We start from the raw sequence: 57,671 nt of genomic DNA, 5'->3' as shown, positions 1-57,671 counted from the left end.
TAATAGTCTTGGTAGTTATACTAATAAATGTTGATCAATTACCTAAAGCATTTGCACTAATATTTGAAGGTGCATTTACAGCTCAAGCGGGATTTGGTGGATTTGCAGGAGCCGCAGTAGTTCAAACTATAAAATCAGGAGCTGCAAGAGGAGCATATTCAAACGAAGCTGGGATGGGTACCTCTACTATAGCACATAGTGCCGCAATAACAGATCATCCAGCAAGACAAGGTTTATGGGGAATATTTGAAGTAATAGTTTCTACTCTAATGATATGTAGTGTATCTGCTTTACTAGTATTAACTACTGATGTGTGGCATAAATTTGGAGCCAGTGAAGCAGCTGCAATGCCATCAGCAGCTATACAAACTGTATTTGGTAATGCTTTTGGCGGAGGAATAATAACTCTTTGTATGCTTATGTTTGTATTTTCTACTATAATAGTTATAATTTTTTATGGAGAAAAACAAGCAGAATATTTATTTGGAAGTAAGTTTTCTAAAGTAATGAGAGTAATTTATTTATTATTTATAATAGTTGGAGCAACAATGGATTTAAGTAAGATTATAGTACTATTAGATTTTACATTAGCTGGAGTGATAGCTACAAATATGATTGGTGTTTTACTTCTTAGAAAAGAAGTGAAAGAAGAATCGGATAGTTTCTTTAATAATGAAGAGTTAATAGGTAATAAATAATAACATTGAATTATATTGGGAGGATAAATATGGAATTAGAAATATGGAAAAGAATAGAAGAGATTGCGATATCTCTAACGGAACAATTAAGTGTTGTTGAAACGAGAGGGGAAATAGATTCTTCAAATAAAGTACATGAAATATTTAGCCAAATGGATTACTATAAAGAAAATCCTAATGATTTGAAATTTGTAGAAGTACCCAATGACCCATGGAATAGAAAATCAGTAATGGCAATATTAAGAGGTAAAAAAGGAAATAGCAAAAAAACTGTTATAATGATTGGGCATACGGATACAGTGGGGATATCGGATTATGGAAATTTAAAAGAATATGCTAATAAGCCTTATGAGTTAACTGAATTATTCAAACAAGTAAATATTTCAGAAGAAGTAAAGAAAGATTTAGATTCAGGGGAATATCTATTTGGTAGAGGGCTATTTGACATGAAAACAGGTGATGCAATAATAATGGCAATTATGGAAAAAATATCAGAAAATCTTGAGGAATTTGAGGGAAATTTAATATTCTGTGCAGTATGTGACGAAGAAGGAAATTCAGGAGGAATGCTTTCTTGTATACCAGAACTGATAAAAATAAAAGAAGAAGAAGGTTTAGAATATTTAGCTCTTTTAGACACTGACTATATGACATCAGAATATGAAGGTGATGAAAATAAATATGTGTACATAGGTACAGTAGGAAAATTAATGCCATCATTTTATATAGTAGGAAAAGAAACACATGTAGGGGAAGCTTTTAAGGGAATAGATCCTAATAGTATATCATCAGAAATACTTAGAACGATAAATTTGAATGTTGATTTCTGTGACAAAGTAGAAGGAGAAGTATCTCTTCCTCCTATTTCATTAAAACAAAGAGATTTAAAACCAGAGTACTCAGCACAAACAGCTAAAACAGCCACGTTATTTTTCAATTACTCAACTCATTGTAGCACACCAGATGAAGTACTCTTAAAAATGAAAAATGCAGCAGATGAAGCTTTTCAAAATGCTATAGATAACATAAATAATCAATATAAAAGATTTACACATATGAGTAAAAGAGAATATAAAGAATTGCCTTTTAAATCAAGGGTACTTACTTATACAGAGCTTTATGACAAAGTAATAGAAGAAATGGGAGAAAAAGCAAAAAAACATATGGAAATCTTTGAACAGAAAATGCTAAATGACAGTTCCATAGATCAAAGGAACTTTTCTTTGAAAATGGTTGAGGAACTTCATAGTTTATGGTCTGACAAAGATCCTGTAGTAATTGTGTACTTTACACCACCATATTATCCTCATATATATGTAGAAGGAAAAAATGAAAAAGAAAAAAATTTATTAGAGTCAGTTGAAAAAGCAGTTGATGATACAAAAACAAAATATAAAATTGTGTATAAAAAATTCTTCCCTTATATTAGTGATTTAAGTTATGGGTCAGCACCACAAGATTCTAAAATAATAAGTGAATTGAAAAATAATATGCCGGGATTTGGAAGTAAATATTATTTACCATTAGAAGATATGCAAAAACTTGATTTACCTGTATTAGATATAGGAAGTTTTGGTAAAGATGCTCATAAATTTACTGAACGTATAGAAAAAGAGTATAGTTTTAAAGTTGCACCTATATTGGTGTACAAAACAATAACTAATTTACTAAAAAATAAATGTTAGATTATATATTAGCTTTACTGTGTTATAAAAAATAAAAATAATAATTGATAAAACTATATCAAAATAAGTGTATAAGTGAATATTTAGTAGGTTGGATTAAAAACATTAAGCACATAGGTTAGGTTATTTGAAAATAGGAGGAAAATATTTCATGAATGAACGAAGTGGAAGGAAAGCAACTCTATTAGAGGCAATGATACCAATTACAGCTTTGATGTTATTTTTAGGTGTGGGAATATTTATGTATGGAGCATCACCTCATGTTCCACTAGTAGGAGCTACAGCAGTAGCCGGAATAGTAGCAGTTTATAGGTTGGGATTTAAGTGGAAAGACCTTGAAACAAGCATGTTTGATAGCATAAAGATGGCTATGCAAGCCATATTAATTATTATGATAATAGGTATACTAATAGGTACTTGGATAGTTAGTGGAGTGGTTCCATGTATGATTTATTGGGGCCTAAAAATTTTATCGCCAAACATATTTTTAGTGGCAGCAGTTTTAGTGTGTTGTGTTGTATCTCTTGCAACTGGTTCATCCTGGAGTACGATGGGGACAGTTGGTGTGGCCCTTTTGGGTATAGGCCAAAGTTTAGGTATTCCTATTGGACTGGTTGTAGGTTCTATAATATCTGGTGCATATTTTGGAGATAAATTATCACCATTATCAGAGACAACAAATTTAGCCCCTGCAATGGCAGGTACAGACTTATTTACACATATCAAATATATGCTTTACTCAACTATACCATCACTAATAATTTGTTTGGTTATATATGGAATAATGGGTATGAAATACTCAGGGCAAGCTTTAGATGTAAGTCAAATTGAGTTGATTAGATCTACATTAGCTTCTGCGTTTAACACATTATCACCAGTATTATTATTAGCACCAGTAATAGTAATTGGCCTTGTTATATTTAAAGTTCCAGCAATACCAGGATTAATAGTAGGTGCTGTAACAGGTATATTATTTGCAGTATTTCTACAAGGACAATCAATGGGTGTCATATTAGAAGCAGCTCAAAATGGATATGTGTCACAAACGGGAGTAGCATTAGTAGATGAGTTACTATCTAAAGGCGGACTTATGAATATGATGTCTACAGTATCTATGACAATATGTGCTTTATCTCTTGGTGGTATATTAGAAAGAACAGGCATGCTTGAAGTAATTGCTTCATCTTTATTAAGATTTGCGAAAGGTATATTTGGAACAGTATTATGCACAATGGTAACTTGTGTTTTTACAAATGTAATTGCAGGTGAACAATACTTATCTCTTGTTATACCTGGAAGAATGTATAGTAAAGAATATAAAAAAAGAGGTATACACCCTAAAATGCTATCAAGGGCTTTGGAAGATAGTGGAACTCTGAGTTCTCCATTAGTACCATGGAATACATGTGGTGCGTATATAGCTGGAACACTAGGAGTATCAGCATTTGTATATGCTCCATATGCATTATTAAACATTATAAACCCAATAGTATCATTAATATTAATTGCATGTAAAATTAAAATAGCTAAAATAGAGGACGAACCGGAAACTTGTTTAAATATTAAGGATGATGAGGCTATTAACTTAGTTTAATTATTTGTTATAATAAAAGAAAATTTCTATTAGCAAAATCTACATATAGTTATTGCAGCAAGATTTGATTTAATCTTGTTGTAATAACTATTTTTATTTGTGAAAAATAAGAATAGAAAAGATGGGACATAAAAGTATGGCTAATAGCAAGCCTATTTTATATAAACTAATATGTCTTTTTTTGATTTATTTTGATAAACTAATAAAATAAGTAAAAAAAGAATAAGGAGAACAATATGCTTAGATATTTAACAAGTGGAGAATCTCACGGACAAAGTTTAATAACTATTATAGATGGCATACCATCAAATATAGAACTTAATATAGAAGAAATAAATAAAGAATTAAGAAAACGCCAAGGTGGATATGGCCGTGGTGGAAGAATGAAAATAGAAAAGGATAAAATTAATATAGTAGGAGGAGTAAGAGGAAAGAAAACTTTGGGATCTCCTATTTCCTTTGAAATAAAAAATAAGGATTTTCAAAACTGGGAAAAATATATGTCTCCCATGGAAGAAATAGATGAAAAAGAAAAAATAGTGGAAAATGTAAGACCAGGACATGCTGATTTAGTAGGTTGTTTAAAATATGATTTTAATGATGCAAGAAATGTACTAGAAAGGTCTTCGGCAAGAGAAACTGCATCAAGGGTTGCAATAGGAGCTATTTGCAAACAAGTTCTTAATATTTTCAATATAGAATTTGTATCTCATGTGGTACAAATTGGACAAATAAAAGATGATAAAGTTTATGATTTTAGCTATATTAAAAATAATGTGGATAATAGTGAAATAAGATGTGTAAATAAAGATTTAGAAGAAAAAATAAAAAGTAAAATAGATGAGTGTAAAAAAGAAGGGGATACTTTAGGTGGAATAATAGAAGTTAGAGTGAAAAATTTAATACCAGGTCTTGGCTCATATACTCATTTTGATAAAAAAATAGATGGACATTTAGCCATGCATTTGATGGGGACACAAGCAATAAAAGGTGTTGAAATAGGGCTGGGATTTGAATCGGCTACCCTTGCTGGTTCGCAAGTTATGGATGAAATATTTTATAATAAAGAAGAAGGAATAAAAAGAGAGAGTAATAATTTGGGTGGAATAGAAGGTGGAATGACAACAGGGGATGAAATAATCATAAGATGTGCAATGAAACCTATACCAACTTTATACAAACCCCTAGACACTATAAATATAAATACATTGACAAAATATAAAGCAAGTGTTGAGCGCTCTGATTCATGTGCAGTGCCTGCTTGTTCCATAGTATGTGAAAATGTTGTGGCTTTTGTAATTTGTAAATTTTTCTTAGATAAAATAGGAGGAGACTCTTTAGAAGATCTAAAAGCCAATTACAATTCTTATATAAAAAGGTTAGGTGATAGAGGATGGAAAAAATAATCAATAATACTTGCAAAATATACATTGATGAGGGATATAGAAATTTTCAAAAAAGTCTATGTGAAGCCTGTGATGTACATTCATTGGAAGAACTAAATAAAATTTATGATGCTTACTTTGTAATGTGTGATTACAATACATACAATACTCAGCTACAGGAAATGATGAAACATTTAAAGGGGAAATATGTTTATGAATATATAATAAATCCTGGTGAAGACTCAAAATCTATAGAAGATTACGAAAGAATAATGAACTACTGTATAAAAGTGAATTTAAGTAGAAAATCTTTAGTAATAGCTCTAGGAGGAGGAGTAGTTGGAGATTTAGCAGGCTTTGTGGCATCCACATATATGAGAGGAATAGATGTGGTTCAAGTACCAACTAGCTTACTCTCTCAAGTAGATTCTTCCATAGGAGGAAAGACTGGAATAAATTTAGGTAATAGTAAAAACATAATAGGAGCTTTTCATCAGCCCAAGATTACATATATAAATGTGGAAGCATTAAAAACTTTACCAGAAGAAGAATATTTAAGTGGCATGGGTGAAGTAATAAAATATGCTTTTATAGAAAATAGTGCTTGTAAAGAAAAGATGGACTTTTTAAATTTCTTATTAGAAAATCACGAGGATATTTTAGATAGAAAAACTACAACTTTATTAAAAATAGTAAAAATTTGTGCTCAGATTAAAGGAAGTGTTGTAGATAAGGATGAAAAAGAAGGAAGTCTTAGAAAAATACTAAATCTTGGGCATACTTTTGGACATGGAATAGAAAAATTATGTCATATAAGCCATGGTAAGGCTGTTTCAATTGGAATGAATATGGCATTTAAATTGTCTCTTGAAAAAAGTTTGATAAATAAAGAATATTACAACAAATTTATAAATGTATGTGAAAAATTTAATTTGCCTACTACTTTTGAATATGAAAATGTTGATGAAGTGGTTAGTATAATGAAAAATGATAAGAAAAATAGTTTCTTTAAAATAAATCTTGTTCTTCCAGTAGGCGAAGGAAAAGTTGAAGTATTTGATAATATAGAAGAAGAACTTATTTTAAAAATTATAAAGGAGTGCAACAATGCTTAAGGGAAGTTTTGAGTTAATTGGAGATAAATCCATATCACACAGAGCAATTATGCTTTCTTCCATTTCTAAAGGTAAAAATAAAATAAGCAACTTCCTTATGGGAGAAGATTGTTTGTCTACAGTTAACTGCTTTAGAAAAATGGGTGTGAATATTGAAATAAATAATAAAGAAGTATATGTAAGTGGAAAAGGATTAAGAGGATTGAAATCACTGGAAGATAATTTACTTTTAGATGTGGGTAATTCAGGTACAACAATAAGACTTATTATGGGTATTCTTGCAGGTCAAAATTTTAAAAGTACAATTGTTGGAGATGAGTCTATAGGAAAAAGACCTATGAAAAGAGTAACAGATCCTCTAAGAGAAATGGGGGCTATTATAAGTGGAAAAGATGATGCAAACTTAACACCTATAACTATAGAAGGTGGAAATTTAACTAATATAAATTATCATATGCCTGTATCGTCTGCTCAAGTAAAATCATCATTAATTTTAGCAAGTTTATATGGAAATAATACAAGTTTTATTCGTGAAAAAGTGAGAAGTAGAAATCACACAGAAATAATGCTTAAATCCTTTGGAGCAGATATAGAAGTAAATGATTTAGACATAAAGGTAAATCCAGTAGATGAATTATTTAATAAAGATATTTATGTACCTGGAGATATTTCATCAGCTGCATTTATAATGGTAGGAGCTCTAATAAGTGAAAACTCAGAAGTATTAATAAAAAATGTAGGTTTAAACCATACAAGAGTGGGAATTATAGAAGTGATAAAAAAAATGAATGGAAGTATTGAAATAATCGATGAAAAAGAAATTTGTGGTGAAAAAGTTGGAAATATTTTAGTAAAATATAGCCCCAACTTAATAGGAACTACTATAGATAAAGATTTAATTCCAAAGTTAATTGATGAAATTCCAATAATTGCACTTTTAGCAACTAGAGCAGAAGGAGATACTATTATAAAAGATGCATCAGAATTAAAGGTGAAAGAAAGTAATAGAATAAAATCTGTAGTTAACAATCTAAATTTAATAGGAGCTAAAGCTATTGAGCTAGAAGATGGAATGATAATAAAAGGCAAAACTCCTTTACATGGTGGTAAAATACAGACGTTTAATGACCACAGAATAGCTATGTCATTTTCCATTGCAAATTTAATTAGTAATAATGAAGTAATTTTAGATAGCGACAAATGTATTGATATTTCTTTTCCAGGTTACTTTAATTTACTGAAAAAATTATCAAAATAATCATTATGGTTTGATTTTACATAGAAATTTATGTATAATTGAATTGCAGATAGTAATTAGAAATAATTATATACAAGAAAATTTTTGGGAGGTTATATTTCATGAAATTACCAATAGCATTATCAAATAAACATATACATTTAAGCCAAGCTGATGTTGAAGCTTTATTCGGAGCAGGATATCAATTAACACATAAAAAAGATTTATCTCAACCAGGACAATACGCATGTGAAGAAATGGTAGAAGTAGTAGGGCCTAAAGGATCAACTAAAATGAGAGTTTTAGGACCAACAAGACCAGAATCTCAAGTTGAAGTATCTTTAGCAGATGCTAGAGGATTAGGTTTAGCTGTTCCAGTTAGACAATCAGGAGATGTTGAAGGAACTCCAGGATGTAAATTAGTAGGACCAAAAGGTGAAGTTGAATTAGGAAGAGGAGTTATTGTAGCTTCTAGACACATACATATGAGCTTAGAAGATGCTGAAAAATTCGGAGTTAAAGATAAAGATATAGTTTCAGTTCAAACTGAAGGAGAAAGAGCACTTTTATTTAACAACGTATTAGTTAGAGCTAATGCTGCTTTCGCATTAGAAATGCATGTTGACTTAGAAGAAGGAAATGCTGCAGGAGTTAAAAACGGAGAATTAGTAGAATTAGTTAAATAATTATCAAATATGAAGAAGATATGTATTTTTATACATATCTTTTTTTATGAAATAAAAATAAAATTTTATTTTTATAAAATATTTACATATAAAAATGTTTAAACTAAGTAAAATGAATAATTCTTAAAATAAAATTCACTATTTTATATTTAACCAGCGAAATATTTTTATTGGTTAAATAATTTAACAAATAATTTTATTTTATTCAAAAACACTTTTTTTTCATTTATTGTTAAAAACATACTTTCTTTATTTAAGAAAAAAAATAATTATAAGTAAATATAATTATGAAAATAAAGGAAACTCTTCTTTAAAAAAAGAATTATATGTGCTAACATAATAATGAAAGTATATTTATTAACAGCGAAATACATTGTAAATGTAGTAATACATATTTATGATGTATACAGGAAATATTACATAATATAAAGGAGTTATATAATAATGAAACAAGATATTGCTAATATGATTGATCACACAGTACTTAAAGCTTTTTCAAGCAAAGAAGATGTTATAAAAGTTTGCAAAGAAGCTAAAGAACATGGATTCTTTTCAGTTTGTATAAACCCAACACATATAGAACTTGCCAAGCAAGAACTAGAAGGAAGTAACGTAAAGGTTTGTACAGTAATAGGTTTCCCTTTAGGTGCAAACACTAGTGAAGTAAAAGCTTTTGAAACAAAGGATTCTATATCAAAAGGTGCTCATGAAGTAGATATGGTTATAAATATAGGTGCATTAAAAGACAAAAACTATGACCTTGTTTATAAGGATATCAAGGCAGTAGTAGATGCAGCTAACAAAGAAGCATTAGTAAAAGTAATAATAGAAACTTGCTATTTAACTGATGAAGAAAAGAAAATAGCATGTGAGTTATCAGTTAAAGCTGGAGCAGATTATGTTAAAACATCAACTGGATTTGGAACTGGCGGATCAACTCCTGAAGATATAAAATTAATGAGAGATGTAGTTGGACCAAATGTTGGAGTTAAAGCATCTGGTGGTGTAAGAACTACAGACGATGCTATAAAAGTTATAGATGCTGGTGCATCTAGAATAGGAGCTAGTGCTTCTATATCTATAGCTACTGGTGAAAAAACAGATATTATAGGATACTAAAACTATTAGCTAGAATTTATCTAATTAGCAGACATTTAAAAATATATGACAATAACTAAAGCTAAAAATATGTTATTAGGAAATTTTAACCAATAGAAACTAATGTGATTTGACTTGTTATTTTATGGGTAATGTATTAAGTGTGACTTTAAAATAATAATTTTGTATTAAAAATTATTTTTTTGTTTGAATTTTAAAAATTGTAAGAATTATGAAGGACTTTAAATTATTATGCAGAATATTGTTAATAAATGTAAAAAGTGTTTTATAAAACAGATTCGCATTTATAGCAACGACAAAACAATTAATAGTTTTATAAACATACAAATATAAATTGTATAGTATTTAGGGTAAAATTAAGGAGGAAACATAAAATGGCTAAATTTATGAAAACAGTTGATGGAAATACAGCTGCTGCTCATGTTGCTTATGCATTTACAGAAGTTGCTGCTATATATCCAATAACACCATCATCTACTATGGCTGAATTAGTTGATGAATGGGCATCTCAAGGAAGAAAAAACGTCTTTGGACAAAAAGTAAAAGTTGTTGAAATGCAATCTGAAGCAGGAGCTGCTGGAGCATTCCACGGTTCATTACAAGCAGGAGCATTAACTTCAACATTTACAGCTTCTCAAGGTTTATTATTAATGGTACCAAATATGTATAAATGCGCTGGAGAATTATTACCAGGTGTATTCCATGTTACTGCTCGTGCACTAGCTGCTCAAGCATTATCAATATTTGGAGACCATCAAGACGTTATGGCTGCTAGACAAACAGGTGTTGTTATGCTTGCTTCTGGCTCAGTTCAAGAAGTTGCTGATATAGCTCCAGTTGCACATATGTCTGCAGTAGAAGGATCATTACCATTTATACATTTCTTTGATGGATTCAGAACTTCACATGAAATTCAAAAAGTTGAATTAATGGAAAATGAAGATTATGAACAATTATTAGATAGTGATGCTGTTCAAGCATTTAGAGATAAAGCTTTATCTCCAAACCATCCAGTTACTAGAGGTACAGCTCAAAACCCTGATATATACTTCCAAACTAGAGAAGTTTCTAATAAATACTATAATGACATAGTAGGAATAGTTGAAAAAAATATGGCAAGAATGAGCGAAATAACAGGAAGAAAACATAGCTTATTTGATTACTATGGAGCAGAAGATGCTAAACACGTAGTTGTCGCTATGGGTTCTGTTACAGAAGCTTTAGAAGAAACTATAGACTACTTAAATGCTAAAGGTGAAAAAATTGGTATGATAAAAGTTCATTTATTCAGACCATTCTCAGCTGAACATTTCTTAGCAGCAATGCCAAAGACTGTTGAAAGAGTATGTGTTCTTGATAGAACTAAAGAACCAGGTGCTCCAGGCGAACCATTATACTTAGATGTAGTTAATGTACTTGCTAAATCTGATATATCTCCATTAGTAGTAGGTGGAAGATACGGACTTGGATCAAAAGATACAACTCCAACTGATTTACATGCAGTATTTGAAAACTTAAACATAGAAGAACCTAGAAATGGATTCACTTTAGGTATAGTAGATGATGTTACAAATACATCTTTACCAAAAGCTGAACCAATTAAAATAAAAGCTCCAGGAACAGTAAGATGTAAATTCTGGGGACTTGGATCAGATGGTACTGTTGGTGCTAATAAACAAGCAATCAAAATAATCGGTGACCATACAGACAAATATGCTCAAGCATACTTTGATTATGACTCTAAAAAATCTGGTGGTATAACAATGTCTCACTTAAGATTTGGTGATACTCCAATCAGATCTACATATCTTTTAGATGAGTCTGATTATATAGCTTGTCATAACCAATCTTATGTATATAAATATGATTTATTACAAGGACTTAAAAAAGGTGGTACTTTCGTACTTAATACTATATGGGATGCTGAAGGCTTAGAAGCTCACCTTCCAGCAGAAATGAAAAAATATATAGCAGAAAATGAAATAGACTTCTATACAATAAATGCTGTTAAAATAGGTCAAGAAATTGGTCTTGGAAATAGAATAAATATGATAATGCAGTCTGCATTCTTCAAATTAGCAGATATAATACCTGTTGATGATGCAGTTAAATATTTAAAAGATTCTATAGTAAAAGCTTATGGTAAAAAAGGTGAAAAAGTAGTTAACATGAACTACCAAGCTGTTGAAGCTGGTATAAATTCATTAGTTAAAGTTAACGTTCCAGCTTCTTGGTCAAATGCTATAGAAGATGAAGCAGCAACAACTTGTGAAGAACCTGCTTTCATAAAAGATATATTAAGACCAATGACTGCACAAAAAGGTAATGATTTACCAGTAAGTACATTCTTAGGATACGAAGATGGTACATTCCCATGTGGTACTGCTGCTTATGAAAAACGTGGTATAGCTGTAAATGTTCCAGAATGGATTACAGAAAACTGTATACAATGTAATAGATGTTCATTCGTATGTCCTCATGCATGTATAAGACCAGTTCTTGTAACAGAAGAAGAATTAGCTAATGCTCCAGAGGCATTCAAAACTAAGAAAGCTATAGGTAAAGGATTAGAAGGATTACAATATAGAATCCAAGTATCACCTATGGACTGTACAGGATGTGGAAACTGTGCTGACGTATGTCCAGCTAAAGAAAAAGCTTTAGTTATGGAACCTTTCGATACTCAAGATGTAGAAGTAGATAACTGGGCTTATGCAGTTGATACTGATAAAGTTGCTCCAAAAGGTGACGTAATGAACGTAAACTCTGTTAAAGGTTCTCAATTTAGACAACCATTAATGGAATTCTCAGGAGCTTGTGCTGGATGTGGTGAAACTCCATACATCAAACTTGTAACTCAATTATTTGGAGATAGAATGATGATAGCTAATGCTACAGGATGTTCTTCTATTTGGGGAGGATCTGCTCCAGCAACTCCATATACTTGCAACCACGAAGGTAAAGGTCCATCTTGGGCAAACTCATTATTCGAGGATAATGCTGAATATGGATTAGGACAACATTTAGCTGTTGAACAAATAAGAGGCAAATTAGTTGAAGATATACAAAAACTTGCTGCTAACCCTTGTTGTGAAGAAGGTGCAACAGTATTTAATAATTGGTTAGATGCTAAAGATAACAGTGAAGCTTCTGTTGTAGCAAGTAAAGCTGTTGTTGAATTAATAAATAAAGCTGAACCAAAAGATGAAGAAACTAAAGCTTTAATCGAGTCTGTTAAATCAAGACAAGACTACTTAGCTAAGAGATCTCAATGGATACTTGGTGGAGACGGTTGGGCTTACGATATAGGATACGGTGGACTTGATCATGTTCTTGCATCAGGAGAAAATGTAAATGTTCTTGTATTCGATACAGAAATATACTCTAATACTGGTGGTCAATCATCTAAAGCTACTCCAGTTGCTGCTATGGCTAAATTTGCTGCTTCTGGTAAGAGATCTAGAAAGAAAGACCTTGGTATGATGGCTATGAGTTATGGAAATGTATACGTTGCTCAAGTTGCTATAGGTGCTGATTACAATCAATTTGTTAAAGCAGTTGTAGAAGCTGAAGCTTACGATGGACCATCTCTAATCATATGCTACGCTCCATGTATATCTCATGGATTAAAAGAAGGTATGGGAAGAACTATAGCAAATGAAGAACAAGCTGTTAAAGCTGGATACTGGCATTTATACAGACATAATCCAGTTCTTAGAGGAGAAGGTAAAAATCCATTCTCACTTGACTCTAAAGAGCCAACAGAAAGCTTCAGAGATTTCTTAATGAAACAAGTAAGATACTCTGCTATAGCTAAACAATTCCCAGATGATGCAGAACAACTATTCACTATGGCTGAAGAGTCTGCTAAAGATAGATTAGATAGCTACAAAAGATTAGCTGACTAATATAAATTTAAAATTTAATTATTTTATATAAAAAGAAATGGTGGGTTATTTTAATCCACCATTTTTATTTCAAAATTATTAAAAGATAAATCATATGAATTTTAAATCATACAATATTGTAATATTATGCAAATATAATCTAGCATATAATATACTTATGGAAAAGGAGGAAATATTATGTGGACTAGAAGTGAACTGAAAGAACGAGGAAAAATTACTTTTAAAAGATTTTACTGGAAAGCAGTGTTAGTATGCTTTATATGCTTACTATTAAGTGGAGGTTTAGGCAGCGGAGCTGGTAGCAGAGTAAGTGACACTTACGATTCATTTATGAATAATGATTATAATTATACAGATGATTACGATTATGGCAATAATGAATATTATTATGAAGAAGATTTAGATCAAGAAACATCACAATCGCTTAATATAGTGGAAGAATTTTTTACTAGTGGATTGTTTTTTTTGCTTATGGGTATATTTATCCTTATTTTTATTGTACTATTTATTATTAAATTACTAATTGTTTATCCCATAGAAATAGGGAAAAATAATTTCTTTATGGGTATTAGAGAAGAAGAAAAAACATTAGATAGCTTGATTTTTATTTATAAAAGCGGTCAACTTAAAAATACAATATTTACAATGTTTATGAAGGGCTTATTCCAATTTCTATGGTCATTGTTATTTATAATTCCAGGAATAATAAAATCTTATGAATATAGAATGATACCGTATATATTAAGTGAAAACCCAGAGATAAGTAGAGAAAGGGCTTTTGAAATAAGTAAAAAAATGATGAAGGGTAATAAATGGAATACTTTTGTACTTGATTTATCATTTTTAGGATGGCAGATATTATCAGGCATTACTATAGGTATACTTGGTATTTTCTATGTAAATCCTTATGTAGAAAGTACAAATGCAGAGTTATATGCTTATCTTAGAGAAGATGCTCTTAAAAATGGATATGTTAGCAGTAGTGAATTAATAGGATTCTAATATATTGAAAGGCAAATGTAAAATGGAAGAAATAAATTATAATACTTTTATAAGAGAAGTGAAAATTAATAAAGAAAAAATAGAAAATATTAATGAGTATCCTTTTTCTTTGCCTATAATAAAGCATTTAGAAAGATTAAAAATGCACCCAAAAGTCACTTTTATTGTAGGAGAAAACGGTAGTGGAAAGTCAACCTTATTGGAAGCTATAGCTGTAGCATATGGGTTTAATCCAGAAGGTGGTACCAAAAACTTTAATTTTTCTACGAAAAATAGTCACTCCATACTTTACGAATATATTACCTTGGTAAAAGGAATAAAAAGTCCCAAGAATGGATTTTTCTTGAGGGCAGAGTCTATGTATAATTTGGCTACTAATATAGATGAGTTAGACAGTGTTATTGGTTCAGGACCTAGGGTTATTGATTCATATGGAGGTAAATCTCTACATGACCAATCTCATGGGGAATCTTTTTTCTCTGTAATGTTAAATAGATTTTCAAAAAATGGTATATATATTCTAGATGAACCAGAAGCAGCACTATCTCCATGTAGGCAAATGTCAATGCTTACGAGAATAAATGAACTAGTGAAAGAAAACTGTCAATTTATTATAAGTACTCATTCACCAATACTTATGACTTATCCTGACTCTACAATATATGAAATTAAAGATAGTAAAATTATAGAAGTAAATGTGGAGGAAACAGAACATTTTCAAATAACGAAATCATTTTTAAATAGCAAAGAAAAATTTTTAAATATTTTACTAAATGATTAAAATAAGAACTATTATATAATAAAAATAACAACTATATCACATGATAAAGTTGTTATTTTTATTATTAAAATACTATACTTTCATTCCAAGTACCATTCCTATAAAGTAAGGAATTAACCAGATAAGCCAAACTACAATACTAAACTTATGGAATGTTTCTTTCTTCTTTTCTTCATTTTTATACAATACCCATGTTGCCCAAATAGCATGGAACAGCATAAGGACAATTGCTAAAAATCCAGTAACTCCATGTAACGTTAGCCCCATAGCACTCATTGTATTAGCACCTGATTTGGCTATTTTACTCATAGTTAAAGTACCAGTTGTATCACATATTAAACCTAGCCAAAATATAATTACATGATTTTTTTTAAGATTTTTAGATTTTCTTTCAGAAAATACACCTATTGTATAAAATATTAGAGCTAAAGTTATAGCTACTATTGCAAAAATTAAAATATTACTCACTTTTATTGTCTCCCTTTAATTTATTTCTTAATTCAATTAGATTATTTTTAGTTTTTTTTACCTCATCCTCAGTAAAATTTTCAAATATTTTATCGAAACTTTTATTTATTTCATTCCTAAAGTTTTTAGCATATTCATAACCTTTATCTGAAAACTCCACATAGGTATTTCTTTTGTCATTGTCATATTTTACTTTTTTTACATAATCAGCCCTTTCTAGTCGGCTGACTATGCCGGATATAGTGCCCTTAGCTAAGGACATTTCTTGGCACAATTCAGAGATTGTCACCTTTTCTTTATGTGCTATTAATTTAATAACCATAGTTTGTTGATGAGTGAGGGAACTTCCTTTTAAATTCTCATTAACAATTTCAATTGTACTTGCATATATCTCTTTAATTAGCATTGCTATTTCAAATGAATCATATTTCATAAAAAATCTCCTTATCAGTTTAGTTAAATAAAAATAGTTTGCATGAAAACTTAATGGTTCTTATGCAAACTATTTTATTACTTGGAACGCATTTTGTCAATAACATATTTTTAAATTCTTTCAACTATGAATTAACATTTCTAATGAATAATTATTTTCATAAAGATAAGTAAATAATAGAGTATATCTTTTAAAAATTTTAAATTTATTTATACACAGTTCAACATCGTTATATACTTTCCAACAACCACAAATTTTAAAATTATTTCCTTTATATTTAATAAAATCTTTTACATCATTTAAAGGATAACCTAAAAAAACGCCCACTTCATGAGGTGTTTTATGAAAAAGTTCAAATCTATATTTTAAGTGGTTAATGTAGCCCTCCATATGAATATCTTTATATCCATAAGTGCTTAAAAAATTTGTAACGCTTTTATCTTTTAAAACATTGAGAAGCATTTTTGACCTATAAATGTAAATTAAGTCATATTTATCGCAAGTATAAATAATGTCTAAGTATACATCTAAAGAATTTAAAAGTAGATTATAATTTGTAATTTGAGTACTCATATTCAATTTATTGTTTTTGTAAACCTTAAACAAGCTACCTGTTTTTGCTCCTGCTAAAGTTGGTGAAGCATATTTTATTAATAATTTGTCTATCATTTAGAATCATTCCTTAAAAGTTATATAGTTTTATTATTCTTATAAAATGGCAAATCTATAAATGGATTTTTTATGTAAAATTTGTGAAAATAACCTATATTTCTTGACAGATTGGAAATGAAATGGTACTCTTATTATAAATATTATTGATAATCATTATCAATTATCTAAGGAGGATGGAAGATAAATGACTTTATTGGTAGTGGGTGGAAATGAAAGAATGAAGAGAGATTATATTAATTTAGGAAAAGAAAAAGGATACAAAACAAAAGTAATACTAAATATGTCATCAAAAGCTCTTAAGGATTTTGGAAGTCCAAATGCAGTTGTAATGTTTACTTCGACGGTATCTCATAAATTGAAAACTGTAGTGGAAACTCAAGCTAAGAAAAAAAATATACCTGTTATAAGACATTACAACAACAGTAAAGTATCTTTTTTAGAATGTCTTGATAAAGTAGATGAATGTAATGGAGAATGTTCATCATGTAAATATAATTTTAAAAAAACCAAGAATATTATATAAAATACATAAGAAAAACATAAATGCTATTACAAGTAGTTTTTAATAATGATAATTATTTTCATAAAACTGTTGACATGGGAAATATTGAAAGTTATTATTATAGTATATGAAATTAATTATCAATAAATAGTGAATATCATTTAAATAAATTTAAGGGGATGGTTATATGTTATTGTCTATGGTTTCTTTAGGAGAAATCAAGAAAATAAAAGAATTAAGAGGCAAAGATTCAGTAAAAACACATTTGCAGAGTCTTGGATTTCTTCCAGGTGAAAAAATTGAGGTAATATCAGACAATCCAAGTGGAATTATATTATTAATTAAAAGTACAAAAATAGCTATAAATAAAGCAATGGCAAATAAAATAGTAGTAGAATAGCAGGAGGAAAGATTAATGAAAACATTAAGAGATTTAAGTCCTGGACAAAAAGGAAAAGTAACTAGTTTAGGAGAAAAAGGGCCTTCAAGAAGAAGGTTGATGGATATGGGAATTACACCAGGAGTGGAAATACAAATAGTAAAAGTAGCTCCATTAGGTGATCCTATAGAAGTAAATTTAAGAGGATATGAGTTAAGTCTAAGAAAAGACGAAGCAAATCAAATAATAGTAAATCAATTATAGTAAAGAAGGGGAATAAAATGAGTTCAAATATTGCATTAGCAAAAGATCCAAATTGTTGTAAAACAAAGAGTTTAAATATTGCATTAGCAGGAAATCCAAACTGTGGAAAAACAACTCTTTTTAATGAAATAACTGGTTCAAAACAACATGTTGGAAACTGGCCAGGAGTTACTGTAGAAAAAAAAGAGGGAAAATATAAAAAAAATAAAGCTATGAATATAGTGGATTTGCCAGGAATTTACTCTCTTTCACCCTATTCAGCAGAAGAAATAGTGGCAAGAAATTATATAGTAGAAGAAAAACCAGATGTACTTATAAATATAATAGATGCTACAAATATAGAAAGAAATATGTACTTAACACTTCAAATACTAGAAACAGAAATTCCAACTATTGTAGCCCTAAACATGATGGATGAAGTTGAAAATAGTGGTACTCAAATAGATATCGATAAAATATCAAAACTTTTAGGCGTTAAGGTTGTACCTATAGTGGCGAGAAATGGCAAAAATATAGATTTGTTAATGGAAGAAGTTAAAAAAACATCAAATGAAAAAAATAAAGATTTGAAAATTTACTCTAAAGATGTTGAGGAATTTTTAGAAGAAATTTTATGTCATATTGATGATAATGATAGTCGTTTGATAAATTATAGATGGAGGAGCATAAAATTATTAGAAGAAGATTCCATAGAAAGTGAAAAACTTCCACAATATAAAAAAGAAGAAATTCAATCTATTTTAAGTAGAGCTAATGAGAAATTAAATGGAGATGCAGAAGGCGAAATTGCAGATCAAAGATACAAATTCATATCTAGTGTAGTAGGAAAAACTGTTAAAAAGAAAGAAAAATTAGATGGTAAAAGAATAGAAACTACATCTGATAAAATAGATAAAATACTAACAAATAGGTTAATAGCTATACCTGCATTTTTAGCAATAATGTATGGATTATTCTCTATAACCTTTGGTGAAGGACCTTTAGGTATAGGTGTATGGCTTCAAACTATAGTTGTTGATTTTTGGGATGGACCATTAACTGAAACAATACTTACGTCATTACAAAATATGGGTGCTAGTGAATGGGCACTATCTTTAGTTGGGGACGGTATTTTAGCAGGTCTTGGGGGGGTTGTTTCCTTTTTACCACAAATCCTTGTATTATTCTTACTAATGTCAATTTTAGAAGACAGCGGATATATGGCAAGGGTTGCCTTTGTCATGGATAAGATCTTTAGAAGATTTGGTTTAAGTGGAAAATCATTTATACCACTACTTATGGGATTTGGGTGTTCAGTACCAGCTCTTATGGCGAGTAGAACTTTAGAAAATGAAAAAGATAGAAAAATAACAATGATGATTACTCCATTTATGTCTTGTGGAGCAAAGTTACCAATTTATCTAATGTTTGCAGCAACATTATTTGCAAACAGTAATCAAACTTTGATAGTTTATTCAATTTATATGTTAGGTTTAGTTGTAGCGGTAATATCAGCACTTATACTAAGTAAATTTATAGTAAAAGGTGAAGCATCAAACTTTATAATGGAACTTCCTCAATATAGAGTGCCAACTTTAAGAAGTGTATTTATACATGGTTTCGAAAAAGTTAAAGGATTTGCAATAAAAGCAGGAACAGTTATATTAGCATCTACAATATTGATTTGGTTATTATCAAACTTTAACCTTAGCGGTATGTGTGAAATGGAAGATAGTATATTAGCATCAATAGGTAGAAGTATTCAGTGGATATTTGCACCCCTTGGATTTGGCAACTGGAAAGCATCAGTAGGAGTAGTAACAGGATGGATAGCTAAGGAGAATATAGTTTCTACATTTGGAGTATTATATGGAGCAAGTGATGCAATAACAGAGGCGGCTATGGAAGGAAGTGCAGCAATTCCAGGTGTGGCAACAGCATTTACTAGTGCAGCAGCATTTTCATATATGACATTTAACTTACTTTGTATGCCTTGTTTTGCAGCTGTTGGAGCTATGAAAAAAGAAATGGGATCTTGGAAAGATACTTTAATAACAGTAGGATTCCAAATGTTAGTTGCTTGGATAGTTGCATTTTTAGTATATATGGTGTGTGGATTTATCTTCTAAATCAAAAATACATTTTTGAGAAAGGTCGTTGCCTGAAATTTCATGGGGCCCACACAGTGGCTTAAGCAAAGTAAAATTTAAATAAAGGAATGATATTATGATAAATTACTTAATCGGAATAGGAGCAGCATTAATAGTAATTTTAACGTGTAGAAATTTTATAAAGAATGCTAGAAGTGGAGAAAGTAAATGTTCTTGTGGTTGCAATGGGTGTTCATCTGCAAATCAGTGTAACCATAAATAATAATTTCTTAAAAATCTAACCTTCCCTAAAAAAGAATGAGATAGCTCATTCTTTTTTATTTGCATAAAAATATATTATTGTAATTTGGAATAATATATAAAGAGTAGCTATAAGAAAAATTAATATAAAAATATATGTTATAATAATTTATAGTAAGAAAATTAATAGGGAGGAATTTTATATGAAAGAAATATATGAAGTTTCAGATGATTATTTAAATAGTCAGATTAAATATTTGAAATTATTATCTAAACAATACTCAAGCATATCTAAAGCGAGTGCTGAAATTATAAATTTAAAAGCAATATTAAATCTTCCTAAGGGAACAGAACATTTTTTGTCAGATATTCATGGGGAATATGAGCCTTTTGTTCATGTATTAAAAAATGCATCTGGAGTAATAAAAAGAAAAATAGAAGAGCTATTTGGAAATTCTATGATAGAAAGCGAGCGAAGAAGACTGGCCACTCTTGTATATTATCCGGAACAAAAGCTAGATTTGATTGAAAAACAAGAAAGTCAAAAAGAAATAGAAGATTTTTATAGAATAAGTATTCATAGATTAATTGAACTTTTAAGATATGCTTCAAGCAAGTATACAAGATCAAAAGTAAGAAAATTCCTTCCAGAAGATTTTAAATATATTATAGAGGAGTTATTACATCCAGACTCAACGAGTCCTCATAAAGATGAATATTATAAAAGTATAGTAGATTATATTATTGAAATAGACAGAGCAAGAGTATTTATAATAGAAGTTTCTAAGGCAATACAAAAACTTGTTATAGATAGATTACATATAGTTGGAGATATTTATGATAGGGGACCAAGACCTGATATTATTATGGATACTTTGATGAATTACCACAATGTGGATATACAGTGGGGAAACCATGATATATTATGGATGGGGGCTGCATCAGGACAAAAATTATGTGTAGCCAATGCCATAAGAATATCTGCAAGATATGCTAATTTAGATATAGTAGAAGATATTTATGGTATTAATATATTACCTTTAGCAACGTTTGCACTAGAAGTATACAAAGATGATCCATGTACAGAATTTATACCGAAGATGAGTGATGATGAGGCCTCTATAACTGAAAAATCATTAATGGCAAAAATGCACAAAGCAATTAGTATAATTCAATTTAAATTAGAAGCAGAAATAATTAAAAGAAGACCAGAGTTTGAAATGGATCATAGGTTATTATTAAACAAGGTAAATTACAAAGAGGGAACAATAGAACTAAAGGGTAAAACTTACAAATTAAAAGACATAAACTTCCCAACAATAGACCCAAAAGTTCCTTATAAACTAACACAAAGAGAAGAAATTGTTATAGAGAAGTTGGCTACATCTTTTGAAAATAGCGATAAACTTCAAAAACACGTAGGATTTCTATTCTCAAAAGGCAGCATTTATTTAAAAACTAATGGTAATTTACTTGTTCACGGGTGTATACCTTTAACTAATGATGGTGACTTTATGTCTATGAAAATTGACAATCACGAGTATAAAGGAAAAGCATTAATGGACAAGATGGAATCTTATATTAGAAAAGGATACTTCTTTGATAAAAATCATCCAGAAAAAGAATATGGAAAAGATATGATGTGGTATTTATGGACAGGCAAATGCTCATCATTATTTGGAAAAGATGATATGACCACGTATGAAAGATATTTTATAGCTGAAAAAGAAGCTCAAAGAGAAAATAAAAATCCATACTATACTTTAAGAGAAGAAGATGAAATATTAAAGAGGATTTTTGATGAGTTTGATTTAGATTTTGAAAGCGGTCACATAATCAATGGCCATGTGCCAGTTAAGAGTAAAAATGGTGAAAGTCCATTAAAAGCAGGTGGAAGAATTTTAGCTATTGATGGTGGTTTTTCTAGAGCTTACCAAGGTAAAACAGGAATAGCAGGATATACTTTAATATATAACTCACAAATGATGCAATTAGTATCACATGAGCCATTCTCATCAGCAGAAGACTCTATATTTAATGAAAAAGATATATTATCCACGTCAATAATTGTGGAAAATAGAGTAAATAGAATGTTTGTAAGAGATACTTACGATGGAATGAAAATCCAGCAAGAAGTAAATGATTTAAAGATGTTAATAATTGCTTACAAAAAAGGTCTTATTAAAGAAGTTTAGATCAAATAGAAAGTACGAATGAGCTATGCTATTAAAAAAATTAGTAAATAGCTCATTTTTATTTATAATTAAAATACTAAACCTAAATAAAAAAATAATTTATTGTATAAAGATAATTTAGAAATTGACGTATTATAAAAATAAAAAGGTTGAGGAGAATATATGATTAATAGCGTTGACTTATTAAAATACCAGCTAAGTAATTCTTTGACTGGTTTAAATAAATGTAGTTGTGAATCAAGTAGTAATTCTTTTGACATGGTAATGATAAGTTTGTTAAAAGCAATCTCTACAACTAATTCACAAAATATAAATATAAATATAAACTTAAACAATAAAAATCTTGGCAAGATAACAGGATTAGAAACATTAAATAGTAGTCAAAATTCAAATAAAATACAAGCAACTAATAAAGATAAAAGTGTAAATGAAAGAATAGAAAATGCAGTGGCGAAATGTGCTAAGAAATACGGGGTAAATGAGAATTTGATTAAATCAATAATAAAAGTTGAATCTAATTTTAATCCTAACTGTGTGTCTGGTGCTGGTGCAAAAGGATTAATGCAGCTAATGCCATTTAACTGTACTGACTTAAAAGTTAAAGATCCATTTAATATAGAACAAAATATAGACGGTGGAACAAGACATATAAAAGAATATCTAGATATGTATGGTGGAGATGAACAGATGGCATTGATGGCTTATAATGGGGGACCAGGAAGAATGGCTAGTAGAGGAGTTAAATCCATCAATGATTTATATAAAATGCCAAGGGAAACTCAAAACTATGTGCCAAAAGTAATGAAGTACTATAAAGGATAATTAAAATATTTATAATATAGAGGATAAATATGAAAGTAGAACAGGTAGGTATAAATAGGAATATTAATACTATAGAAAATAGAGGAAATAAACAAAAAAGTAGCTTTAATGATAGTTTTAATCTGGAGAATAGATTTAAAAGTAAAGAAGAAATTGAATCGTATATGAAAGAAATAAAATCAATTGGCGAAAAAGTGGTGGCAACTCAAAACTATAGTGATGTGGTAAATTATAAAAGGGCCATTAAGTTATATTTAAAGTCAGTTGTAGATTATATGTACAGTTTAAATCAAGATTCTAGTTTTTGGGATGGAAATTATTTTAAAACAGTAAAAATAGTAGATGAAAAATTAGAAAGTATTACTAAAGAATTATTGTACGATCAGAAAGATAATATAGACTTAGCCACAAAAATAGACGAGATAAATGGACTTTTAGTCGATATGTATTTATAAAGGAGGGCATATGAATAATATTTATTCAGTAGAATTTGAACAATTAGCAGAAGGTGAAAAAATACCAACTGATAGTGCTAACCAAATATTCGGTGCACTTATGGATATAACCATATCTATGGGAAGTGCCAAAGAAAAAATTGGTAAAATAGCAAACTATAAAGTGGGAGACATAATAGTGCTTGATAAGCACGTTGAAGAAACACTTGATATAAATGTTAACGGAAAAATGATAGCAAGTGGAGAGAGTATAATTATAGAAAACAAATTAGCAGTTAGGCTTTCCCAGATTAAAAGTGTAAATCAAGATATTTAGTTAATACAAGGAGGTGCACTATGAAAATTAATAGTATTAAGTTTACAAATATAGATAATGTTTATAAAACTAAAAAATTGGGAGTTGAAAACATAAATAATAAAAATAATAAATCAGATTCAGTACAAATATCAGATTTAGGAAAATATTTAAATGAAGTAAATATAAGCAAAGAAGATGTAAATATGGAAAAAGTCAACGATATAAAAAAACGAATTGAAAATGGAACATATTCAGTAGATTCAAAAGCTTTAGCAAAAAAAATAATAGAAAAGATGGAAGGTGATAATAATTGAATTCACAGTTAAAAGTAGTAATATTTGAAGAAAAAAATATTATTAAAAATTTATTAACTCTTTTAGATGAACAGTATAACCTTATAATAGATAAAGATGTTATAAAAATGGATAAGATAGCGAAAGAATTAGATGAATCAGCAAAAAATTTAGCAAGAATAGAAATAAAAAGAAGAAATATTATGGGTAGTGAATCTAGTATGAAAGAAGTTGTTGAAGCTAGTGATGATGAAAAAATAAAGCAAGCTTATGAAGAAATACAAGCTACCTTAAAGATGATAGAAATCCAAAAAGAAGCAAATGAAATACTTATAAAGCAAAGATTATTCTTTACCCAAAAAATGATAAATTGCATTAAACCTAATAAAGGGATAGGGACATATAATGCTTATGGGCAAGTAGGTAAATAAGATAGGGGGATATATATGGCTGGATTATTAGGGAGTTTATACTCAGCTAAATCGGGAATGAATGTAAGTCAGGCATCTATACAGACTACATCCCACAATATTAACAATATGAATACACCTGGGTATACTAGGCAAAGAGTTGAACAAAGTGCAAAAAGTGCTTATAGTAACCCGGGATTTAATAGTAGTCTTGGAGCAGGTCAATTAGGGACAGGTGTAGAGGCTACTAATATTATGAGGATAAGAAATACTTTCTATGATTATCAGTACAGAAGCGAATCTCATAACTATGGAGAAGTAAGTACGAAATATCAATACTATACAAATATGGAAACCATATTTAATGAGCCTTCAGATACGTCAATTTCAGCATCAATAGCCAACTTTTTTTCTAGTTGGCAAGAATTATCAAAGAACCCTACAGATGTAGGTTCTAAGGATATTATGGTTCAAAACACTAAGTATCTTGCTGATAACATTAGTAATATAAAGAAAAAACTAGATAGTTTGGCACAACAAGCTGATAAGAAGCTTAACGAAGATGTTGAAGAAGTAAACAATATGCTTGAGCAACTAAAAAAATTAGATAAACAGATAAAAATAGTTGAAGGTAGTGGTAAAACACCTAATGACTTGATGGATGAAAGAGATAAGGTTTTAGATGACTTAAGTATGAAACTAGATTTAAATAATGATGATGTTAAACAGCTTTTGGAAAATACACATGATGCAAGTGGTAATTTTACACCGCTAACTGTAGATGACATAAAAGGTTTGGGTAATGTTTCAGGAGAAATACAAGGTTCTTTAGATATGATAGATAAAATAAATGAATATACTACAAGTTTAAAAGACTTAGCAAAGGGTATAGCTGAAGGTGTTAATAAAGTTCTTTCAGATGGAGGTGCTAAACCATCTGACTTATTTATATTTGACGCTGATAAAGATCCAATATTAAGTGTAAATAAAAATTTATCAGATAATCCTAGGGATTTTGAAATTTCAACAGAAACAGCCTTGGCAATGTATAAATTAAAGGATGAAAAAATAACTATAGGGGGGGAAACAACTACTATAGATAAATTTTACAACCAAATGATACAAAAACTAGGTAATGAATCGCAAGAAATAATAAGACAAGAACGTAACCAAAGTAAAATAATCAAAGAAATAGATAATACAAGATTAAATACATCAGGAGTATCTCTGGATGAAGAAATGGTAAATTTAATACAATTTCAACATGCATATAGTGCTAGTGCCAAGGTGGTATCTACTATAGATAGTCTTTTAGATGTAGTTATAAATGGTCTGAAGAGGTAGGGGGTAAATATGAGAATAACAAATACTTCAATGATAAAAAATCACATGTATGATACTCAAGAAAATTTAACTAGAATGAGTAAAATAAATGAGCAGATAAATTCAAGTAAAATGGTAAATAGAGTTTCTGATGATCCACATAAAGCTATAAGGATAATGAACTTAAATAATGAAATAAGATACACAGAAAAATATAACTATAATATAGATGAAACTGTAGGTTGGATGGATACAACTGATGGATCTTTGGACCATTTAGGTAATATGCTTGGAGATATAAAAGATGATATATTAAAGGTTGGTAATGGTGTGTATTCTGATGAAGAGTTTAAGGCTATTCAGGCTGAAGTGAATGAAAAAATAAAAGAAATTGCCGATGTAATGAATACTACTTATGGTGGAAAATACATGTTTGGTGGGACTAATGTGGATGAGCCACCTATAACAATGGAAGATAAAAATGGCGTAATTACTTTAAAAATTAATCCAAATTCAAATATGGGTGATTTAAGAGCTGACATATCTGATGGTATAAATATAGATTATAATATATCAGCTGGTGAGATTTTTAATGGTAAAGATAATAATGGTACATCAATAGATTTTCTTGAAGAAATTAATAATGTGTCTAAACTTATGGATAAAATAGCAAACGGAACTGATGATGAAAAAAGCAAAGCCAAAAAAGAATTATTAGGAACGACTAAGGATAATATAGATAATTTGTATAATCATTCACTAGATGAAAGAACTTCTTTAGGTGTTAGAGTAAATACAGCGGAAAAAGTAAAGGGACTTAATGAAGAAAACATACTAAATATGAAGGGCGTATTATCCCTAGACCAAGATGTAAATCAAGTTGAGAAATTTATAGAGTTAAAATCGGCTGAATTAGTATATCAAGCATCTATAAAAGTAGGAACTACATTAATGCAACCTACTATATTAGATTATCTATAAAATGTTGGAGGGATCTATGCAAATATTTTTTGAAAAGGGAATACCAGGACTTGAAAAATATAGAGAATTTGAAATAAATCAAGTTGAAAGCAATGAAAAATTTAAGCAGATAATATCTATAGAAGATTCAAATATTGGATTTATAGCTATATCTCCTTTTGAAATCAAAAAGGATTATGAATTAAACTTAAGTGACGATGTAATAAAAGAATTACAAATAGATAGTCCAAAGGATGTATTAGTATTAAGTTTAATAACTCTAGGAAAAACTTTAGAAAAAAGTACAGTTAATTTAAAAGCTCCTGTTATTATAAATATAAAAAATAACAAAGGTAAGCAATTAATATTGCAAGATGATAAATATAACATAAAAGAACCTTTAGTATAAGGAGTGGGATGATGTTAGTAATTACTAGGAAAAAGGAAGAATCTTTATTGATTGGTGATGATATTGAAATAAAAATAGTCAAAATAGATGACGGAAGTGTAAAAATTGCAATAGATGCCCCAAAGGATAAAATTATACTTAGGAAAGAAGTATATGAAAATGTAAAAAAAGAAAATGCTAAAGCAGTTGCAAATACAGATGAAATATTAAAGTTGTTAAAGTAAGGAAGGAATATTTATGTATACATCAAACCCGTATAATACATACAAGCAAAATTCAGTAAATATGGCATCAAAGGAAAAACTACTATTGATGCTATTAGATGGTGCTGTTAAATATACAAAAATAGCAAAAACAGCAATACAAGAAAAAGACATAGTTAGAGCTCATAAGGAATTGATTCGTGTTCAAGATATATTTCTGGAATTAATGGTTACAATGGATAAAAGTTCTGGCAAGTATATGGAAGAGTTATATAATTTATATGATTTTATAAAAAATGAACTGGGAAGAGCAAATATAAAAAAAGATGTAAAAATAATCGATAGTTTATTACCTATAATAGAAGACGTGCGTGATATGTGGTATGAAGTAGATAAAAAGATAAAAACAGGAAAATAGGAGGGGATTTTATGTCAAGTGTAAGTGGAATAAGATTACCTGGTTTAGCAACAGGTATGGATACTGAAACTATGGTAAAAGAAATGCTTACAGGAGAACAAAATAAAATAGACAAAGCTAAGCAAAAAGAGCAAACTTTAAAGTGGCAACAAGAAATTTATAGAGAAGTTATAAATGACGTAAAAGGTTTTAATGATAAATATTTTAGCTTTACATCTAAGGATTCGATATTAATTAGTAGCGCTTGGAACACATTAGCTGTAAATAGTTCTAATTCAAATGTGATAACTGCAACAGGGAGTGCAGGAGCCAATGCAGTAAATTATAAGTTTGAAGTAAGTAAACTTGCTACCTCAGGAAAAGCAAGCTCAACAACTGCTAAAGGTGGAAAAATTGAAAAAAATAGTGAGTTGAAAGATTTAGGCCTTGGTGCAGGAACTACTGAATTTTCTATACGTTATGGAGATAAGGATAATGAAGTAAGTAGTAAAATAACTATAAGAACAGAAGATAAATATAAAGTTGATGAAAAAGGTAATTTTGTATATGAAAAAGATAAAGATGGAAATAACAAATTAGATGAAAGCGGTCAACCTATAAAAATAGTTGAAGAACCAGCTGATACAATAGATACTTTAATAAAAAAAATAAATAACGCTAGTGATGGGAACATAAAAGCATCTTATAGTGAAATGACAGGAGCATTTACAATAGAGTCTACAAAAACTGGTTCAAACAATGGATTTACAATTGTAGGGTCAGATGGCAAAACATCAAGCGATGCACTAGATTTTTTGGAATTAAGTGGGAAAGATGCAACGAGTGGTAAGTTTTTAGGAACTGATTCTGAAGTAAAAGTTTCTTCTCTAGATGATAAATTCAGTAAGAAATTAGTAAATTCAGGAAATTCATTTGCTATAGATGGTATTACTTATAATCTACAGGGCATTACACAAGCAGGTGAGACAGTAGAAATTACTTCAAAACAAGATGTGCAGCCTGTAGTGGATAAGATGAAAGCCTTTGTAGAAGATTATAACAAAATAATGGACAAAGTATATGATACTTTAATCCAAAAACCTAATAGAGAATACCCTCCGTTGACTGAATCTCAAAAAAAAGATATGGATGAAGATGAGATAAAAAAATGGGAAGAAAAGGCAAAAAAAGGTTTGCTAAGAAATGATTCTGATATGAGAAAATTCATGGATGATATGCAAAAATCTATATTTGGAGATAATATGCAAATTCTCAATGAAATGGGATTGAAATCTCACGAAAACTATAACAAAAGAGGCCAAATATCTTTAGATGAGGCTAAATTTATAAAAGCATTAGAAAATAATTCAGATAAAGTATATGATATGCTTGCAAAAGGAAGTTCTAGTGTTATGGAAAATATGAAAAGTACCATAGGTAAGTATGTAGGTAACTCGTCTTCTATTTTTGCTAAAAAAGCTGGTCTTGATAAAACTGCATCAGCAACGAATAATTTTTATTCAGAACAATTAAAAAAACAAGCAGATGCCATAAAAGAGTTACAAAGAAAAATGAATAATAAAGAAAATGATTTATACAAGAAGTTTGGACTATTAGAGTCAAATATGAATAAATTTAATTCTCAAATGAATTATTTCGCACAAATGTAAATTTGGGGGAATGTAATATGACAGAAAAAATTAGTTTATATAAAGAAATATCATTACAAATTGTTGAATCATTAAAAAATGAAGATATATATATATTAGAAAAATTATTAAATAAAAGGCAAGAAATACTAGACAAGCAAATTGATAATAATGAATTTAAGTTTAAGTTAATTAATGAAGGAATTATTGACATAGATAGACAGATAGAAGAACTTTTAAAAGATAATATGTCAAAAATAAAGCAAGAAATAAAAGAATATAGACTGTCAAAACAAGTTAATAACTCCTATATGAATTACATTAACAAAAATTTAAATATTTTTAATAAAAAAGTATAAAGTATTTTAAAAGTATGTCGAATAAATATAGTGTAAACAATACTTGGCCAAGTATTTGTATAAAAAAAATAAGACAAGGATGTCGTAAAAACTAGGGAGAGTATAAAAATGAGAATAAACACTAATTTAAATGCTATGATATCAACAAATCAAATGGCAAAAAACACTGCTTTAGCAGGAAATTCTATGGAAAAATTATCTACAGGTTTAAGAATAACTAAAGCTGGAGATGATGCTGCAGGACTAGCTATATCTGAAAAAATGAGATCTCAAATAAGAGGTATGGAACAAGCAGATAGAAACGTACAAGATGGTGTATCTATGGTACAAACTGCAGAAGGTGCATTAGAAGAAGCAGGAAATATAGTTCAAAGAATGAGAGAGTTAGGAGTACAAGCTGGTAACTCAACATTAGAAACTGCTGATAGAGATAAAATATCTTTAGAATTAGAACAATTAACAGAAGAAATAGGTAAGATAGCTTCAGATACTAAGTTTAATAATACTGCAGTATTTAGTGCTAATACAGTAACAATACAAGCTGGTGCTAATAGTGAAACAAGATCATTTAAAGTAGGAACTTTAGCTACTACAGTAACTTCAGATGTAGCTGATACTGCAAAAGCTAAAGCTGTTGTAGATGCAGCAACTACTGACTTAGCAAATATAAACGCATCAAGAGCTAAATTAGGAGCAGTACAAAATAGATTAGAATATACTTCTTCAAACTTAACAACATCAACAGAAAACTTATCTGCAGCAGAATCAAGAATAAGAGATGTAGATGTAGCTAAAGAAATGGTTAAGTTATCTAAGTTCAACATATTAACTCAAGCTTCTCAAGCTATGGTAGCTCAAGCTAAACAACAACCAGAACAAGTAACTCAATTATTAAGATAATTAAATTTGAATTAACTTTAAAACTAAGGGGGTAAAGCATATGCTTTACTCTTTATTTTTAAAGTTAATTAGCTTGAAAGGAAGAATAATATGTTACTAAGTATAGTATTGATGATAAAAAATGAAGAAAAATTTTTAGATAAAACATTAAATGCATTAAATAAAATAAGAGAAAAAGTTGAAAGTGAATTAATAATACTAGATACAGGATCTATAGATAAAAGTGTGGAAATAGCTAAATTATACACTGGCAAAGTTTATTTTGCATCGTGGAATGATAACTTCGGTCATATGAGGAATAAATCAATAAGTTATGCTAATGGTGAATGGGTACTTATTTTAGATGCAGATGAAGAGCTTATAGAATGTGAAAAAATGATTAATTTTTTCAAAACAGATTTACATAAAAAATATAATTCAGCAGCAGTAGAGTTAAAAAATATAAACTCGGAAGATGGAAAATCTTATAGTAAATCAGCAAATCTAAGGCTATTTAAAAAAGAAGGTTTTAGGTATGAGGGTGCAATACACGAACAACCTATGTATAAAGAACCTGTATATAATAACATAGCAGTATTTAATCATTATGGATATTTATATGTAGATGAAGAATTTAAACAAAAAAAACTTAAAAGAAATGAAAAAATTTTATTAAAAGAATTAGATGAAAATCCTAATGATCCATATATAAATTTTCAATTAGGTAAAAATTTTATGGCAATAAATAAAAAAGAAGAAGCATTGTCTTATATGGAAAAATCTATGAATCTACATAGTGAATGGAAAGATATACCGCCCTATGTTTATTCTAATCTAGCAAAATTTTATGTTGAATTAAAACAATTTGGTAAATGTGAAAAAGTTTGCATGGAATATTTACAAAAAAAGGATGATAAAAATATTGACATATATTATTTCTTGGCAATTAGTCAAAGCTTCTTATACAAATATGAAGAAAGTTTAAATAGCTATGAAAGATATATATATTTAGTAGATAATTATGATATATCAACACAAGCAAATAGTATATATGCTGATGGGATTACAGTTGGATTAAAAGAATATGCGCAAAAAAATATACTTAAAAATTATTACTATTTAGAGCAATATGAACAAGTGATTGAAAAATATAAAAATATAGATTTTGATGAAATTAAAGATATATATGATATTTTATTTGAAAGTTTATATAAGACAGATAAAATAAAGGAAATATTAAATATATATAATAAGAAAATATTATCAATAGTAGATACAAAATATATAGAATCTAGTTTAGAAAAAACAATATTAAAAGTTAAAGAAATAGACAAAATTAAAATATACCAAGTTTTATCAAATATAGAAAATGACTATGGTTTATTAAATAAAGTAAGGCTAGGAGAGAAATTTACAATAAAAGAATTAAATGAATTATTATCAAGTGGAAAACAAGCATACTATGGTGATATTATTTATTATGCTCTTAATAATAACCTAGATATATTAGACTTACTACAAAATGTAAGTTATTCATATATGAAAGATTATTTTAATCATGTAATTTACAGTAATAGAGACTGTTTACTACAATTATATAACTGGATTTTAGATGAACCTAATACATTAAGTTTAAATAAACTTAATGTATATAGTTGTTTATTGAAGGTGTTACTAGAAGATGGAAGTTTTGATAATGAAAAGCATGAGAAATTATTTTATATGTATATAATCTATAGATATAATTTTATAAAAGAAATATATAATCCTACTTTATCAAATGAGGAGCTTATAAGGTTATTACAAGATAAAGAAGATGAGTTTGTAATTAAAATTAATTTAGCACAAAAGCTAAAAGATAAAGAACCATTAAAGTATATACAAGAAATAAGAAAGCTAATTTTAGATAATGAAAAATATAAAAAAGGAATAGAAATTCTCATTGATAAGTTCAGCAAAAACATTAATGAAGGTGAAGAAATTAAAAAACTTAAGAGACAGTATAAATTACTTATAGAAAATAGCATAAATTCAGGAGATATAAACAATGCATTAATTATGATAAATGAATATGAAAATATGTATAGTGAAGATATTGAAATATTGAATATGAAATCGATTTTATCATTGCTAAATAACAATTATGAAGAAGCAGAGATATTCTTAAAAAAATCATTTTTGTTGGATTATGAAAATATAAACACAATTTTTAATATAGCTTATTTAAAAGAAGTAAAACTAGAAAACAATGAAGCAGTGATGTTTTACAATAAAATAGTAGATATTAGTGAAGATAAGGATTTGATTTTAGAGGCAAAAGGAAAAATCAAATTACTGAAAGAAAGTTAAAAAGTACTAAGGAGATAATAAAATGAACATCATCAATGAAATAAAAAAATTGATAGTAAATAATAAAATAGAACAGGCTTTTGAACTTATAATAGAAAATGAAAATACACTTTCAAATAACTCTGAATATTGGAATCTAAGGGGAATGCTGTGCTATAAAATTCAAGAATATAATTTAGCCATAAATTGTTATATAAAATCAATAGATATAGAAAATGATTTTTTAGATTCTTATTTTAACTTAATATATATATATATAATTACTGATCAGAAAATGAAAGCTGCTTTATATTCAGGGTTGGCACTAAAGTATAGTGATGATATAAACTTTGAAAATGAATTGGTTAGTGTTTTTGAAGATGATTTATTAGCTCGCGAATATATTAATATAATAAAAAAAGTTAAAAGTGATGACAGTATAAATTATAAAAATTTAAGTTTTGTAAAATATTTGGCTACTATGTTTGATGATATAGATGAGGAATATATAAACCGTATTTATAAAAATAATGTAGATAAATCATGGGCATTTTTAAAAGACGATCTTATTCTAACAAATAATAAAATAATCAAATTAGAAGATTTTATAAAATCAAGAGATAATATTAATTTTGATATGATTATAAAATATGATATTAATTATATAAAAACCACAAGATATATTGCATCAAAAGGCATAAAAAAATGTTTTATCATGGTAGAAAATAATAAAGTTTGGGATTTAATAGAAATTAACTCCAAAGATATGGAAAGCCTTAAAAATGAAGATTATAAAAAAACTATAACATTAAATAAATTTAATGCAGCAGATTCCAATGTATATGCACTTATAAAGTATATGCCACAAAAATATAAAGAGAAATATAAGTTGAATATTATAAATGGTAGAGATGTTTTAAGTTTAGAAAATGTTGTAAAAGTTCCTTTGAAATCAAGGGTAACAGTATCAGGATTTAATACATTTACGCATTATCCTAAGTTTACATATAACATTGATGTTGGTCATGGAGATGTGGTATTTAAAGCATGTGGATTGATGGATAAGAAAAATAAACAATTTGCATTTACACCAGAAGAATATCAAAGTATAGATAAGATATGTGTTATATCTAATATGACAATGTTGATTAAAAGTTCGTTTTCGGCAATACCTGAAGATAAATATGATATAACAGGAAATCCTAGAACAGATATATTACTTTTAGAAAATGGAAGAAAAAATTTGCAGAAATTATTAGGAATATCATTAGAAAATAAAAAGATTATATTTAATATGCCAACATTCCATGTGCATGAAAATACAAACACAGCAAGTGGATCTAGAGAGCTTGATGATAGTATAAAAATAAAAAATTTTGATTACGAAGATTTTAATAAATTTTTAGATGAAAATAATATGATTTGTATATCTAAGGTGCATCATGGTGAAGAGAGAACGATTACTAGTAAAACAAAAGGTAGAAAATTAGATAATATGATATTTATATCAAATGAAGATTTAGATAAAGCACAATTAGATTTATATGAAATTTTAAATGCTGCAGATATGCTAATTACAGATTATTCAAGTATATATGGAGATTTTCTGTTTATGGATAAACCTACTATATTTGTAAATACAGATATAGATATATATGAAAAAGAAAGAGGAATAGTTTTGCAACCGTATGATTTTTGGGCAGCAGGTCCTAAGGTTAATAATCAAGTAGAACTAACAAAAGAAATAATAAATTGTAGTAATGATACAAGCTATTATAAAAAAGAACGTAATACTATTAGAGATATTTTTTATTATTATAAAGATGGAAAATCAAGTATAAGAGTGTGGGAATCTATAGATAATGTAATAAATAAAATATAAAAATATATTTAGGCATAAATTGTAGCAATTTTTATTAGGGAGGATATGATGAAGAGGATCTTAACATATGGAACGTTTGATCTTTTGCATATAGGACATGTAAGGATAATAAAAAGAGCAAAATCTCTAGGAGATAAGCTTATAGTTGGTTTATCTAGTGATGAATTCAATTCACTAAAAGGTAAAAAAGCGGTCTATAGTTATCAAGAAAGAAAAGAAATATTAGAATCATTGGAAGATGTTGATTTAGTAATAAAAGAAGATTCGTGGGAACAAAAAATAGATGATATAAAAAAATTTAACATAGATATATTAGTAATGGGCGATGATTGGGATGGAAAATTTGATTATCTAAAAAAATATTGCAAGGTTTTGTACTTGAAAAGGACTGAAAATATATCAACAACAGAAGTAAGAGAAGATATAGTGAAAAACTGCAAATAAAGTCATTAAGAAAGGAATAGATAATGATTACACTAAATCAAATAAGAGAATTAATAATTAAACAAGATAAAGAATTAGAAGAAATATTATTTAGTTATTTCTCTCAAGAAAAAACTAAAAATGAAATAGTAAATGAATTTGTAGATGATTTAGAACTACAGAATTTTACAATAATAACTCTAGGAATAGATAGACAAGATGATATACTTAAGCAACTAAAAACATCTAACAATAATATTATAAATATAATTGAAAACGAAGATTTTATACATGAAAATAAATATGTAGAAAATGGGATAACATTATGTGAAGTAAATCCTAAAAAAGTTAATGATATTATTGAATACTTATTAAGAAGAAGTGAAAACTGTATAATTCTATCTAGTGATATAAATAAACTAGATTCAATTAGTAAATTAGAAGCTGATTTTAAGATGATTTATTATGCTGATGAAAATTATCATATAGATAAAACTGGTTTCTTAAATAATATAGATATTTACATAGAAAAAGAAGTTTGTAATAAAAGCAATATTATAATTACTGAGAATATAGATATTTACAATTATAAAAAAATTATTGAAAAAAGAGATAATATATATTTATTAAATGAAAATAATAAAGAGTTTAATATAGAATACATAATAAAAAATTTAGGAAGTATTGACCATTGTGATATAAAAAATGATTTAAAAGAATATGCAAGAGTTATAGAGGATGAGTATGAAAAGTCAAAATATGTAATTGCCTCTGAGTGTGATAATATACAAAACTGTATTGGGCTAGCTAAGTATATATATGAAAAATATAATACAAAAGGTATATATAATATATATATATCACTATTAAATCAAAGTAAAGATTATACGAATTTAATAGCAACAGCAATAAATAGTGAACATTGTGAAGACGTTTATAAATGTGAATTATTATATTTACATTCTTTAAATGAGTATGATTTAATTAATTTTATAATTAATATAGCTATAAAAAATTATAAAGATATTGATTCTATGTCTGGAGAGAATTTAAACTATAAGTTAGCTCTTTATAATTTTGAATTAAATATGTTTAAAATAGCGTTAGATAAATATGTAGAAGTAATAAATAATAACGATAGTTTGGCTAAGTCTGCTTTGGTTAATAGAAACATTGGATACTTGATGTATGCAAATGGAAATAAAGATTATGAAAAATATTATGATTATTATGAAGAGTTTATCAAAGGATTAGATGAAGAAGAATGCGAAGAAATTGATTTTAAACAAGATGATATATATGATGAATTACTAAATCTGTTGGATGGAGTATTATCAAGTGATTTATAAATTACAAAATAAAAATTGGAGAAGATTATGGAAAATGAAATAAAAGTAAGTGTTAGTTGTATAACTTATAATCATGAAAAATATATAGAACAGGCTATACAAAGTTTTCTAATGCAAAAGACAGATTTTAAGTATGAAATACTTATACATGATGATGCTTCAACTGACTCAACTGCTGATATTATAAAAAAGTATCAACAAATGTATCCGGATATAATTAAGCCTGTATTACAAAGTGAAAACCAATACTCAAGAGGTGTAAAACATATAAGTTATACATATAACTTTAATAGAGCTAAGGGCAAATATATAGCATTATGTGAGGGGGATGATTATTGGACAGATAAATATAAATTACAAAAGCAAGTTGATTATATGGAGTCCGATTCTGAATGTACGCTTTGCACTCATTCAGTAAAGAGAGTAGGTACAGAGAGTGCAAACGATATAGGGCTAATTAGACCTAGTAAAGTAAATAGAGAATTAGATATAAGGGAATTTATATTAGGTGGTGGAATGTTTATAGGAACAAATTCCATACTTTTTCCCAAAAAAATAATTGATGATCTTCCAACGTGGTTTTTTGATGCTCATGCAGGTGATTACCCATTACAAATTTTTCTTGCAAATCATGGTAAAGCATACTATATAGATGAAACAATGTCAGCGTATAGAGTTAATGTACAAGGATCTTGGACTAATAGAGTGTACTTCTCATATGAGCAAAGAATTGAACATTTTAAGAGAGTGGCTAAGATGTTAGATGAAATCAATGAGTATACAGAATATAAATACAATAAAGAAGTAGAGATTAGAAAAAGATGTAATTTAAAAGATGTAGTACAATATACATGTTATATATTAATGAAAGAAGGCAGATTTGATGAATTGAACAAAGGTAAATTTAAAAGATTTTATAATGAATTAAGTAATCAAGAAAAAGTAGAGTTATATGTAAGTTTTAGAGGTATTAGACTTTAGAAAAAATATTATAGAGAAGGTCTATTATATTAATAAAATTAAAAAATATGTAAAAGCAATTTTTTACTTAGGTTCATAAATGTGATATATAACTAAAAATGAGTAAGAAACATATTTATAATATCATTTATAAATATAATGCATTAAAGTGCAAAATATTGAATTAAAATGTAAAAAAATGTATAATTATGTTGATAAAAAATAGCTTAAAGGTGATTATAGAACTTGAAAAGTTATTATCGAATTATAAAAGGAGATTAATATATGAAGGTGGGGATTATGCAACCATATTTTTTCCCTTATATTGGATATTTTTCTTTGATAAATAGTGTAGATAAATTTATTCTGTTAGAGGATGTTCAATTTATAAAGCGTGGTTGGATTGAAAGAAATAGAATTCTAAGTCAGAATAGTGAATGGAATTATATAAAAGTTCCTTTAAAAAAGCATTCGCAGAACACTTTGATTTGCGACATTAAAATAAAAAATGATGATAATTGGAAAGAAAAGATTTTAAGCCAGTTAGTTCATTATAAAAAAAATGCTAAGTACTACTTTAAAACTATTGAATTAGTGAAAGAGTGCTTGAGTATACAAACAGATAGTATTACTGAACTTAATAAGCATATTTTAGTTAAAATTTGTAATTATTTGGATATAAAAACAGATATAATTATTTTTGATTCTAAAAATACACCTATAATTAAACCTAATTCACCTGATGAATGGGCATTAAATATTTGTTTGTCACTTGGAAATATTCATACGTACATGAATCCTGAAGGAGGCAAAATCTTTTTTGACATCCAAAAATACAAAAGCAAAAATATTGATATAAAATTTATTAAACAAAACTTAAAATCATATGATCAATCCAAAGTAGAGTTTATTGAGGGGTTATCTATTATTGACTTATTGATGTTTAATTCAAAAGAAGAAATTAAAAATATGTTATGTGATTATACTTATGTATAGATACGATGAAAGGAAATATTTATGAAAATTTTTATTACGGGTTTAACGACAGTTCACTGGGGAAGAATGGAATATGGCAATGTTGGTAACTTTTATATCGTTAAGAGTTTATTTGAACATATAAATAGAGTTTTTCCAGAAGCGGATGTAAACACAACATTTCAAATGACAGATGAATTTATAGAAAAGTATAATATTACTGTAAAACCCATGGATATTTATTATTGTTGGAAAGAAAATGATCTTGACAATGCATTACAAGAATTTGCGATTGCTCAATATTATAATAAGACAGGTAAGTGTATTAAAAAGACTCCTTATATAGAAGAAATTATAAGTAGTGATATTATAATTGACTTAAGTGGTGATATGTGGGGAGATTATGCGGACCATGTAGGTAAAAATAGATTTTTAGTTAATCTATTAAAAATGCGTGTTGCTCAATTATTTGGTAAAAAAACAATTTTATTTGCTGGTTCACAAGGACCATTTGAAGATGAGTTGACAAGAGATTTTGCACAAATTGTATATGAAAACTATACAGCTGTTCTTGCAAGAGAACCTCAAGCAATTGAAAATGTAAAAAAATATGGATTTGATACAAAAAACACAAAGTTATTTGCTTGTCCAGCATTTTTATTTGAACCAGTCTCTAAAGATAAAGTAACAGAAATACTAGATATAGAAAAAATAGCAAATGATAAAACACTGATTGGTGTTACTATTTGTGGTTTTAATATGGATACACAACCATATGATAAATGGCCAAGAAAAGATAGTGAATATGATAAATGGGTTGAAATTTTAGAAGATGCATACAGTAAAACAGGTGCGAGATTTGTATTTATAAGTCATTCAAATGGATTTGAGCTTCCTCCAAACTTTAAACCTATACATGGTAGAGATTATCCTATATTAAAACAGCTTCAAACTATTTTAATAAACAAGGGTAATATTCCTAAAGAAAATCTTTTGTTTTTAGAAGGAGTATATTCGCCAGAGATAATTAAAGGAGTAATAGGAAATATGGATATGATGATAACTGGTCGTGTTCATGCATCTGTTGCTGCGATATCTCAAAATGTACCTACTGTTTTTATACCATATACAGATAGTATGAAAAGTACGAAAATATTAGGATTTGCAACTTTAGCAGGAGTACAAGAGTATGTAGCATCAGAAACAGATGAAATAAAAAGAGCAATACAAAGATGTTATAATAATCGTGATGAGATTAGAACAATACTTGAAAAAAATATACCTAAAGTGAAAGAAACTGCAAAATCAACTTTTGATTATTTAAAAAGAGTATAATTATATGTATGAAATATTTGAACCAAATACATTTGATATAAATATACTTTATGAGTACCTTGTAGAAATGGATAAAGAATATGTGCCACCAATAAGTAATTTAGTTGATGACATGTTTGGGTATGCACTAAAAATATGTAAAAATGCGTATATTATTGTAGCCAAAGATAAAAAAGAGGTAATAGGCATTTATGCTATTTATATTAATGAGAAATATTCATTTATGACAACAGGAAGTGTTAAGTATCACTATAGAGGAAAAGGAATTTTTAAACAACTTATACAACAAGGTATTAATTTATCAAAAGAAAAAAAGGTTTTATATACAGAATTAGAGGTTTATGCAGAAAATGAAAGAGCTGTTTCGATATATACTCAAAATGGATATGTTTTGAATAGTGAAGACAAAGATAAGAAGACCATGCGATTGTATTTATAAAACTTGGAGGGAGTAATTATTATGAAGCAAGAGTTACATTTAAAAAGGATGGCTATACTTATTACATCAAAATGCACTTTAAAGTGCAAATTGTGTTTATCGTATTCGCCATATTATGAGCCTCAAAGACATGCTGATTTAGATTATTTAGAAAGAGCTTTTAAATCATTTTTTAGTATGGTTGATTCTGTGGACATATTTACGCTATCTGGTGGTGAGCCCCTAATGCACCCACATTTAGTTGATATATATAAAATGTTATTTTTATATGAAAATCAAATTAATAAATCTGTTGATATGGTAATTAATAGTACTTTATTACTAAAAGATGATTTACTAGATTTTCTTGAGTTAAAAAAAGATAAAATAAAAATAATATTAAGTGATTATGGGAATGGATTATCGCCTAAAATAGATGAAAATATTGAATTGCTCAAAAAAAGAAATATAGTATATCGTATTTCAAGATTTAATGGAGACAATTTATACTATGATGGATGGATAGATTTTACAGATCACTCTATTAAGTGGAATACTGTCGAAGAGCGTGACAGCAATGCTAGTAAATGTATGCAACGTGTTGGAAAATATTTTATCATAAATGAAGGTGAAATACACTGCTGTTCTAGAGGGTTTTGGCGTAGTTATAATAATATCATACCGATGATTAAAGGGGAATATGTTGATTTGTTAAATGATGATATCAGTGTTGAAGAAAAACAAAAAGATTTGAGAACAATGATATCACTTCCAAGTAGTGAATCATGCTCAAGATGTCCAGGTTTCTCGAATGATTTGCCAAGGCATTATCCAGCAGAACAACTATAATAAGAGGGTATTAATTATATTGAGAGTCAAATATTTTTAACTAAAGATTTGACTCAAAAAATGATAGATTTTGCATGAGAGAATAATATTAACATGTAAATGGATGAAAATAAAAATTTAGTCGAAAAAATCATTTCAAATAATGAAAAAATTCCTAAATTAGATAGATTTGTAAAATAATATTAAGCATTTGTGATAAAAATATGTGTTAAACAAATTAACTGGTATTAAATATGAAACTCAAGAAGAATTATTGAATTTAATGTATAATATTTTTATAAAAGTCGGTCGTATCAAAATTTACCCTATAAATGAGGCAATTTAAAAAACGATTTTATAGGGTGAATTTTGATATATACTGAAATAAATATATAAATCACCAAAAAGTAGATTATTTAGAATTTTACAATATTATGTAGTTGATATTATTTAGAATGTTTGTTAGAACATATATGAATAGATAGTTTAAGGTGTGTATACTTTAAAACTAAAAATTTAGATTTAAAGGATGAGAAGTTTTAATAAAATTAGTAGTTAAAGATGAGGATTATAAAGTTCTAAACTTAATCTCAATGATTTAGATAAGGATTAGATAAATTATATAATAAGTAGAATAGTAAAGAATATATGAGGTAGGTATGATAGCTAAGAAATTTAAAGAACCAATATATGTAACAAGACCATTACTACCAAGCTTAGATCAAGTATATAGCCAGTTGCAAGAAGTGTGGAACTCTAAATGGATTACAAATAATGGGCCTAAACATAAGGAACTAGAATCAAAATTAAAAGAATATTTGAAGGCTGACAATGTAGTTATGTTCAGCAACGGAACATTAGCATTAGAATTAGGACTAAAATCTCTAGATATAAGTGGGGAAGTTATAACAACACCATTTACATTTCCAGCAACAGTACAAGCTTTAGATAGAAATGGATTAACTCCAGTGTTTTGTGATATTGAAGACAAGACTTTAAATATAGATGCTAGTAAAATAGAAAAACTTATAACAGATAAAACAAGTGCAATTTTAGCAGTACATGTATTTGGTAATCCATGTAATGTAGAAAAAATAAAAGAAATAGCAGATAAATATAACTTAAAGGTTATATATGATGGAGCTCATGCATTTGGTAGTCATATAGATGGAAAGAGTATAGGTAGTTATGGGGATATGACAATGTTTAGTTTTCATGCAACGAAGTTATTTAATACTATCGAAGGTGGGTGTCTTGTATTTAAAGATAATAAATTATATGAAAAGCTTAATTTATTAAAGAATTTTGGGATTGTATCTCCAGAAAAAGTTGTGATATCAGGAACAAATGCAAAGCTAAATGAAGTACAGGCAGCAGTGGGGATAGAAGTTCTAAAAATTGTAAAAGAAGAAAGAAAAAGAAGAAAATATATAAAGAAAATATATGAAAATGGTTTATGTAATATACCAGGAATAAAAATAGTAAATAAGCTTGATGATGAAAATTCTAGTTATCAATATTTTACTATTGAAATCGATGAAGATAAGTATGGTATATCAAGAGATGAATTACATGTAGAACTTAAAAAATATAATATAATTACTAGGAAATACTTTTACCCTCTTTGTAGTGAGTTTGAATGGTATAAACATTTACCATCTACTAAAAAAGAAAATCTACCAGTATCACATGAAGTAGTCAAAAAAGTACTATCGATGCCTTATTATGGAGAACTAAATATAGAAGACGTTAATCAAATATGTGAAATAATAAGATATATATATGATTATAACAATGTAGAAAAATTAGTTTCTTCTAAAAAATAAAATTCAACCTTGATAATATTGAACCATATTTAAAACTTAAGCAGGAATAATATGGAAAAATTTTAAGTTGTAGAATTAAATAAGAACAATAAGTTTACTGTTAAAGAACCAGTTATTAAAAGGAATGTAAAAATAATTATATGAAATGCAACTATATATGTACCATCAGATGATTATAAATATTTATAAGTTATCATTAGGGAGTTAAGCAATGCTGAACTTAGGAATAATAACTAAAGTATACTTAGCCGTCGGCGTTACTGACCTTTGAAAAAGTATAGATGGATTAGTATTAGAAGTTCAGAATGGTTTAAAACTAGATCCTTTTGAAAAGGCATTGTTTGTATTTTGTAATAAACAACAAAATACAATTAAGATACTAAATTTTGATGAAGGGTTTGGTTATTGAAAGGTTATAAAGTGAGAACAACTTCAAAATTCAAGCCCGTTACTCAGAAAAATACTTACTAATAAGACCGTGAAATCCTTGGAATATCAAAGGTTTTACGGTTTTATTATAGTATATTAGATATAAGGGTTTTCACAATCAATAATTTAGATATAGATAATAAACTTAATCATACTTCTAAAAATGGAAGTTATATCATTTTATATGACTATCAATAAACTAGAGAAGTTCTTGTCCTAAAGCATTCTTAGGAGATTATTAAGGATAACTTCAAACTGATGGACATACTGGATATAATAAAGTCAAAAGTGCTAAAATTGTATATTCCCTAGCATATATATGCAGAAAATACTATAAAATAGTATCAAACCTAGATAAAGAAGACCTAAAAAATTAAGAGCAATAAAGGGTTTAGTTATTGTAAACAAATATGTGCAATTGAAAACGAGTTAAGAGAAAGCTACAGTGAAAGAGATAATTCTTTTATATTAGATATAAAGAAAGATTAAAACGAACAGCTCCTCTTCTTGATGAATTTGAACAATATACTAAAGTTGAGATAGAAAATGTAATGCCTTGGTCTAAACTTCTACCAGAAGATCTAAAAATACAGTCAAAATAGGTTTCTACATTTAAATATAAAATTGTAGCCAATAGTAATAGAAATGAGATTTCTAAACTATTGGCTTTATTATATCAATTTTAAATTATATATTTTAGGCGTCAAATCTCTTATGCTTACCTTTATTTTGTTGAAGTATAAAGTTATATTAGAATATGTCGTATAAATTAATTCGACAGGTATTATAGAAAACAGTATAGTAGGGAGATATAGGTTATGGAATTTTTGAGTATGGAATATTATAAAAAATTTAAATGTATAGGAAGTAAGTGTGAAGACCATTGCTGTAAAGATTGGGCTATAACTATAGATAAAAAAACTTTTAAAAATTACAAAAAATTAAAGAAAACAAATTTCTCTAATAAATTAAATTCAAGTATAACTAGAAACAGAAAATCAACATGTGATAATAGTTATGGTAAATTCAAATTAAATAATGGAGTTTGTCCTATGTTATCAGAAGATAGACTATGTGAGATATATTTAAACATAGGTGAGAGAAATATGTGTAATACATGTAAGACTTATCCAAGAACCTATAACAAGGTAAATAATAGAATTGAGGCCTCATTAACACTATCATGTATTGAAGTGGCTAAAAATATATTATTAAGTAAAGAATGTATAGAATTTAGTCTTGAAAATAAAAATATATCTAATATAAAATTTAATAATGAGATAAATAAAAATAAGACTAAATCATATGTTGTGAATAATTTTGATGAAATTAGGTCATTTTGTATAAGTTTAATTCAGGAAAGAAAATATACTATAGAAGAAAGATTAGCTGTATTAGGATTATTTATTAAAAACTTATCAGAAATAAATGACAGTAATTTAGTTAATGACCTTATACAAGATTATCAAAATAGAATAAATAATAATATATATCATGGAATTTTAAATAAGTTTGGATTAGAAAATTTAATAGGTGTACAAAATCAATTTTGCACAGAAATTTATAATGTAATTTTATCAAAAGGTATAAGTGATAATAGGTTTATAGATAAATTTGATAAAGCAATTGAATACTTAAAACTAAATGAAAGTAATATTAAGCAAAGAGAAGAAGTATTAAATAAATCATTACAAAATGAATATTCAGATTTTATAAGTGAGTACAAATATATATATGAGAATTATTTAGTTTCATATATATTTAATAGTTTATTCCCAGTAAGTAATATGTCATTAAATTATACTTATAATGATTTGATTATTAGATTTTCTTTAATAAAAATAACGTTAATAGGTTTATGTGGATATTATAAAAGTGAAATGAAAGTGGATTATGCTGTAGATTTTATACAAAGTTTTGTAAAAGTTGTGGAGCATAATGTTACTATTGTTGAAAAATTAAAGAAATTTTTAAATGAAAATAATATAAATTCCTTAGCGCATATGATGGTAATGATAGGGAAATAAATTAATGATAATATTATAAATATATAAATAGAATTAATCTAAGAAAATATAATAAAATGAGATTAAACAGGAGAAAAAACATGAAAGGAATTATATTGGCGGGAGGATCAGGAACTAGATTGTATCCTTTGACAAAGGCAATATCAAAACAGCTATTGCCAGTGTATGATAAACCAATGATATATTATCCATTATCAGTATTAATGTTAGCTGGAATAAAAGATATATTAATCATTTCAACACCAAAAGATATAGATTTATTTAAAGGTGTATTTGGAGATGGAAGTCATTTGGGAATAAGTATTGAATATAAAGTTCAGCAAAAGCCAAAGGGAATTGCAGAAGCATTTATAATTGCAGAGGAATTTATAGGCTTTGACAAAGTAGCATTAGTACTAGGGGATAATATATTTTATGGAGCAGGGCTTAGTGGAGTTTTACAAAAAGCAGCACAAAGTAAAGGGGCGACCATATTTGGTTATCATGTAAATAATCCTACGGATTTTGGAGTTGTAGAATTTGATGAAAATTATAACGTATTATCTATAGTTGAAAAGCCGGAATCACCAAAGTCTAATTATGCTGTCCCGGGGTTGTATTTTTTTGACAATGATGTAATAGAAATATCAAAAAATATATTGCCTTCACAAAGAGGAGAGTTAGAAATAACATCTATAAACGAAGAGTATTTAAAAAGAAATAAACTGAATGTTATGATATTAGGAAGAGGAACTGCGTGGTTTGATACGGGTACGCATAGAGGCTTATTAGAAGCATCTAATTTTGTAGAAGCAATACAAACTAGGCAGGGGCTATACATATCTTGTATAGAAGAGATTTCGTTTAGAAAAGGATACATAGATAATAGACAATTGTTAGATTTAGCAAAGCCACTAATGAAAACTGAATATGGTCAATATTTAGTTGACTTAATAAAATATTAAAAATACTAAACTTGTTATTTTATATAATAAGTTTAGTATTTTTATGACTAGGATGTTATAGAAATAAAAATAAAACTATGATTTATATTAAACAACAAAGAATTATAAAAGTATAAAAGGAGTTAAAATGAAAAAAATTTTAATAACAGGTGGAGCAGGTTTTATAGGTAGTAATTTTATTAGATATATGATAAATAAATATGAAGATTATAATATAGTTAATTTAGATTTGTTGACTTATGCGGGCAATCTTAATAGTTTAAAAGATTTAGAATGCAAAAAAAATTATAAATTTATAAAAGGAGACATAAGTGACAGAGAATTTATACTAAGATTATTTGAAAAAGAAAATTTTGAAATGGTTATAAATTTTGCTGCAGAATCCCACGTAGATAAATCCATAAGCAATCCAAGTGTATTTATGCAAACAAATATAGTAGGCACTCAAGTTTTATTAGAAGCATGCAGAATACATGGGGTAAAAAGATATCATCAAGTATCTACTGACGAAGTTTACGGTCAATTGCCATTAGATAAAAAGGAATTGCTATTTACAGAAAATACACCTTTAAATCCAAGTTCTCCTTATTCTGCGTCTAAGGCATCAGCGGATTTTATAGTGAATTCATATAATAAGACATATAATATGCATACAACGATTTCTAGATGCTCTAATAATTATGGACCATATCAAAACTGCGAAAAACTTATTCCCTTAAGTATTACAAAAGCTTTAAATAATGAAAAAGTGCCTTTATATGGAAGTGGGGATAATATAAGAGATTGGTTACATGTAAATGATCATTGTGAAGCCATAGATTTAATTTTGCATAAAGGTAAAATAGGAGAAGTATACAATATTGGCGGTAATAGTGAAAAAACAAATCTGGAAGTTTTAAAGTGTATATTAAAAACATTAGGTAAATCTGAAGAACTTATTATATATGTGAAAGATAGGGCGGGACATGACTTAAGATATGCAATAGATTCTAGCAAATTAAAAGATGAATTAGGATGGAAGCCTAGATATACCTTTGAAAATGGAATAATAGAAACAATAGAATGGTATTTGCAAAATGAGATTTGGTGGAATTCAAATAAATAGTAAATATAAATATATGAGTTTAACTAATAAAATTTAAACAAAAGTATATAGTTACAAGTTATAAATAATCATTATTAAATGCTTAAACTATTTGTAAAATGTATATAAATCATAAAGTTTATGAAAAAGATACCGTACTATAATTATAGGGAAATTATGGAAAAATAAGTGCATGAATTAATAAATGTTTATAAAAGTGAGGAAAAACTATGATTATAATAGGGGAGAAGGCATATTTAAAAACACATGATAAAAGAGAAATTCAAGAGCTAGATATTGATAATAAAATCAATAAAACTATAAAAGCACACAATGATGAAATAAAGTCTACTAAAGTTCTAAGAAAAGAATCAAAAACAAGCAATAATGACATGTATAACAACCTAAAAAATAAAGCTAGCATATTAAATAGAGATAAAAGACATATTCAAGATAAAGTATCAGAAATTCAAATCAAGCAGCAAAAAGTAGAAAATATGGAAGAGTCACTAAATCAAATAAAATCATACTACCTTAGCTCTATAAGAAGAGCTAAACAAGAAGAAGAGAAAGAGAAAGTTAAAGTTAAAATAAATAAAATAAAAAAAGAAGTAGATGATTTAAATAGTGAATGTATAACTGAGGTAACAGAACTAAAAGAGTCACAGGATATAATAGATGCTATAGGTACAGCTTTAAACAAAATAAATGATATTAAAAATAAACTTGAACAGTACAAATCAAAATTAATGAATCTTGAATGCTTAGTAGATAAAAGTAAGAACGAATTGAATTTAGAAGAAAAAAAGATAGAAACAAATTTAGATGAAAATATAATATTAAATCCACTAGATTTTATAAGTATAAGTGGTGATTTAAATATAGGAATTGTTGTAGATATTATAATATAAAACAAATATAATTTAATTGCAAATTATAATTTTTTTATAATGTCATAATTTAACTTTGATTTTTGAAAAAATAGTATATATTTCCATTTTATTTGTGGGTTTTATTGAAAAAAGTTAGAAAATATGATACTTTATACATAAAAGTAATATATTGGCAAATTTGGAGAAATCCAAAGACGCAAAGCTAAAGGGGCTACGGTAAAATTAATTATTTAAATAATATAATTTGCTATGCCAGCCAGTTGCCTAAGAATTTACATTCTTTGTTATTATAATTATCCCTTAATTATTTATATGAGTGTTTTTATGAATTTTTTGTATACTTTAAGGAGATTTTATAATATTTTCGATGGTGACTATCCTTATTATTGGGATAGTTTTTTTATTATTTGAACTAATATACAGAATACTGATTATTTTTGAAAAATTTAAATAAATATTTTTTTAGAAAATTTTAAAAAATTAAATAAATAATGAAAAAATAATTAAAATGTAAAAAAAAGTAAATATAAAAGTTGTAAAAAAGTCGAAAAAATATATTTTTTTAAAAACGAATAACAAAAAAAGGTGTATAATAGAAGAGGCAATAGAAAAAAATGTCAAAAATTCATATTTATGTAAAAATAAAATTACATGGGGGTGCATAAATATAATTATGAATTTAATTTAATTTACATTTGAAATTTAAAAATGTATGAGAAATATTAAGGTGGATAAGTTGAAAACGATATTAAGGTAGTTGTTCAAATTATGAAATTAGGGAGGTATATATGGAAATATACAGTTTGATGAAAATGGGATTAGATGCGACAGAGTTGAGAAGTAAGGTAATCGCAAATAACATTGCAAACATAAATACTGTAGGCTATGAAAGAAAATATGTTGATTTTGAAGATACGCTAACAGATAAATTAGAAGATGCCAAAATTGAAGTAAAAACAGAGAAAAATGCATCTATGAGGGAAGATGGAAATAATGTTGACCTAGAAAATGAAAAAGTAAATCAAGCTGCCTCGACTCTACAATATAATGCCTTAGTAAGTTTAACTAATACGAAAATTGCAATGACCAAAAGTATAATTTCGGGGAGGTAAATAAATGAGTGTTTTTAGTGGGATGAGAATCAGTGCCAGTGGTTTATCCGCAGAGCGTATGAGGATGGATGTTATATCTTCTAATATAGCAAATGTTAAGACAACAAGAACTGAAGATGGAGATGCCTATAAACGTAAAATTGCTACATTTGAAGAAAATTACGACGAAAAACTAGGAATGCTTGGAGTAAAGACCGCATCAATACAAAATGATAATTCGCCTATGAATAGAGTGTATGAGCCAAGTCATCCTGACGCAGATGAAGAAGGGTATGTAGAATACCCAAATGTTGATTTACTAGTAGAAATGACTGATTTAATATCAGCATCAAGATCATATGAGTCAAATATAGATACATTAAATGCACAAAAAAGTATGATTTCAAAAGCTTTAGAAATTGGAAAATAAGGGGGGATTAGATGCAGGGGATAGAGAGTATAAATATAAATTCTGATATGTTTTCGAATATAATAGACAACAATTATACGAATAAAAATTTAAACAAGGAACAACCAATTGATGACTCAAAAATTAAATTTGGTGATGTTATATCGCAAGCTATTAATAAAGTTAATGGAACTCAGGTAGAAGCAAATAATATGGTAGAAGCTCTTATAAAGGGAGAAGATGTTTCTATGCATGATGTGATGTTATCAATGCAGGAATCCCAAATATCAATGCAACTTATGTTAGAAACAAGAAATAAATTATTTGAGGCCTACAAAGAATTAAGCGGAGTGCAACTGTAGCCTATAAATAAGGAGCAAATACATGGAATTTAAAGGAATTATAAGTAAAGTAAAAGATACTTTTCAAAAGAAAAAGGAACAATTTAAAGAACTTAAAAAAGAAAAGAAAATAGCAATTGTAGTAGGTGTTGTAGCTGTTATATTGGCTTTAGCATTTGGAGTTAAGTATATAAATGATAGTAAATATCAACTCTTGTTTTCAGGACTAACATCAGAAGATGCAATATCAATTACTAAAGAACTTGAAAATCAAGGGGTAGAGATGAAGGTTGAAGGCGATAGTATTTATGTACCAAAGGAACAGGTAGATAAGTTGAGGCTTGAGTTATCAGGTGGTATTTCAAATGGTTCAAAAGGATTTGAATTGATGGATGAAACATCTTCGTTTGGTCTTACAGATGAAGAATTTAGTATTAAGAAACAAAGAATGGTTCAAGGAGAAATAGAAAAGACTATAAAAACTTTCCAACAAGTTGAGGATGCTAGAGTTAACATAACCCAAGGTCAAGAATCTGTATTTTCAGATGAAGGAACTCCTGGTAGCGCTGCTGTAGCAATAACTTTAAAGGCAGGTCAATCTTTAGAACCATCTCAAATAAAATCCATTATGTCATTAGTTTCGGCAAGTAGCACGAATATTCCGAAACAAAATGTAGAAGTAGTAGATCAGAACATGAATTTATTATCAGATGGTTTATTTGATGATAAAGGTAATGCTTCAAATTCAAATGGAATAGATGTGGCACTAAAATCAGAAAAAGAACTAAGTAGAAATCTTGAAAAATCAATTGTTAGCTTACTAGAGCCTATATTTGGAGCAGGAAAGGTTAAGGCTACAGTAAATGCAGACTTAAACTTTGATAACAAAGAGATAACTGAGACTTCAATAAGTCCTAAGACAGTAGTCATGAAGGAAAGTAGAAGTGAAAATAAAACTACAGAACAAGGAAATACAGGTGGATCAGTAGACAATAATATGAATAACGTATCAGGTGCTAATGATGGAACTACATCAAGTAAAGATGAGAGCATTGAGTATGATACAGGTAAAAAAGAAACAAAAACTACAAAAGCTCAAGGGGAGTTAAATAAAATAACAGCATCTGTTGCAATAGATGGAATATTAACAGATGCACAAATAACAAATGTTAATGATATGGTAGCAAATACCATAGGTATGGATGAAAAAAGAGGAGACGATGTGAAAGTCGTAGCAATGGACTTTGGAGCTAATGCCGACGAAGCATCTAAAGAAAGTGGTATAAGTGATAATATGAAATTATTAGGATTTGTATTATTAGCAGTAGCCTTAGCAGGCGTAGTTGCCTTCATCGTAATAAACAGAGCTAAAAAGAAAAAAGAAGAAGAATATGAAAATTATGATGATGTAGATGAAATAGAACTAATTAATAGAAAAATAGAAGAAATGGAAGGTTCTTCAAAATCAGATAATGAAGATGACGAAGAAGAAAGTATTACATTAGAAGAAGAAGTGAGAAAATACGCTTCAGAAAATCCTGATAGGGTTACAGATTTAATAAATAGTTGGTTAAATGTATAAAAGGGTGAGTATATTTTGAATACAGAAATTAATAAATCAGAAAATGCCTTCGATTTAGGTAATATACCAAAAGTAAGGCGTGTAACAGGGGCAAGAAAAGCAGCAATATTATTGATGACTTTAGGTCCAGAAGCTTCAACGGAAGTATTGAAAAATTTATCAGATAAGAAGATACAAAAAATAGGGGTAGAAATAGCAAATATTAATACCATCAACGCAAGAGAAAGAAGAGAAATATTACAAGAATTTATTGAGCTAAACAAAGGAAAAGAATATGTAATGGAAGGTGGTATAGAAAGTGCTACATCATTACTTCACGGAGCATTAGGTAGCCAAAGAGCTGGAAAGCTGCTTGAAGGAATCAAATATGATGCATATACAAAATTGTTTATGGGTGCAAGAAAAGCTGAACCAGAACAAATTTTAGCTTGTATACAAGGAGAAAGTACTCAAACCATAGCTGTGATTTTAACACATATTCAACCTGATAAAGCAGCTGTAATACTAGCTGAGCTTCCTGAAAAAGTTAAGAATGAAGTATCTTTAAAGATAGGTTCAGCTTCTTCTATTTCTCCAAATGTTATAAAAGCCATAGATAAAGCGGTTGAAAAGAAACTAGCTAATTTAGGTCAAAGGGAGATAGAAAGTAGTGGTGGAGTTGATAGCCTTGTAAATATACTTGGAAATGTTGATAGGAAAACAGAAAAAAGTATTATCAAGTATATAGAAGATAGAAATGATGAATTAGCAGAAGAAATTAAATCGAACATGTTCATATTTGAAGATATTGTTAGACTTGAAAATATTGCAATTCAAAGAATTCTTAAAGAAATTAATGTTAAAGATATTGCCTTTGCTCTTAAAGGTGCATCTAAAGATGTTTCAGAAACTATATTCAAAAATCAATCTCATAGAGCATCACAAGCTCTTAGAGAAGAGATTGATTTATTAGGAAAGGTAAAAATATCTCAAGTAGAAGAAGCGCAACAAAATATAGTCAATACTATAAGACGCCTTGAAGATATGGGAGAAATAAATTTAACTAGAGGCTCAGATGATGAATTTATTGTGTAATATTATTAAAGCAGAGGAAGTAGAAATACTTGGTAAAAGAAAAATAAAAGTTAACTCAAATATATCTAACTTTGAAATTGCAAGTGATGAATTTGATATGAAAAGAGAAAATGAAATGGCACAAATCAAAGAAGAAGTTGAGTTAAAATTAAAAGAAGCAAAAGAGCAGAGGGAGCAAATTATCAAAAATGCTCAATCAGAGGCAGAAATAATTATAGAACAATGCAAAGAAGAAGTTTCTAATATAGAAAAAAAAGCATATGAAGAAGGACATAAACAAGGACTAAAAAATGGATATGAAGATGGCTATAAAGAAGTATATGAAGAGTATGTTGAAAAAGCCAAAGAAGAAGCCAATAAAATAATTGATAATGCTAATAACATTTTAATTCAATCTAATCAAGAAATATCAAACTATATGAAAGAAAATAGAAATAAAATCTTAAATATGAGCATTAGTATAGCAGAGCAAGTGTTAAGAGAAAAATTTGAAGATGTTTCGGCAATGGATAAGTTAATAGGAAATGTTATAGAAGAATATGAACTTAAAGAAAATTTTGTTATAAAAGTCAATCCTACATATAAAGAAAGCTTGGATAAACAAGTACTAGCATTAAAAGAATCTTATAAGCTAAATGGAGACGTATTTGTTCTAGGAGACGAGTCAATCCAAGTTGGAAATGCAATAATAGATAACGTTAATGGCAGCTTAATAGTTGGAATTGATGGAGTAATAGAAAAAATAAAAGAGGAATTACTATGATTAATATAGAGTTTGAAAAACTTATAAAAAAAATTAAAGATATTCCTTCAGTAATATGTGAGGGAAAAGTAAAAAAAATCATAGGGCTTACTCTAGAAGTTGAAGGAGTTAAATGCTTTGTAGGTGAATTGTGCCACGTTTATAACAATAAGAACGAGCCAATTAACTGTGAAGTTGTTGGATTTAAGGATGGGGATGTAATATTAATGCCCCTTGGCGAGTTAGCAGGAATAGGTCCAGGGTGTAGGGTTGTAGCTCAAGGAATACCGTTAAGTGTAAGATGTAGTGATGACCTTTTAGGGAAAGTCCTGGATGGGTTAGGTAATCCTATAGATGAAGAGACAATAATATCAGGTGAAAGGTACAGCTTGCTTAATGAACCGCCAGATCCTATGAAGCGACCGAGAATAACAAATATAATGCCTACGGGAATAAGAGCTATTGATGGTTTTTTAACTTGTGGGGAAGGTCAACGTATAGGAATATTTGCTGGAAGTGGAGTAGGGAAAAGTACAACTTTAGGAATGATAGCAAGAACAGCAGAGGCAGATGTAAATGTAATTGCTCTTGTTGGAGAAAGAGGGAGAGAAGTTCTCGATTTTATAGAAAGAGATTTAGGAGAAGAAGGGATGAAGAAATCAGTAGTAGTTTGTGCTACTTCTGATAAATCACCTTTAGTTAGACTAAAAGGAGCTTTAACTGCAACTGCCATTGCAGAATATTTCAGAGACAAAGGGAAAAAAGTAATACTTATGATGGATTCTGTTACTAGGTTTGCAATGGCACAAAGAGAAGTGGGGCTAGCTATAGGAGAACCACCAGCTCAAAAGGGATATACCCCTTCAGTATTTGCTATGTTACCAAAATTGATGGAGAGAACAGGGACTTCAGAAAAGGGATCCATAACAGCCTTTTACACAGTTTTGGTAGATGGTGATGATCTAAATGAACCTATTGCGGATACAGTAAGAGGGATATTAGATGGACATATAGTTTTATCAAGAACATTGGCCCATAAGAATCATTATCCAGCCATAGATATATTAAATAGTGTAAGCAGACTTATGAAAGAAATATCGGATGATAAGCATAATCAGGCTGCATCTTATGCAAGAGATATACTTGCAACTTATAAAGATGCAGAAGACTTAATTAATATTGGAGCATATAAAGAAGGGTCTAATAAAAATATTGATATGGCAATTGAATATATTGATTCTGTCAATGATTTTTTAAAACAAAATGTAAATGAAAACACATTATTCGAAGATAGTAAAAATTCATTGATAAATATGTTTTCCTAAAGGAGAGTAAAGTAGTTGAAAAAATTTAAGTTCAAACTAGAAAAATTACTAGACATAAATATAAAAGAGGAAGATGAAAGTAAGTTAATATACACTCAGGCTCAAAATGAAAAAAGAATAGTAGAAAAAAATTTAGAAAGACTTGAAGAAAATTATAAAAAATATTCAGATATTACTAGGGCTAATGATGTAATCTCACAAAAGGTTACAATAAACTATTTATCCACTCTTACACAGTCTATAAAGTTGACAGATGAGAAACTTAAAGAGGAAGAAAAGAAAGTCATTGAAGCTCAAAATGACCTAATACAAAAACAGATAAAAAGAAAATCATTAGAAATTCTTAAAGAAAAAGAAATGGAGAGAGTAAAAAAAGAGGAAGAAAGAATAGAACAAATCACAAATGACGAGTTTGCTCTCTATGCATATATAAGAAAGAATGTAAATGTTTCACAAAAAGGTGGTAAATATGGAATTTAATTTGAGTTTATCAACAACTGTAGCAGATATTATCAAGTATTTCCAAGGAAATGGAGAAAATGTCTCAGGGGAAACAGAACAAGGAATATTTGATAACGTATTAGAAGGAATATTTGAAGATGGTGATAAATCGGAGGATATAGACTATAACTTGATTTTGAATTTATTAAATAATCTGAAATTATTTAATAATGAAGAAAGCTTACAACATGTAGATAAAGTTAATATTGACTTAGATAAGGTGGAAAGTTCAAATAATATTTGTAGTAACGTCAATGAAACAGAACTTAATATAATATCAAATAGTAATGAGATTAACACGAACTTACTAAGTAGTAAAGAAGTAGAAGTGTTAAAAGATTTAAAGAATAAGTTTGAAATAGTAAACAATGAAACTATTGGAATTGAGTTAAATGATAAAGAAATTGAAGTATTAAAAAAATTAGATAGTATTATGTCTAATAATAAAATAGAAAATGATAGTGAAATGCCTGATATAAATAAATTAAGTGATGTTGAAATAGAAAATAGTCAAAATAGAATTAATGACAAAACCGTTAATAGTGAAAAATTTAGTCAACTGGAAACTAGTAATACAACAGATAAACTTAACTTGATTAGAAATAATGAGTTAGATGAAGAAAAGGATAAAGATAAAGATAAAGAATTAAACACCTTAGAGAATATTTTAAATGGGGATAATGATAGCAATTTTATTATAAATAATAATCAAGTAATTAATAAAGAGGCAAATTCTATAAACGCTATTTCGCGACAAGAAGCTCCAATAATTAGACAAGAGTATATTGGAGAAGACATCATTAAAACTGTTAAATATTTAAAAGCTAGTGGGCAAGAAGAAATAACTATTAAAATAAGTCCAAGAGAGCTAGGTGATATGACTATTAAACTTATTAATAATCATGAGGAAGCTAGTGTTGCCATTGTAATTAGCAAAAGTGATGTTTTTAATTTAATTAATGAAAACCAAAGTGAGATAGCAAAACATCTAAAAGATCTAAATATTAATGTAAAAGAAATTTCAGTTGAAATGAAAGGCAATACTCAAAATAGTTTCTCTTCAAACTTAAATCAAGAGTTTGAGAGAAATAACCAAAGAAATCAACAGGAGCGAAAGAAAAATATCAGTTTTGTAGATGAATCCACTGAAGAAATTGAAGAAGTGACAATGGAAGATAATGTAAATATTTTAATTTAAGGGAGTAGTAAATGAGTGATATAGCAGGTATAAATAAAAATAGCGCAGTAACTGAAAAAGGAACAAAGGTTTTTGACGCAGGTGATAACACAGATAAAGATTTATTTCTAAAATTGTTAGTAGCTCAGATGACAAACCAAGATCCATTTAATACTCAAGATCCAACTCAATATGTAACACAATTAGCACAATTTAATATGCTAGAGCAAACTATGTCTCTTAATGATAATATGGAGTATTTAATAGGGATGACAAATGGTCTTTTAGTAAATTCAGCAATGGGCTCGGCATCAGCATTAATAGGGAAAGATGTTGAAGTATATGTCCCTAAAGAAGACGGATATGATACTACAAAGACAATGTCAGGAAAAGTTGAAAGTGTTCATATAAAAGATGGAGTTGTATATATGAATATAAGAGATTCAGAAAGTGGCAAATTGGTAGAAGTTGAATATGGAGCTCTTACTAAAGTAAAGGGTAATAATACAAATATAGAAGAAGATAACAAGGGGGAATAATTTTAATGTTAAGATCGATGTATTCAGGAATAAGTGGTATGAAGGCAAACCAAACTAAGATGGATGTAGTTGGTAATAATGTTGCAAATGTAGGAACAACAGCATTTAAGAAAAGTAATGTTAGATTTAGTGATGCACTATATCAAACTTCAATATATGCAAGTTCTCCAGGGACTATAGTTGGTGGAGTAAGTCCAGGACAAGTAGGTATAGGAACAAAAGTAAGTGGTATGTTTAAAAACACTGTACAAGGAAATATACAAACAACTGGTAGAAGTT

Annotated in this window: 59 protein-coding genes and 1 riboswitch (2 of these 60 running past the window's edge); of the genes, 56 read left to right on the top strand and 3 right to left on the bottom strand. The window is 28.1% G+C overall.

What is annotated here, in order from left to right; all coding sequences use genetic code 11:
- From JW646_RS03915 to JW646_RS03865, 11 genes are all read left to right on the top strand, one after another.
- On the top strand, positions 1-698 hold the 3' portion of the coding sequence (locus JW646_RS03915) for an alanine/glycine:cation symporter family protein (protein WP_228416663.1). It extends 652 nt beyond the left edge of the window; 698 of the gene's 1,350 nt are visible here — the last part of the coding sequence; its start codon lies off the left edge, out of view; the stop codon is at positions 696-698.
- A gap of 29 nt (positions 699-727) precedes the next feature.
- A complete protein-coding gene (locus JW646_RS03910; protein ID WP_228416662.1) occupies positions 728-2,383 on the top strand; it encodes a M20/M25/M40 family metallo-hydrolase in 1,656 nt (551 codons plus the stop codon).
- Between the two features lie 151 nt (positions 2,384-2,534).
- Entirely contained in the window at positions 2,535-3,977 is a 1,443-nt protein-coding gene (nhaC, locus tag JW646_RS03905) for a Na+/H+ antiporter NhaC (RefSeq protein ID WP_148557994.1), read from the top strand.
- A gap of 236 nt (positions 3,978-4,213) precedes the next feature.
- Positions 4,214-5,383, top strand: coding sequence for a chorismate synthase (aroC, locus tag JW646_RS03900; protein ID WP_228416661.1), 1,170 nt, complete (start codon positions 4,214-4,216; stop codon positions 5,381-5,383).
- The gene (gene aroB / locus JW646_RS03895; RefSeq protein WP_228416660.1) at positions 5,371-6,477 is read left to right on the top strand and encodes a 3-dehydroquinate synthase; all 1,107 of its coding nucleotides are present in this window, start codon (positions 5,371-5,373) and stop codon (positions 6,475-6,477) included. The genes aroC and aroB overlap by 13 nt, the downstream gene beginning before the upstream one ends.
- On the top strand, positions 6,470-7,735 hold the full coding sequence (gene aroA, locus JW646_RS03890) for a 3-phosphoshikimate 1-carboxyvinyltransferase (protein WP_228416659.1): 1,266 nt from the start codon (positions 6,470-6,472) through the stop codon (positions 7,733-7,735). The genes aroB and aroA overlap by 8 nt, the downstream gene beginning before the upstream one ends.
- 101 nt (positions 7,736-7,836) lie before the next feature.
- The gene (locus JW646_RS03885; RefSeq protein WP_074918670.1) at positions 7,837-8,400 is read left to right on the top strand and encodes a phosphate propanoyltransferase; all 564 of its coding nucleotides are present in this window, start codon (positions 7,837-7,839) and stop codon (positions 8,398-8,400) included.
- 444 nt (positions 8,401-8,844) lie between these two features.
- A complete protein-coding gene (gene deoC / locus JW646_RS03880; RefSeq protein ID WP_331478057.1) occupies positions 8,845-9,519 on the top strand; it encodes a deoxyribose-phosphate aldolase in 675 nt (224 codons plus the stop codon).
- Between the two features lie 374 nt (positions 9,520-9,893).
- Complete coding sequence (nifJ, locus tag JW646_RS03875) at positions 9,894-13,427, top strand: pyruvate:ferredoxin (flavodoxin) oxidoreductase (protein ID WP_228416658.1); 3,534 nt, start codon at positions 9,894-9,896, stop codon at positions 13,425-13,427.
- Positions 13,428-13,604: 177 nt separating this feature from the next.
- A complete protein-coding gene (locus JW646_RS03870; RefSeq protein ID WP_228416657.1) occupies positions 13,605-14,429 on the top strand; it encodes a DUF975 family protein in 825 nt (274 codons plus the stop codon).
- A gap of 22 nt (positions 14,430-14,451) precedes the next feature.
- On the top strand, positions 14,452-15,210 hold the full coding sequence (locus JW646_RS03865) for an AAA family ATPase (protein ID WP_074919166.1): 759 nt from the start codon (positions 14,452-14,454) through the stop codon (positions 15,208-15,210).
- Between the two features lie 72 nt (positions 15,211-15,282).
- On the opposite strand, the gene JW646_RS03860 is transcribed toward JW646_RS03865, so the two are convergent.
- The 3 genes from JW646_RS03860 to JW646_RS03850 form a co-directional block, all read right to left on the bottom strand.
- Positions 15,283-15,678: an HsmA family protein gene (locus tag JW646_RS03860; RefSeq protein WP_148557986.1), complete on the bottom strand. Its 396-nt coding sequence runs from the start codon at positions 15,676-15,678 to the stop codon at positions 15,283-15,285.
- Positions 15,671-16,111 carry a MarR family winged helix-turn-helix transcriptional regulator gene (locus JW646_RS03855; protein WP_148557985.1) on the bottom strand — a complete coding sequence of 147 codons (441 nt, stop codon included), beginning with the start codon at positions 16,109-16,111 and terminating at the stop codon, positions 15,671-15,673. Before JW646_RS03855 ends, JW646_RS03860 begins: the two co-directional genes overlap by 8 nt.
- A gap of 120 nt (positions 16,112-16,231) precedes the next feature.
- The gene (locus JW646_RS03850) at positions 16,232-16,780 is read right to left on the bottom strand and encodes a DUF3793 family protein (RefSeq protein ID WP_228416656.1); all 549 of its coding nucleotides are present in this window, start codon (positions 16,778-16,780) and stop codon (positions 16,232-16,234) included.
- A gap of 187 nt (positions 16,781-16,967) precedes the next feature.
- Between JW646_RS03850 and JW646_RS03845 the strand changes: the two genes are divergently transcribed.
- The 45 genes from JW646_RS03845 to JW646_RS03630 all read left to right on the top strand — a co-directional run.
- On the top strand, positions 16,968-17,306 hold the full coding sequence (locus JW646_RS03845) for a DUF2325 domain-containing protein (RefSeq protein ID WP_074918655.1): 339 nt from the start codon (positions 16,968-16,970) through the stop codon (positions 17,304-17,306).
- Between the two features lie 166 nt (positions 17,307-17,472).
- Entirely contained in the window at positions 17,473-17,685 is a 213-nt protein-coding gene (locus tag JW646_RS03840) for a FeoA family protein (protein ID WP_074918653.1), read from the top strand.
- Positions 17,686-17,700: 15 nt separating this feature from the next.
- Positions 17,701-17,928 carry a FeoA family protein gene (locus tag JW646_RS03835; protein ID WP_074918651.1) on the top strand — a complete coding sequence of 76 codons (228 nt, stop codon included), beginning with the start codon at positions 17,701-17,703 and terminating at the stop codon, positions 17,926-17,928.
- Between the two features lie 17 nt (positions 17,929-17,945).
- The gene (feoB, locus tag JW646_RS03830) at positions 17,946-20,036 is read left to right on the top strand and encodes a ferrous iron transport protein B (RefSeq protein WP_228416655.1); all 2,091 of its coding nucleotides are present in this window, start codon (positions 17,946-17,948) and stop codon (positions 20,034-20,036) included.
- A 97-nt stretch (positions 20,037-20,133) separates the two neighbouring features.
- Positions 20,134-20,280 (top strand): FeoB-associated Cys-rich membrane protein, encoded by a 147-nt coding sequence (locus JW646_RS03825; protein ID WP_074918648.1) that lies wholly within the window; start codon positions 20,134-20,136, stop codon positions 20,278-20,280.
- A 181-nt stretch (positions 20,281-20,461) separates the two neighbouring features.
- The gene (locus JW646_RS03820; RefSeq protein ID WP_228416654.1) at positions 20,462-22,453 is read left to right on the top strand and encodes a fructose-1,6-bisphosphatase; all 1,992 of its coding nucleotides are present in this window, start codon (positions 20,462-20,464) and stop codon (positions 22,451-22,453) included.
- Between the two features lie 162 nt (positions 22,454-22,615).
- The gene (locus JW646_RS03815) at positions 22,616-23,275 is read left to right on the top strand and encodes a lytic transglycosylase domain-containing protein (RefSeq protein WP_228416653.1); all 660 of its coding nucleotides are present in this window, start codon (positions 22,616-22,618) and stop codon (positions 23,273-23,275) included.
- Between the two features lie 29 nt (positions 23,276-23,304).
- Positions 23,305-23,730 (top strand): YaaR family protein, encoded by a 426-nt coding sequence (locus JW646_RS03810; RefSeq protein WP_074918642.1) that lies wholly within the window; start codon positions 23,305-23,307, stop codon positions 23,728-23,730.
- Between the two features lie 10 nt (positions 23,731-23,740).
- Complete coding sequence (locus JW646_RS03805; protein WP_074918640.1) at positions 23,741-24,046, top strand: FliM/FliN family flagellar motor switch protein; 306 nt, start codon at positions 23,741-23,743, stop codon at positions 24,044-24,046.
- Between the two features lie 20 nt (positions 24,047-24,066).
- A complete protein-coding gene (gene flgM / locus JW646_RS03800) occupies positions 24,067-24,342 on the top strand; it encodes a flagellar biosynthesis anti-sigma factor FlgM (protein ID WP_074918638.1) in 276 nt (91 codons plus the stop codon).
- A complete protein-coding gene (locus JW646_RS03795; protein ID WP_074918636.1) occupies positions 24,339-24,752 on the top strand; it encodes a flagellar protein FlgN in 414 nt (137 codons plus the stop codon). The genes flgM and JW646_RS03795 overlap by 4 nt, the downstream gene beginning before the upstream one ends.
- A 15-nt stretch (positions 24,753-24,767) precedes the next feature.
- Positions 24,768-26,075: a flagellar hook-associated protein FlgK gene (gene flgK / locus JW646_RS03790; protein WP_228416652.1), complete on the top strand. Its 1,308-nt coding sequence runs from the start codon at positions 24,768-24,770 to the stop codon at positions 26,073-26,075.
- A 9-nt stretch (positions 26,076-26,084) separates the two neighbouring features.
- Positions 26,085-27,035, top strand: coding sequence for a flagellin N-terminal helical domain-containing protein (locus tag JW646_RS03785; protein WP_228416651.1), 951 nt, complete (start codon positions 26,085-26,087; stop codon positions 27,033-27,035).
- 16 nt (positions 27,036-27,051) lie between these two features.
- On the top strand, positions 27,052-27,423 hold the full coding sequence (gene fliW, locus JW646_RS03780) for a flagellar assembly protein FliW (RefSeq protein ID WP_074918630.1): 372 nt from the start codon (positions 27,052-27,054) through the stop codon (positions 27,421-27,423).
- Between the two features lie 11 nt (positions 27,424-27,434).
- Positions 27,435-27,647, top strand: coding sequence for a carbon storage regulator CsrA (gene csrA, locus JW646_RS03775; protein ID WP_228416650.1), 213 nt, complete (start codon positions 27,435-27,437; stop codon positions 27,645-27,647).
- Between the two features lie 13 nt (positions 27,648-27,660).
- Positions 27,661-28,044: a flagellar export chaperone FliS gene (fliS, locus tag JW646_RS03770; RefSeq protein ID WP_074918626.1), complete on the top strand. Its 384-nt coding sequence runs from the start codon at positions 27,661-27,663 to the stop codon at positions 28,042-28,044.
- Between the two features lie 11 nt (positions 28,045-28,055).
- Positions 28,056-29,693, top strand: coding sequence for a flagellar filament capping protein FliD (fliD, locus tag JW646_RS03765; protein ID WP_228416649.1), 1,638 nt, complete (start codon positions 28,056-28,058; stop codon positions 29,691-29,693).
- Between the two features lie 17 nt (positions 29,694-29,710).
- Positions 29,711-30,031 carry a flagellar protein FliT gene (locus JW646_RS03760; RefSeq protein ID WP_074918621.1) on the top strand — a complete coding sequence of 107 codons (321 nt, stop codon included), beginning with the start codon at positions 29,711-29,713 and terminating at the stop codon, positions 30,029-30,031.
- 108 nt (positions 30,032-30,139) lie between these two features.
- Positions 30,140-30,931, top strand: a complete 792-nt coding sequence (locus JW646_RS03755) for a flagellin N-terminal helical domain-containing protein (RefSeq protein ID WP_228416648.1) — start codon at positions 30,140-30,142, stop codon at positions 30,929-30,931.
- A 90-nt stretch (positions 30,932-31,021) separates the two neighbouring features.
- Positions 31,022-33,259 (top strand): glycosyltransferase, encoded by a 2,238-nt coding sequence (locus tag JW646_RS03750; protein ID WP_228416647.1) that lies wholly within the window; start codon positions 31,022-31,024, stop codon positions 33,257-33,259.
- 22 nt (positions 33,260-33,281) lie between these two features.
- Positions 33,282-35,120: a CDP-glycerol glycerophosphotransferase family protein gene (locus tag JW646_RS03745; RefSeq protein WP_228416646.1), complete on the top strand. Its 1,839-nt coding sequence runs from the start codon at positions 33,282-33,284 to the stop codon at positions 35,118-35,120.
- A 48-nt stretch (positions 35,121-35,168) separates the two neighbouring features.
- Positions 35,169-35,564 carry a glycerol-3-phosphate cytidylyltransferase gene (gene tagD, locus JW646_RS03740; RefSeq protein WP_074918613.1) on the top strand — a complete coding sequence of 132 codons (396 nt, stop codon included), beginning with the start codon at positions 35,169-35,171 and terminating at the stop codon, positions 35,562-35,564.
- A gap of 23 nt (positions 35,565-35,587) precedes the next feature.
- Positions 35,588-36,892, top strand: coding sequence for a hypothetical protein (locus JW646_RS03735; protein WP_228416645.1), 1,305 nt, complete (start codon positions 35,588-35,590; stop codon positions 36,890-36,892).
- Between the two features lie 27 nt (positions 36,893-36,919).
- On the top strand, positions 36,920-37,873 hold the full coding sequence (locus tag JW646_RS03730) for a glycosyltransferase (RefSeq protein ID WP_228416644.1): 954 nt from the start codon (positions 36,920-36,922) through the stop codon (positions 37,871-37,873).
- Positions 37,874-38,137: 264 nt separating this feature from the next.
- Positions 38,138-38,848, top strand: a complete 711-nt coding sequence (locus tag JW646_RS03725; RefSeq protein ID WP_074918606.1) for a WbqC family protein — start codon at positions 38,138-38,140, stop codon at positions 38,846-38,848.
- A 21-nt stretch (positions 38,849-38,869) separates the two neighbouring features.
- Positions 38,870-40,162 (top strand): polysaccharide pyruvyl transferase family protein, encoded by a 1,293-nt coding sequence (locus JW646_RS03720; RefSeq protein WP_228416643.1) that lies wholly within the window; start codon positions 38,870-38,872, stop codon positions 40,160-40,162.
- Positions 40,163-40,166: 4 nt separating this feature from the next.
- Positions 40,167-40,601: a GNAT family N-acetyltransferase gene (locus JW646_RS03715; RefSeq protein WP_074918602.1), complete on the top strand. Its 435-nt coding sequence runs from the start codon at positions 40,167-40,169 to the stop codon at positions 40,599-40,601.
- A 21-nt stretch (positions 40,602-40,622) separates the two neighbouring features.
- Positions 40,623-41,429 (top strand): radical SAM protein, encoded by an 807-nt coding sequence (locus JW646_RS03710; RefSeq protein WP_228416642.1) that lies wholly within the window; start codon positions 40,623-40,625, stop codon positions 41,427-41,429.
- A gap of 638 nt (positions 41,430-42,067) precedes the next feature.
- Positions 42,068-43,234, top strand: a complete 1,167-nt coding sequence (locus tag JW646_RS03705; protein WP_228416641.1) for a DegT/DnrJ/EryC1/StrS family aminotransferase — start codon at positions 42,068-42,070, stop codon at positions 43,232-43,234.
- 277 nt (positions 43,235-43,511) lie between these two features.
- Positions 43,512-43,643 (top strand): IS66 family insertion sequence element accessory protein TnpB, encoded by a 132-nt coding sequence (tnpB, locus tag JW646_RS20325; RefSeq protein WP_408647789.1) that lies wholly within the window; start codon positions 43,512-43,514, stop codon positions 43,641-43,643.
- Between the two features lie 838 nt (positions 43,644-44,481).
- Positions 44,482-45,690, top strand: a complete 1,209-nt coding sequence (gene fliB, locus JW646_RS03700) for a flagellin lysine-N-methylase (protein ID WP_228416640.1) — start codon at positions 44,482-44,484, stop codon at positions 45,688-45,690.
- A gap of 80 nt (positions 45,691-45,770) precedes the next feature.
- A complete protein-coding gene (rfbA, locus tag JW646_RS03695) occupies positions 45,771-46,634 on the top strand; it encodes a glucose-1-phosphate thymidylyltransferase RfbA (protein WP_228416639.1) in 864 nt (287 codons plus the stop codon).
- Between the two features lie 127 nt (positions 46,635-46,761).
- Positions 46,762-47,739: a dTDP-glucose 4,6-dehydratase gene (gene rfbB, locus JW646_RS03690; protein WP_228416638.1), complete on the top strand. Its 978-nt coding sequence runs from the start codon at positions 46,762-46,764 to the stop codon at positions 47,737-47,739.
- Positions 47,740-47,948: 209 nt separating this feature from the next.
- Positions 47,949-48,629, top strand: a complete 681-nt coding sequence (locus tag JW646_RS03685) for a hypothetical protein (RefSeq protein WP_074918589.1) — start codon at positions 47,949-47,951, stop codon at positions 48,627-48,629.
- Between the two features lie 143 nt (positions 48,630-48,772).
- Positions 48,773-48,879: riboswitch (cyclic di-GMP riboswitch) on the top strand.
- 520 nt (positions 48,880-49,399) lie between these two features.
- Positions 49,400-49,723: a flagellar basal body protein gene (locus JW646_RS03680; RefSeq protein ID WP_074918587.1), complete on the top strand. Its 324-nt coding sequence runs from the start codon at positions 49,400-49,402 to the stop codon at positions 49,721-49,723.
- Between the two features lie 4 nt (positions 49,724-49,727).
- On the top strand, positions 49,728-50,132 hold the full coding sequence (gene flgC / locus JW646_RS03675; protein WP_074918585.1) for a flagellar basal body rod protein FlgC: 405 nt from the start codon (positions 49,728-49,730) through the stop codon (positions 50,130-50,132).
- A gap of 11 nt (positions 50,133-50,143) precedes the next feature.
- Complete coding sequence (gene fliE / locus JW646_RS03670; RefSeq protein ID WP_148557962.1) at positions 50,144-50,473, top strand: flagellar hook-basal body complex protein FliE; 330 nt, start codon at positions 50,144-50,146, stop codon at positions 50,471-50,473.
- Positions 50,474-50,495: 22 nt separating this feature from the next.
- Positions 50,496-52,034, top strand: coding sequence for a flagellar basal-body MS-ring/collar protein FliF (fliF, locus tag JW646_RS03665; protein ID WP_228416637.1), 1,539 nt, complete (start codon positions 50,496-50,498; stop codon positions 52,032-52,034).
- A gap of 15 nt (positions 52,035-52,049) precedes the next feature.
- Positions 52,050-53,108: a flagellar motor switch protein FliG gene (gene fliG / locus JW646_RS03660; protein ID WP_083399354.1), complete on the top strand. Its 1,059-nt coding sequence runs from the start codon at positions 52,050-52,052 to the stop codon at positions 53,106-53,108.
- Positions 53,089-53,871, top strand: coding sequence for a flagellar assembly protein FliH (locus tag JW646_RS03655; protein ID WP_228416636.1), 783 nt, complete (start codon positions 53,089-53,091; stop codon positions 53,869-53,871). The genes fliG and JW646_RS03655 overlap by 20 nt, the downstream gene beginning before the upstream one ends.
- Positions 53,868-55,175 carry a flagellar protein export ATPase FliI gene (fliI, locus tag JW646_RS03650; RefSeq protein ID WP_074918577.1) on the top strand — a complete coding sequence of 436 codons (1,308 nt, stop codon included), beginning with the start codon at positions 53,868-53,870 and terminating at the stop codon, positions 55,173-55,175. Before JW646_RS03655 ends, fliI begins: the two co-directional genes overlap by 4 nt.
- Before the next feature lie 15 nt (positions 55,176-55,190).
- Entirely contained in the window at positions 55,191-55,655 is a 465-nt protein-coding gene (fliJ, locus tag JW646_RS03645; RefSeq protein WP_074918575.1) for a flagellar export protein FliJ, read from the top strand.
- Positions 55,645-56,874, top strand: a complete 1,230-nt coding sequence (locus JW646_RS03640) for a flagellar hook-length control protein FliK (protein WP_228416635.1) — start codon at positions 55,645-55,647, stop codon at positions 56,872-56,874. The genes fliJ and JW646_RS03640 overlap by 11 nt, the downstream gene beginning before the upstream one ends.
- Positions 56,875-56,885: 11 nt before the next feature.
- Positions 56,886-57,392 carry a flagellar hook assembly protein FlgD gene (locus JW646_RS03635; RefSeq protein WP_074918570.1) on the top strand — a complete coding sequence of 169 codons (507 nt, stop codon included), beginning with the start codon at positions 56,886-56,888 and terminating at the stop codon, positions 57,390-57,392.
- A gap of 5 nt (positions 57,393-57,397) precedes the next feature.
- Positions 57,398-57,671: the start of a flagellar hook-basal body protein gene (locus tag JW646_RS03630; protein WP_074918568.1), read on the top strand. Its footprint extends 539 nt past the window's final position; only the first 274 of its 813 coding nucleotides appear in the window; its start codon is at positions 57,398-57,400; the stop codon falls past the right edge of the window.

The sequence above is a fragment of the Terrisporobacter hibernicus genome (genome assembly GCF_020809405.1).
Lineage (GTDB): Bacteria > Bacillota > Clostridia > Peptostreptococcales > Peptostreptococcaceae > Terrisporobacter > Terrisporobacter petrolearius.
Note: the sequence above shows the minus strand (reverse complement) of the source record. Positions and strands in the feature narration are given on the sequence as shown.

Coding starts and splice junctions, on each gene's coding strand:
- JW646_RS03785 (WP_228416651.1), top strand. CDS start 26,085: ATGAGAATAACAAATACTTCAATGATAAAAAATCACATGTATGATACT.
- JW646_RS03815 (WP_228416653.1), top strand. CDS start 22,616: ATGATTAATAGCGTTGACTTATTAAAATACCAGCTAAGTAATTCTTTG.
- JW646_RS03840 (WP_074918653.1), top strand. CDS start 17,473: ATGTTATTGTCTATGGTTTCTTTAGGAGAAATCAAGAAAATAAAAGAA.
- fliB (WP_228416640.1), top strand. CDS start 44,482: ATGGAATTTTTGAGTATGGAATATTATAAAAAATTTAAATGTATAGGA.
- JW646_RS03835 (WP_074918651.1), top strand. CDS start 17,701: ATGAAAACATTAAGAGATTTAAGTCCTGGACAAAAAGGAAAAGTAACT.
- JW646_RS03735 (WP_228416645.1), top strand. CDS start 35,588: ATGATTACACTAAATCAAATAAGAGAATTAATAATTAAACAAGATAAA.
- csrA (WP_228416650.1), top strand. CDS start 27,435: ATGTTAGTAATTACTAGGAAAAAGGAAGAATCTTTATTGATTGGTGAT.
- JW646_RS03750 (WP_228416647.1), top strand. CDS start 31,022: ATGTTACTAAGTATAGTATTGATGATAAAAAATGAAGAAAAATTTTTA.
- JW646_RS03845 (WP_074918655.1), top strand. CDS start 16,968: ATGACTTTATTGGTAGTGGGTGGAAATGAAAGAATGAAGAGAGATTAT.
- JW646_RS03730 (WP_228416644.1), top strand. CDS start 36,920: ATGGAAAATGAAATAAAAGTAAGTGTTAGTTGTATAACTTATAATCAT.
- fliE (WP_148557962.1), top strand. CDS start 50,144: ATGCAGGGGATAGAGAGTATAAATATAAATTCTGATATGTTTTCGAAT.
- tagD (WP_074918613.1), top strand. CDS start 35,169: ATGAAGAGGATCTTAACATATGGAACGTTTGATCTTTTGCATATAGGA.
- JW646_RS03865 (WP_074919166.1), top strand. CDS start 14,452: ATGGAAGAAATAAATTATAATACTTTTATAAGAGAAGTGAAAATTAAT.
- fliW (WP_074918630.1), top strand. CDS start 27,052: ATGCAAATATTTTTTGAAAAGGGAATACCAGGACTTGAAAAATATAGA.
- JW646_RS03810 (WP_074918642.1), top strand. CDS start 23,305: ATGAAAGTAGAACAGGTAGGTATAAATAGGAATATTAATACTATAGAA.
- JW646_RS03745 (WP_228416646.1), top strand. CDS start 33,282: ATGAACATCATCAATGAAATAAAAAAATTGATAGTAAATAATAAAATA.
- deoC (WP_331478057.1), top strand. CDS start 8,845: ATGAAACAAGATATTGCTAATATGATTGATCACACAGTACTTAAAGCT.
- JW646_RS03715 (WP_074918602.1), top strand. CDS start 40,167: ATGTATGAAATATTTGAACCAAATACATTTGATATAAATATACTTTAT.
- aroA (WP_228416659.1), top strand. CDS start 6,470: ATGCTTAAGGGAAGTTTTGAGTTAATTGGAGATAAATCCATATCACAC.
- JW646_RS03825 (WP_074918648.1), top strand. CDS start 20,134: ATGATAAATTACTTAATCGGAATAGGAGCAGCATTAATAGTAATTTTA.
- JW646_RS03680 (WP_074918587.1), top strand. CDS start 49,400: ATGGAAATATACAGTTTGATGAAAATGGGATTAGATGCGACAGAGTTG.
- JW646_RS03870 (WP_228416657.1), top strand. CDS start 13,605: ATGTGGACTAGAAGTGAACTGAAAGAACGAGGAAAAATTACTTTTAAA.
- JW646_RS03710 (WP_228416642.1), top strand. CDS start 40,623: ATGAAGCAAGAGTTACATTTAAAAAGGATGGCTATACTTATTACATCA.
- aroC (WP_228416661.1), top strand. CDS start 4,214: ATGCTTAGATATTTAACAAGTGGAGAATCTCACGGACAAAGTTTAATA.
- fliD (WP_228416649.1), top strand. CDS start 28,056: ATGTCAAGTGTAAGTGGAATAAGATTACCTGGTTTAGCAACAGGTATG.
- JW646_RS03885 (WP_074918670.1), top strand. CDS start 7,837: ATGAAATTACCAATAGCATTATCAAATAAACATATACATTTAAGCCAA.
- JW646_RS03640 (WP_228416635.1), top strand. CDS start 55,645: ATGGAATTTAATTTGAGTTTATCAACAACTGTAGCAGATATTATCAAG.
- rfbA (WP_228416639.1), top strand. CDS start 45,771: ATGAAAGGAATTATATTGGCGGGAGGATCAGGAACTAGATTGTATCCT.
- JW646_RS03705 (WP_228416641.1), top strand. CDS start 42,068: ATGATAGCTAAGAAATTTAAAGAACCAATATATGTAACAAGACCATTA.
- JW646_RS03855 (WP_148557985.1), bottom strand. CDS start 16,111: ATGAAATATGATTCATTTGAAATAGCAATGCTAATTAAAGAGATATAT.
- JW646_RS03820 (WP_228416654.1), top strand. CDS start 20,462: ATGAAAGAAATATATGAAGTTTCAGATGATTATTTAAATAGTCAGATT.
- JW646_RS03910 (WP_228416662.1), top strand. CDS start 728: ATGGAATTAGAAATATGGAAAAGAATAGAAGAGATTGCGATATCTCTA.
- fliS (WP_074918626.1), top strand. CDS start 27,661: ATGTATACATCAAACCCGTATAATACATACAAGCAAAATTCAGTAAAT.
- JW646_RS03805 (WP_074918640.1), top strand. CDS start 23,741: ATGAATAATATTTATTCAGTAGAATTTGAACAATTAGCAGAAGGTGAA.
- flgC (WP_074918585.1), top strand. CDS start 49,728: ATGAGTGTTTTTAGTGGGATGAGAATCAGTGCCAGTGGTTTATCCGCA.
- JW646_RS03760 (WP_074918621.1), top strand. CDS start 29,711: ATGACAGAAAAAATTAGTTTATATAAAGAAATATCATTACAAATTGTT.
- JW646_RS03720 (WP_228416643.1), top strand. CDS start 38,870: ATGAAAATTTTTATTACGGGTTTAACGACAGTTCACTGGGGAAGAATG.
- JW646_RS03655 (WP_228416636.1), top strand. CDS start 53,089: ATGATGAATTTATTGTGTAATATTATTAAAGCAGAGGAAGTAGAAATA.
- rfbB (WP_228416638.1), top strand. CDS start 46,762: ATGAAAAAAATTTTAATAACAGGTGGAGCAGGTTTTATAGGTAGTAAT.
- flgK (WP_228416652.1), top strand. CDS start 24,768: ATGGCTGGATTATTAGGGAGTTTATACTCAGCTAAATCGGGAATGAAT.
- JW646_RS03850 (WP_228416656.1), bottom strand. CDS start 16,780: ATGATAGACAAATTATTAATAAAATATGCTTCACCAACTTTAGCAGGA.
- nifJ (WP_228416658.1), top strand. CDS start 9,894: ATGGCTAAATTTATGAAAACAGTTGATGGAAATACAGCTGCTGCTCAT.
- nhaC (WP_148557994.1), top strand. CDS start 2,535: ATGAATGAACGAAGTGGAAGGAAAGCAACTCTATTAGAGGCAATGATA.
- JW646_RS03755 (WP_228416648.1), top strand. CDS start 30,140: ATGAGAATAAACACTAATTTAAATGCTATGATATCAACAAATCAAATG.
- fliI (WP_074918577.1), top strand. CDS start 53,868: ATGATTAATATAGAGTTTGAAAAACTTATAAAAAAAATTAAAGATATT.
- flgM (WP_074918638.1), top strand. CDS start 24,067: ATGAAAATTAATAGTATTAAGTTTACAAATATAGATAATGTTTATAAA.
- aroB (WP_228416660.1), top strand. CDS start 5,371: ATGGAAAAAATAATCAATAATACTTGCAAAATATACATTGATGAGGGA.
- JW646_RS03725 (WP_074918606.1), top strand. CDS start 38,138: ATGAAGGTGGGGATTATGCAACCATATTTTTTCCCTTATATTGGATAT.
- fliF (WP_228416637.1), top strand. CDS start 50,496: ATGGAATTTAAAGGAATTATAAGTAAAGTAAAAGATACTTTTCAAAAG.
- feoB (WP_228416655.1), top strand. CDS start 17,946: ATGAGTTCAAATATTGCATTAGCAAAAGATCCAAATTGTTGTAAAACA.
- JW646_RS03685 (WP_074918589.1), top strand. CDS start 47,949: ATGATTATAATAGGGGAGAAGGCATATTTAAAAACACATGATAAAAGA.
- JW646_RS03635 (WP_074918570.1), top strand. CDS start 56,886: ATGAGTGATATAGCAGGTATAAATAAAAATAGCGCAGTAACTGAAAAA.